This window comes from Nesterenkonia sp. (assembly GCF_029265375.1).
GTDB lineage: Bacteria > Actinomycetota > Actinomycetes > Actinomycetales > Micrococcaceae > Nesterenkonia.
In genome coordinates this window covers 1-55,895 of record NZ_JAJUJJ010000006.1, presented here as the reverse complement: position 1 = coordinate 55,895, position 55,895 = coordinate 1, and the positions used below count along the sequence as shown (strand labels likewise).

Annotated in this window: 58 protein-coding genes and 1 pseudogene (1 of these 59 running past the window's edge); 5 read left to right on the top strand and 54 right to left on the bottom strand. The window is 66.9% G+C overall.

The window, feature by feature from the left end:
• Both Q1K09_RS03935 and Q1K09_RS03930 read right to left on the bottom strand, forming a co-directional pair.
• Nucleotides 1–286, bottom strand: partial view of an iron chelate uptake ABC transporter family permease subunit gene (locus Q1K09_RS03935; protein WP_300343432.1) — the beginning only. The gene continues 746 nt to the left of window position 1, outside the view; the window shows 286 of its 1,032 coding nt (coding positions 1–286); the start codon lies at nt 284–286; the stop codon falls past the left edge of the window.
• A 193-nt stretch (nt 287–479) separates the two neighbouring features.
• Nucleotides 480–1,523 carry an ABC transporter substrate-binding protein gene (locus tag Q1K09_RS03930; RefSeq protein WP_300343430.1) on the bottom strand — a complete coding sequence of 348 codons (1,044 nt, stop codon included), beginning with the start codon at nt 1,521–1,523 and terminating at the stop codon, nt 480–482.
• 177 nt (nt 1,524–1,700) lie between these two features.
• Between Q1K09_RS03930 and Q1K09_RS03925 the strand changes: the two genes are divergently transcribed.
• Nucleotides 1,701–3,047 (top strand): SAM-dependent methyltransferase, encoded by a 1,347-nt coding sequence (locus Q1K09_RS03925; RefSeq protein ID WP_300343428.1) that lies wholly within the window; start codon nt 1,701–1,703, stop codon nt 3,045–3,047.
• Here the strand turns inward: Q1K09_RS03925 and Q1K09_RS03920 are convergent.
• The 3 genes from Q1K09_RS03920 to Q1K09_RS03910 form a co-directional block, all read right to left on the bottom strand.
• On the bottom strand, nt 3,029–3,745 hold the full coding sequence (locus Q1K09_RS03920) for an O-methyltransferase (protein ID WP_300343426.1): 717 nt from the start codon (nt 3,743–3,745) through the stop codon (nt 3,029–3,031). The genes Q1K09_RS03925 and Q1K09_RS03920 overlap by 19 nt on opposite strands.
• A 121-nt stretch (nt 3,746–3,866) precedes the next feature.
• Nucleotides 3,867–4,565, bottom strand: coding sequence for a copper resistance CopC family protein (locus Q1K09_RS03915; RefSeq protein WP_300343425.1), 699 nt, complete (start codon nt 4,563–4,565; stop codon nt 3,867–3,869).
• Nucleotides 4,566–4,599: 34 nt separating this feature from the next.
• Nucleotides 4,600–6,396, bottom strand: coding sequence for a glycoside hydrolase family 3 N-terminal domain-containing protein (locus tag Q1K09_RS03910; protein WP_300343423.1), 1,797 nt, complete (start codon nt 6,394–6,396; stop codon nt 4,600–4,602).
• Between the two features lie 120 nt (nt 6,397–6,516).
• Here Q1K09_RS03910 and Q1K09_RS03905 point away from each other — a divergent pair, with 120 nt between their 5' ends.
• Nucleotides 6,517–7,668 (top strand): glutamate--cysteine ligase, encoded by a 1,152-nt coding sequence (locus tag Q1K09_RS03905; protein WP_300343421.1) that lies wholly within the window; start codon nt 6,517–6,519, stop codon nt 7,666–7,668.
• Between the two features lie 112 nt (nt 7,669–7,780).
• Here the strand turns inward: Q1K09_RS03905 and tsaD are convergent, their stop codons facing one another.
• From tsaD to glmS, 8 genes are all read right to left on the bottom strand, one after another.
• On the bottom strand, nt 7,781–8,902 hold the full coding sequence (gene tsaD, locus Q1K09_RS03900; RefSeq protein WP_300343420.1) for a tRNA (adenosine(37)-N6)-threonylcarbamoyltransferase complex transferase subunit TsaD: 1,122 nt from the start codon (nt 8,900–8,902) through the stop codon (nt 7,781–7,783).
• Nucleotides 8,895–9,470 carry a ribosomal protein S18-alanine N-acetyltransferase gene (gene rimI, locus Q1K09_RS03895; RefSeq protein ID WP_300343418.1) on the bottom strand — a complete coding sequence of 192 codons (576 nt, stop codon included), beginning with the start codon at nt 9,468–9,470 and terminating at the stop codon, nt 8,895–8,897. The genes tsaD and rimI overlap by 8 nt, the downstream gene beginning before the upstream one ends.
• Nucleotides 9,471–9,698: 228 nt before the next feature.
• Nucleotides 9,699–10,373, bottom strand: coding sequence for a tRNA (adenosine(37)-N6)-threonylcarbamoyltransferase complex dimerization subunit type 1 TsaB (tsaB, locus tag Q1K09_RS03890; protein WP_300343417.1), 675 nt, complete (start codon nt 10,371–10,373; stop codon nt 9,699–9,701).
• 110 nt (nt 10,374–10,483) lie between these two features.
• On the bottom strand, nt 10,484–11,107 hold the full coding sequence (tsaE, locus tag Q1K09_RS03885) for a tRNA (adenosine(37)-N6)-threonylcarbamoyltransferase complex ATPase subunit type 1 TsaE (RefSeq protein ID WP_300343415.1): 624 nt from the start codon (nt 11,105–11,107) through the stop codon (nt 10,484–10,486).
• An 80-nt stretch (nt 11,108–11,187) separates the two neighbouring features.
• Nucleotides 11,188–12,354, bottom strand: a complete 1,167-nt coding sequence (gene alr / locus Q1K09_RS03880) for an alanine racemase (protein ID WP_300343413.1) — start codon at nt 12,352–12,354, stop codon at nt 11,188–11,190.
• A gap of 42 nt (nt 12,355–12,396) precedes the next feature.
• The gene (locus tag Q1K09_RS03875; RefSeq protein ID WP_300343412.1) at nt 12,397–13,938 is read right to left on the bottom strand and encodes an NAD(P)H-hydrate dehydratase; all 1,542 of its coding nucleotides are present in this window, start codon (nt 13,936–13,938) and stop codon (nt 12,397–12,399) included.
• Between the two features lie 51 nt (nt 13,939–13,989).
• Nucleotides 13,990–14,340, bottom strand: coding sequence for a holo-ACP synthase (locus Q1K09_RS03870; protein WP_300343410.1), 351 nt, complete (start codon nt 14,338–14,340; stop codon nt 13,990–13,992).
• Between the two features lie 29 nt (nt 14,341–14,369).
• Nucleotides 14,370–16,241 carry a glutamine--fructose-6-phosphate transaminase (isomerizing) gene (glmS, locus tag Q1K09_RS03865; RefSeq protein WP_300343409.1) on the bottom strand — a complete coding sequence of 624 codons (1,872 nt, stop codon included), beginning with the start codon at nt 16,239–16,241 and terminating at the stop codon, nt 14,370–14,372.
• Nucleotides 16,242–16,517: 276 nt separating this feature from the next.
• Between glmS and coaA the strand changes: the two genes are divergently transcribed.
• The 3 genes and pseudogenes from coaA to mscL all read left to right on the top strand — a co-directional run.
• Nucleotides 16,518–17,504, top strand: a complete 987-nt coding sequence (coaA, locus tag Q1K09_RS03860) for a type I pantothenate kinase (protein WP_300343521.1) — start codon at nt 16,518–16,520, stop codon at nt 17,502–17,504.
• A gap of 5 nt (nt 17,505–17,509) precedes the next feature.
• Complete coding sequence (locus Q1K09_RS03855; RefSeq protein ID WP_300343407.1) at nt 17,510–18,502, top strand: D-alanyl-D-alanine carboxypeptidase family protein; 993 nt, start codon at nt 17,510–17,512, stop codon at nt 18,500–18,502.
• 55 nt (nt 18,503–18,557) lie between these two features.
• Nucleotides 18,558–18,932: pseudogene (gene mscL / locus Q1K09_RS03850) on the top strand (large conductance mechanosensitive channel protein MscL); the annotation flags it as partial.
• 199 nt (nt 18,933–19,131) lie between these two features.
• Here mscL and glmM read toward each other — a convergent pair.
• The 41 genes from glmM to Q1K09_RS03645 form a co-directional block, all read right to left on the bottom strand.
• Entirely contained in the window at nt 19,132–20,484 is a 1,353-nt protein-coding gene (glmM, locus tag Q1K09_RS03845; protein ID WP_300343406.1) for a phosphoglucosamine mutase, read from the bottom strand.
• Nucleotides 20,485–20,565: 81 nt separating this feature from the next.
• Entirely contained in the window at nt 20,566–21,066 is a 501-nt protein-coding gene (gene rpsI, locus Q1K09_RS03840) for a 30S ribosomal protein S9 (protein ID WP_300343404.1), read from the bottom strand.
• Between the two features lie 40 nt (nt 21,067–21,106).
• The gene (gene rplM, locus Q1K09_RS03835) at nt 21,107–21,550 is read right to left on the bottom strand and encodes a 50S ribosomal protein L13 (RefSeq protein ID WP_300343402.1); all 444 of its coding nucleotides are present in this window, start codon (nt 21,548–21,550) and stop codon (nt 21,107–21,109) included.
• Nucleotides 21,551–21,887: 337 nt separating this feature from the next.
• The gene (locus Q1K09_RS03830; protein ID WP_300343400.1) at nt 21,888–23,342 is read right to left on the bottom strand and encodes a sugar porter family MFS transporter; all 1,455 of its coding nucleotides are present in this window, start codon (nt 23,340–23,342) and stop codon (nt 21,888–21,890) included.
• 263 nt (nt 23,343–23,605) lie between these two features.
• Entirely contained in the window at nt 23,606–24,439 is an 834-nt protein-coding gene (truA, locus tag Q1K09_RS03825) for a tRNA pseudouridine(38-40) synthase TruA (protein ID WP_300343398.1), read from the bottom strand.
• 105 nt (nt 24,440–24,544) lie between these two features.
• Nucleotides 24,545–25,117 (bottom strand): 50S ribosomal protein L17, encoded by a 573-nt coding sequence (gene rplQ, locus Q1K09_RS03820; protein WP_300343396.1) that lies wholly within the window; start codon nt 25,115–25,117, stop codon nt 24,545–24,547.
• A 65-nt stretch (nt 25,118–25,182) separates the two neighbouring features.
• Nucleotides 25,183–26,202 carry a DNA-directed RNA polymerase subunit alpha gene (locus tag Q1K09_RS03815; protein ID WP_300343394.1) on the bottom strand — a complete coding sequence of 340 codons (1,020 nt, stop codon included), beginning with the start codon at nt 26,200–26,202 and terminating at the stop codon, nt 25,183–25,185.
• 137 nt (nt 26,203–26,339) lie between these two features.
• Nucleotides 26,340–26,741 (bottom strand): 30S ribosomal protein S11, encoded by a 402-nt coding sequence (rpsK, locus tag Q1K09_RS03810; protein WP_300343392.1) that lies wholly within the window; start codon nt 26,739–26,741, stop codon nt 26,340–26,342.
• A gap of 12 nt (nt 26,742–26,753) precedes the next feature.
• Complete coding sequence (gene rpsM, locus Q1K09_RS03805) at nt 26,754–27,122, bottom strand: 30S ribosomal protein S13 (RefSeq protein WP_300343390.1); 369 nt, start codon at nt 27,120–27,122, stop codon at nt 26,754–26,756.
• A gap of 210 nt (nt 27,123–27,332) precedes the next feature.
• On the bottom strand, nt 27,333–27,446 hold the full coding sequence (gene rpmJ, locus Q1K09_RS03800) for a 50S ribosomal protein L36 (protein WP_183358548.1): 114 nt from the start codon (nt 27,444–27,446) through the stop codon (nt 27,333–27,335).
• A 9-nt stretch (nt 27,447–27,455) separates the two neighbouring features.
• Nucleotides 27,456–27,677 (bottom strand): translation initiation factor IF-1, encoded by a 222-nt coding sequence (infA, locus tag Q1K09_RS03795; RefSeq protein WP_183358549.1) that lies wholly within the window; start codon nt 27,675–27,677, stop codon nt 27,456–27,458.
• 261 nt (nt 27,678–27,938) lie between these two features.
• On the bottom strand, nt 27,939–28,781 hold the full coding sequence (gene map, locus Q1K09_RS03790; protein ID WP_300343386.1) for a type I methionyl aminopeptidase: 843 nt from the start codon (nt 28,779–28,781) through the stop codon (nt 27,939–27,941).
• 2 nt (nt 28,782–28,783) lie between these two features.
• Nucleotides 28,784–29,353 carry an adenylate kinase gene (locus Q1K09_RS03785; RefSeq protein ID WP_300343384.1) on the bottom strand — a complete coding sequence of 190 codons (570 nt, stop codon included), beginning with the start codon at nt 29,351–29,353 and terminating at the stop codon, nt 28,784–28,786.
• On the bottom strand, nt 29,350–30,660 hold the full coding sequence (gene secY, locus Q1K09_RS03780) for a preprotein translocase subunit SecY (protein ID WP_300343382.1): 1,311 nt from the start codon (nt 30,658–30,660) through the stop codon (nt 29,350–29,352). The genes Q1K09_RS03785 and secY overlap by 4 nt, the downstream gene beginning before the upstream one ends.
• A 167-nt stretch (nt 30,661–30,827) precedes the next feature.
• The gene (rplO, locus tag Q1K09_RS03775) at nt 30,828–31,322 is read right to left on the bottom strand and encodes a 50S ribosomal protein L15 (protein ID WP_300343380.1); all 495 of its coding nucleotides are present in this window, start codon (nt 31,320–31,322) and stop codon (nt 30,828–30,830) included.
• Entirely contained in the window at nt 31,322–31,552 is a 231-nt protein-coding gene (rpmD, locus tag Q1K09_RS03770; protein ID WP_300343378.1) for a 50S ribosomal protein L30, read from the bottom strand. Before rpmD ends, rplO begins: the two co-directional genes overlap by 1 nt.
• A gap of 3 nt (nt 31,553–31,555) precedes the next feature.
• Nucleotides 31,556–32,293, bottom strand: coding sequence for a 30S ribosomal protein S5 (gene rpsE / locus Q1K09_RS03765; protein ID WP_300343376.1), 738 nt, complete (start codon nt 32,291–32,293; stop codon nt 31,556–31,558).
• Nucleotides 32,290–32,661: a 50S ribosomal protein L18 gene (rplR, locus tag Q1K09_RS03760; RefSeq protein ID WP_300343374.1), complete on the bottom strand. Its 372-nt coding sequence runs from the start codon at nt 32,659–32,661 to the stop codon at nt 32,290–32,292. The genes rpsE and rplR overlap by 4 nt, the downstream gene beginning before the upstream one ends.
• A gap of 3 nt (nt 32,662–32,664) precedes the next feature.
• Entirely contained in the window at nt 32,665–33,201 is a 537-nt protein-coding gene (gene rplF / locus Q1K09_RS03755; RefSeq protein WP_300343372.1) for a 50S ribosomal protein L6, read from the bottom strand.
• A gap of 21 nt (nt 33,202–33,222) precedes the next feature.
• A complete protein-coding gene (rpsH, locus tag Q1K09_RS03750) occupies nt 33,223–33,621 on the bottom strand; it encodes a 30S ribosomal protein S8 (protein WP_300343370.1) in 399 nt (132 codons plus the stop codon).
• An 87-nt stretch (nt 33,622–33,708) separates the two neighbouring features.
• Nucleotides 33,709–34,278, bottom strand: coding sequence for a 50S ribosomal protein L5 (rplE, locus tag Q1K09_RS03745; RefSeq protein ID WP_300343368.1), 570 nt, complete (start codon nt 34,276–34,278; stop codon nt 33,709–33,711).
• Nucleotides 34,275–34,613 carry a 50S ribosomal protein L24 gene (rplX, locus tag Q1K09_RS03740; protein ID WP_300343365.1) on the bottom strand — a complete coding sequence of 113 codons (339 nt, stop codon included), beginning with the start codon at nt 34,611–34,613 and terminating at the stop codon, nt 34,275–34,277. The genes rplE and rplX overlap by 4 nt, the downstream gene beginning before the upstream one ends.
• A gap of 3 nt (nt 34,614–34,616) precedes the next feature.
• Nucleotides 34,617–34,988 (bottom strand): 50S ribosomal protein L14, encoded by a 372-nt coding sequence (rplN, locus tag Q1K09_RS03735; protein ID WP_300343363.1) that lies wholly within the window; start codon nt 34,986–34,988, stop codon nt 34,617–34,619.
• Between the two features lie 398 nt (nt 34,989–35,386).
• Nucleotides 35,387–35,689 carry a 30S ribosomal protein S17 gene (rpsQ, locus tag Q1K09_RS03730; RefSeq protein ID WP_300343361.1) on the bottom strand — a complete coding sequence of 101 codons (303 nt, stop codon included), beginning with the start codon at nt 35,687–35,689 and terminating at the stop codon, nt 35,387–35,389.
• A 2-nt stretch (nt 35,690–35,691) separates the two neighbouring features.
• On the bottom strand, nt 35,692–35,961 hold the full coding sequence (rpmC, locus tag Q1K09_RS03725; protein WP_300343359.1) for a 50S ribosomal protein L29: 270 nt from the start codon (nt 35,959–35,961) through the stop codon (nt 35,692–35,694).
• Between the two features lie 2 nt (nt 35,962–35,963).
• On the bottom strand, nt 35,964–36,380 hold the full coding sequence (gene rplP / locus Q1K09_RS03720; RefSeq protein ID WP_300343357.1) for a 50S ribosomal protein L16: 417 nt from the start codon (nt 36,378–36,380) through the stop codon (nt 35,964–35,966).
• The gene (rpsC, locus tag Q1K09_RS03715) at nt 36,380–37,174 is read right to left on the bottom strand and encodes a 30S ribosomal protein S3 (protein WP_300343355.1); all 795 of its coding nucleotides are present in this window, start codon (nt 37,172–37,174) and stop codon (nt 36,380–36,382) included. The genes rplP and rpsC overlap by 1 nt, the downstream gene beginning before the upstream one ends.
• Nucleotides 37,174–37,539, bottom strand: a complete 366-nt coding sequence (rplV, locus tag Q1K09_RS03710) for a 50S ribosomal protein L22 (protein ID WP_300343353.1) — start codon at nt 37,537–37,539, stop codon at nt 37,174–37,176. Before rplV ends, rpsC begins: the two co-directional genes overlap by 1 nt.
• A gap of 42 nt (nt 37,540–37,581) precedes the next feature.
• Nucleotides 37,582–37,863: a 30S ribosomal protein S19 gene (gene rpsS / locus Q1K09_RS03705; RefSeq protein ID WP_044493876.1), complete on the bottom strand. Its 282-nt coding sequence runs from the start codon at nt 37,861–37,863 to the stop codon at nt 37,582–37,584.
• Between the two features lie 12 nt (nt 37,864–37,875).
• Nucleotides 37,876–38,712 (bottom strand): 50S ribosomal protein L2, encoded by an 837-nt coding sequence (gene rplB, locus Q1K09_RS03700; RefSeq protein ID WP_300343350.1) that lies wholly within the window; start codon nt 38,710–38,712, stop codon nt 37,876–37,878.
• Between the two features lie 34 nt (nt 38,713–38,746).
• Nucleotides 38,747–39,055, bottom strand: coding sequence for a 50S ribosomal protein L23 (rplW, locus tag Q1K09_RS03695; protein WP_300343348.1), 309 nt, complete (start codon nt 39,053–39,055; stop codon nt 38,747–38,749).
• Nucleotides 39,052–39,669 carry a 50S ribosomal protein L4 gene (gene rplD / locus Q1K09_RS03690; RefSeq protein WP_300343346.1) on the bottom strand — a complete coding sequence of 206 codons (618 nt, stop codon included), beginning with the start codon at nt 39,667–39,669 and terminating at the stop codon, nt 39,052–39,054. The genes rplW and rplD overlap by 4 nt, the downstream gene beginning before the upstream one ends.
• A 5-nt stretch (nt 39,670–39,674) precedes the next feature.
• Nucleotides 39,675–40,337, bottom strand: a complete 663-nt coding sequence (rplC, locus tag Q1K09_RS03685) for a 50S ribosomal protein L3 (RefSeq protein WP_300343344.1) — start codon at nt 40,335–40,337, stop codon at nt 39,675–39,677.
• 20 nt (nt 40,338–40,357) lie between these two features.
• Nucleotides 40,358–40,666: a 30S ribosomal protein S10 gene (rpsJ, locus tag Q1K09_RS03680; protein ID WP_022871716.1), complete on the bottom strand. Its 309-nt coding sequence runs from the start codon at nt 40,664–40,666 to the stop codon at nt 40,358–40,360.
• Between the two features lie 593 nt (nt 40,667–41,259).
• Nucleotides 41,260–42,450: an elongation factor Tu gene (gene tuf, locus Q1K09_RS03675; RefSeq protein WP_300343340.1), complete on the bottom strand. Its 1,191-nt coding sequence runs from the start codon at nt 42,448–42,450 to the stop codon at nt 41,260–41,262.
• Between the two features lie 123 nt (nt 42,451–42,573).
• Nucleotides 42,574–44,691, bottom strand: coding sequence for an elongation factor G (fusA, locus tag Q1K09_RS03670; RefSeq protein WP_300343339.1), 2,118 nt, complete (start codon nt 44,689–44,691; stop codon nt 42,574–42,576).
• Between the two features lie 57 nt (nt 44,692–44,748).
• On the bottom strand, nt 44,749–45,219 hold the full coding sequence (gene rpsG / locus Q1K09_RS03665; RefSeq protein WP_300343337.1) for a 30S ribosomal protein S7: 471 nt from the start codon (nt 45,217–45,219) through the stop codon (nt 44,749–44,751).
• A complete protein-coding gene (gene rpsL / locus Q1K09_RS03660; RefSeq protein WP_119902477.1) occupies nt 45,219–45,593 on the bottom strand; it encodes a 30S ribosomal protein S12 in 375 nt (124 codons plus the stop codon). The genes rpsG and rpsL overlap by 1 nt, the downstream gene beginning before the upstream one ends.
• A gap of 314 nt (nt 45,594–45,907) precedes the next feature.
• Entirely contained in the window at nt 45,908–48,172 is a 2,265-nt protein-coding gene (locus tag Q1K09_RS03655; protein WP_300343334.1) for a 3'-5' exonuclease, read from the bottom strand.
• A gap of 2 nt (nt 48,173–48,174) precedes the next feature.
• On the bottom strand, nt 48,175–54,795 hold the full coding sequence (locus Q1K09_RS03650; protein ID WP_300343333.1) for a DEAD/DEAH box helicase: 6,621 nt from the start codon (nt 54,793–54,795) through the stop codon (nt 48,175–48,177).
• Between the two features lie 80 nt (nt 54,796–54,875).
• Nucleotides 54,876–55,385 carry a tyrosine-type recombinase/integrase gene (locus tag Q1K09_RS03645; RefSeq protein ID WP_300343331.1) on the bottom strand — a complete coding sequence of 170 codons (510 nt, stop codon included), beginning with the start codon at nt 55,383–55,385 and terminating at the stop codon, nt 54,876–54,878.
• Nucleotides 55,386–55,895: the final 510 nt, after the last annotated feature.

Sequence of the window (55,895 nt, the reverse complement as noted above, 5' to 3'; positions counted from 1 at the left end):
GGTTCTGGGTGAGCAGCTGCATGATCACCCCGCACATGGCCATAGAGGCTCCGGCGAGCACCAGCGCCACTGTGCGCGGGATGCGGGTGATGCTGAACATCCAGAAGTTGCCTTCGCCGAAGACGTCGAACTCTCCGGTGGTCAGCGAGAGACCCAGCAGCACCAGAGTGATCAGGATCGCCAGGCCGAAAGCCGGAGTCCAGACGCTGCGGCGCCGGGTCCTGGCGGAGTCGACGACGATGTTGCGGCTGGTGTAGGCAATGTCCTGCCGCAACGTGTTGGTCATGAATCTTCCAGGGTGAGTGTTGAGAAATGCTTCAGTGACGAAATGTCAGTAAGGCAATCCTAGCTGGATTCGTGATGCCTCCCAAGCCGAATGCGGCTGCGCATCCTTGCTCCGGCCGGTCAGACAGGCGGGGTCCAGCGCTTCCGGGCCGGACCCCACCTGCCTGTGCCCCGCCGAGACTGGGGCGCCGTGCTTACTGCTGGGCGCCCTCCAGGGCGTCTGCGAAGTCATTGAGGAATTCGGTGTAGGCCTGGATGTCCTCGGTGATGTAGAAGTTCTGCGGCATGTAGACGATCTGGTCCTCCTGGACCGCAGTGACCTCCTGCAGGGCCGGGGAGTCGGCGATCAGCTCCTGGGCCGGGGTGTACTCCGGGTCGTCGGGGGCCATACCGTCACGGTCGAGCACAATGATCCAGTCGGGGTTCGACTCGGCGATGGCCTCCACCGAGATGTCGTCGCCTTCGTGGTCGCTGCTCTGGTCCTCGACCTCCAACGCTGGGACCAGGTCAAACTCCTGGAAGACCGGGGCGACGCCGCGTCCCTGCTGCGGTCCGGCGTAGTTGATGGTGCCCCCGGAGGTGAGCAGCCCCATCACCGTGGATTCGCCGTCGTATGCGGCTTCGACCCGTTCCATAGCCGAGTTCAGCTCCCCCACCAGCTCCTCGGCGGTGTCCTCAGCACCGAAGATCTGGCCCAGCTTCTGGGTGTGCTCGGCCAGCTGGTCGAAGAAGGTCTCCGGGTCGCGGAAGCCCTCGTCGAACTCCAGGATGACACCGTCCTCGGGCATCAGTTCGGCGATGTCTTCGTAGTACTGTGCGTAGCGCTGGCCGTTGATCACCAGGTCCGGCTGAGCCGCCACAATCTGCTCCAGGTCCGGCTCGCGGTGATTGCCGGTGTCAAGGATGTCCTCATTCTCGGCATAGCCGTGGATGTGGGGCTGCATCAGGGAGCGGGCAGCCACTGACAGCTCCACCCCGAAATCTTCCAGCAGGCGGAAGGACCGGTTGTCGAAGGCGCCCACCGAGTCGATCTCATCGAAGTTGATCTCATGGGTGCCGTGATCGTCCTCCACCGTGATGGTGCCGCCGGCATCGCCGGAGGCGGTCTCCTCCCCATCCTGGGCGGGGCCCTCCGCGCCCGCCTGACCGCAGGCGCTCAGCGCCAGCCCCGCGATCGCTGTCACAGAGAGAAGACGAAGCAGCCGGGTGCGCCCGGCGGCAGAGGTGTCGAGTGTCATCGAAGGGCTACCTTCCTAAGCAGTATTGAACTTAGCCTGTCCTAAGCTAAATAGAAGTTACCGCGTTTGCTAATCGGGCGCAACACGGCGGGAGGCCGGACTGCAGGAGGTCCGTCGCCGCGGCGCCGACGGTCGCTCCGACAGGCCCGGGCTGCGCTGGCGGGTTAGCGTAGAAGGGTGTCCGATCAGCCTGTGCTTGCCCCGCTGCTGACCCCAGAGACCTGGGAGCTGCTCAACGCGCTGCCGGAGTACGATCCGCAGAGCGCGGACCAGCTGAACCATCAGCTGCGCCGGAACGGCTGGAGTCCGGAGGTGGTGGCGGCTGCGCTGACCCAGATGCGACTGCGGCGGGACGCCCGGGCGAAGTTCGGCCAGTTCGCTGACCGGATGCTGCTGACCCAGCAGGGGCTGGAGCAGGCCACTCGACTTCCGGTGGCCGCCCGCCACGCGCAGCGGTTCCGGTCAGCCGGCATCGACCATGCCGCTGATCTCGGCTGCGGGCTGGGGGCTGATGCCATGGCGCTGGCCTCGTCAGGTGTGCGTGTCACCGCCGTGGAGGCCGATGAGACCACCGCGGCGGCGGCGACGATGAATCTGCTGCCGTTCCCGGAGGCCCAGGTGGTGCACTCCACTGCCGAGCGGTGGGCCGCTGAGCATCTGGGTGTGCCCGAACCTGCGGATGAGGCCGCGGATGCGGACCCGGCGGCCGGCCCTGCCACGGAGCAGCTGCCCGAGGGACTGGGGGTGTGGATGGACCCGGCGCGCCGCACTGAGCGAGGCCGCCTATGGGATCCGGAGGACTTCTCTCCCCCGTTGAGCATGGTGACCGCCCTGGCCCGCACCGGGGTGCCGCTGGGGGTCAAGCTAGGGCCAGGTATGCCCCATGACCTGATTCCGCTCGACTGTGAGGCCGAATGGGTCAGCGTGGAGGGCGATCTGGTGGAGCTGGTCCTCTGGTTCAACGCCTTGGCCCGGCCCGGAGCGCGCCGAACAGCCACCGTGCTGACCGGCGACGGCGACCAGGACTCCCACGGGCTGCCGTGCCTGCAGGTGACCCCCCGAAGCTCGGCCGATGACTTCTCCTCCGGCATCGAGTATGCACCGGCCGGACGTGAGGGGCTGCGGGGTGTTCTCTGGGAGCCGGACCCGGCCGTGATCCGTGCCGGGCTGGTGGCGGAGCTGGCTGCCGAGGCCGGCGGCTGGATGCTCGATGAGCACATCGCCTACTTCTGCACCGACGCGAGCGCCGATCCGGGTCCGCTGGCGCGCGGATACCGCATCACTGAGGTGATGGACTTCTCCCCCAAGCGGCTGAAGCAGTGGTGCGCCGAGCAGCAGGTGACCAGCGTGGAGATCAAGAAGCGGGGAGTCGACGTCGTCCCCGAGCAGCTGCGCCGCCAGATTCTTCCCAAGCGCCGCTCCGGGGCGCCGGGGCGCCACGCAGTACTGGTGCTCACCCGCCTGGGATCATCCCGGCTGGCCGTAGCAGTGGAGCCGCTGGCCGCTCAGCGGCCGGGAACCTGATTCACCACCGCCAGGGAGAACCCGTCCCACGGTTTGGCCCCGACAGTCTGAATCGCCGTCGCCTCGGTGCGGGGGTCCTCGCCCAGCGCGGAGAGGAAGCGGCGGATTCCTGCGGAGTCCGGATCATCCTGGTCGGTGAGCACGCTGCCGCCGCGGACCACATTGTCTCCGACGATCACAGTGCCAGGGCGCGAAAGCTCCAGACTCAGTTCGAGGTAGCGATCCATGCTGGCCTTGTCGGCGTCGAGGAAGATCAGATCGAAGGGCTCGACCTGCTGCTGCCGCAGCGAGGTCAGTGAGTCCTCCGCCGGCCCGAGGAGGATCTCCACACGGTCTCCGACGCCGGCGGCGTCTAAATTCCTGCGCGCCACCTCGGCGTGCCGAGGTTCGAATTCGCAGGTGGTCACCGTGCCCTGCTCCCCCACTCCGCGGGCCAGCCAGAGGGTGGAGAACCCCGCCAGGGTTCCGACTTCCAGCACGCGTCTGGCCCCGGAGATCCGCGCCAGCAGGTGCAGCAGCTTGCCCTGCGCGGAGGAGACTTCGATGGCGGGCATGTCCGCCTCATCCGCCGCCTGGCGGATCCGAGCGAAGTGCTCGTCCGGCTGCACCACCGTGCGTTCCAGGTAGGCATCCATGGCCAGGATCTGCTCGGCGGTGTGGGGATCTGCGGAGTGCTGGGACGCGTCAGGCGAGCTCATGCCGCCCAAGTGTAGACCGCAGCAGAGGTCTGCGGCAGGGGTGGGAGTCCCCGCGACGCGACGGTGGTCAGCTTGTCCGGGTTCGGATCGTCCCGCCCGCGGGCGCTGTCCGGGGGGGCTGTCAGTTGTCCGAGCGGCCCCGGCGGCGCATCCAGATCAGGACGGCGGCCAGCAGCACCAGCAGGCCGGCACCGACCAGTACAGCGGTCCACATCGGCGCAGAACCGCCATCCGCTGCGGCCTGCTCATCGGCCTGCGGCTGGGCAGCTGCGGTCTCTTCGGCGGCCGTCTGGTCCTCCCCGGCGGTCGCCTCGGCAGTTTCTGCCGCATCCGGATCCTCGGCGGCGGGCGTCTCCTCAGGCTGGGTGCCCTGGCCCTGAGCATCCTCGGCGGGGCTGGGCTCGGCCTGCGGGTCATCGACTTCGAAGCTGAAGCCCGCTTCCTCGCTGTGGCCGTCCGAGTAGACGGCGTTGTAGAGCACCTCGTACTCCCCATTGGGCAGGGATTCGGGGAGTTCGGTCCACATGCTGGATCCCTCTACCTGGGTCTCTGCCTCCCAATGCTCGCCTTCGGCGTCGGTGACCCAGATGATGTTGGGAATCGATTCTCCGGTGGTCAGTCCGTCTCCGGAGAACTCCAGCCGGACTTCTTCCGGGCTGCTGGTGAGGACTTCATCGGCCTCGGGCGAGGAGCCGATCAGGGTGTCATGGGCCCAGGCGGGAGCCGAGGCCACTGCGGAGAGCAGCAGCAGTGCGACTGCGGTCAGCGCGGCCAGAACAGGTGTGCGGGGCAGCACCGCTGCCGAGGCGTGGCGTTCCATACCCTGAATTCTACAACTTGTAGAAAATGGTCGGTCAACACTGGGAGTGACCAGCAGGCAGGTCCCCGACAGGCACGGGCAGCGCCCCGGGAGCCGGCGCGCCGGTGAGCACCTCCACCAGCGCATCAAAGGACGCCGGCGTACGGCCGAACAGGGCAACGGCAGCACCGGAGGTCGAATCGGCGAGCGCCTCGGGCCGGTCCAGGGCCACCACCACGTCCCCGGATCCTGGGGTGCGACCGCCCAGCAGTGTGACAGTGGGGCCCCAGCCGGTCTGCAGGCCCGCACGCTGGGCGGCATCGGCCAGTCGGGCGCGGTCGGTCTGGGTGCCGCCGGCAATCTGTATGGCCTCATCGGCCAGCACGGCCTCGCATTCGCCCTGCACCAGGGTGACGGCTCGTTCGGCAGTCCAGGCCGCGGCCTGGTGCGGATCGAGGTCGCCGGTCTCGCTCTGGCCGGTGTCGTCGGCTGCGGGGCCGGCCTCCTGCAGCGCCGGGCCGTAGATGTCACTGTCCTGCAGAATCTCTGGGCGCTCCACGCCGGGGCCGGCGGCCAGCTGGCCGGAGGCCAGATCCTGCTGCCACAGGCGAAGGGCGAGGACCCGCTGGGCGGCCTCGGTGAGACGTTGCTGATCCAGCTCGCCCTGCTGCAGAGCGGTGAGGATCGCCTGGTGGGCTCCGCGGGCGGAGGCGGGCATCAGGATCAGGTCCGCCCCGGCGGACAGGGCCTGCACCGCCGCCTGGTCGCCGCCGTAGCTGTTGGCGATTGCGGCCATGTTCATCGCGTCGGTGACGATGACGCCCTCATGCCCCATGGAGCGGATCTGCTCATAGGCCGCCTCCGAGAGCGAGGAAGGCACCCCGGCCTCAAGCGCCGGCACTTCCACGTGGCCCATCATCACCATCGGGGCACCGGCCTCCACGGCGTCGGCGAACGGGCGCCAGTCCCGCTGGCGCAGCTGCTCCAAGCTGGCCTGCTGCACCGGCAGCGAATAGTGCGAGTCCTCGGTGACGGACCCGTGCCCCGGGAAGTGCTTGACCGAGCCGGCCACCCCGCCGTCTGCCAGTCCGCGCAGTCCCTGCAGCGCCAGGGCGCTCACCGTCTCCGGGTCAGCGCCGAAGGAGCGGCTGCCGATAGTGGGGTCCTCAGCCCCGGTGGTCACATCGGCGCTGGGGGCAAAGCTGACGGTGAAGCCCAGCTCGGCGAGGTCAGCGGCCATCAGCCGGTGGGCTTGGGCCGCGCTGCGCAGCCCGTCGGCGGCAGGCTGCACCGCCCCATGGGCCATCGGGGTGGACCATTCAGTCAGCGGAGCCCCGACCCGGGTGACCAGCCCGCCCTCCTGGTCCACCGAAATGATCGGCGGGGCGGGGAGTTCCTCTCCGCCGGCGGAGGAGATGCTCTCGATTTGGGCGGCCAGCACCTCAGTGTCCACTGCGGAGGTGCCGCCGGGGATGTTGTGCCCCATCAGGATCACCCCGGCCAGATTCAGCTCCGCGATCAGCGCGGCCGCTGATTCGGCATCCGTGCCGGAGTACTCCCCCACGATCACCTGACCGGCCAGGTCATGCTCGTCCATCTGCGCCACCAGCTCGGCCGCCTGATCTCGATGCTCGGGACCAGGGCCGGCCAGGGCAGCCTCCTGCTGCGCCACAGCCTCCTCAAACTCGGCCTGCCGCTCAGCGCGCCGCTGCTCAGCGGCCTGTTGCTCACTCTGCTGCGAGTCCTCCGCCCCGGTGGCAAGTGCGCCGGAGCCGCCGTCGTCGGCGCAGGAGGTCAGCAGCATGAGTCCAGCGGCAGCGGCGGCCAGCAGAGGTGTACGGAGAAGGCGCATCCCTTCCAGCCTACGGCGTGAACTGCGCCGGCGGGCCGGCGTCCAGCGGACGGCCAGGCACCCTCCAGATCTGTCGGTAGGGTGAGTCCAGTTGCGCCGGCTGACCTCGAAGGAGAACTCATGGGACTGCCCTTTGCCGATTCGGAACGCTCCACCCTGGGCCTGGAGTGGGAGCTGGCCCTGGTGGACCGCCAGACCGGCGACCTGCGCAGCGTGGCCGAACGGATCCTGGAGGCGACCCACGCGGAGATTCCAGAGCTCTCCGGTGATGATGAGCACCCATACGTGAAGCAGGAGCTGCTGCTGAACACCATTGAGCTGGTATCTGATGTGTGCCACTCGGTGGATGAAGGCGTGGACCAGCTGCGCGAGACCGCGCGCAATGTGATGAAGCACTGCGAGCCGCTGGACGTGGACCTCTACTGCCAGGGAAGCCACCCTTTCGCTCCCCCCACCAAGCAGCCGGTCACGGACAAGGAGCGCTACAACGAGCTGATCCGCCGCACCCAGTGGTGGGGGCGGCAGATGGTGATCTACGGCATCCACGTCCATGTGGGGCTGGATGATGTGGCCTTCGCGATGCCGGCGGTCAATGCGCTGTGCAACTACAACGCGCACTTCCAGGCGCTCTCAGCCTCCAGCCCGTACTGGTCCGGGGAGGACACCGGCTATGCCTCCAACCGGGCGCTGATGTTCCAGCAGCTGCCCACCGCCGGGCAGTCCTACCAGTTCAACGAGTGGTCCGGCTATGAGAAGGCCGTGGCGGACCTGGAGCACACCGGGGTGATCAACGATGTCACCGAGGTCCGCTGGGATGTCCGGGCCGTGCCGCGGCTGGGAACCGTCGAGCTGCGCATCTGCGACGGCGTGGCCACCCTGGAGGAGATCGGCGCGATCGCGGCGCTGACCCAGTGCATCGTCCATGACACCGTCCGCACGCTGGAGGACGGCGACTCGGTCACCTCCATGCCGCCCTGGTATGTGAAGGAGAACAAGTGGCGCGCCGCCCGCTACGGGATGGAGGCGATCATCATCCTCAATGAGAACGGCGACGAGGAGCTGGTCACTGACGCGCTGGAGCGGGAGCTGGAGCGTCTGGAGCCGGTGGCCAAGGAGCTGGGCTGCGTCACGGAGCTGCGCTATGTGGAGCAGATGATGAAGGCCGGAGCCGGGTATCAGCGGCAGAAGAAGGTGGCCGATCAGCACGATGGCGACCTGCGCCAGGTGGTGCTGGACTCCGCCGCCCGTACGCGCACCTCGATCAACGGGTAGAGCGCGGCGGGGTTGGCCTGCCGGGGGTCCGGCACCCGGGACGGGATCTTCCGGCTGGATCCGCGCGCCCGCCGGGTGCCCGGCCGGTGGGTTCAGCTCGCAGGCGGCGGGTTCAGAGGCTGATGCGGCTGACCGGCAGGCCGGAGTCTGCCGGGATCTCCCACGACGACGGCTGGACTCCGGCTGCCACCAGCTGCGCCCCGAGTGCGGCGACCATGGCGCCGTTGTCGGTGCACAGGGAGATCGGCGGAACCGTCAGCTCGACGCCGGCCTGTTCGCACCGCTGGGCCAGCAGCTCACGCAGCCGCGAATTGGCCGCCACTCCCCCGCCCAGCAGCAGGCTGGTGATCCCGTGCTCGCGGCAGGCCCGAACCGTTTTGGAGGTCAGCACATCCACCACCGCTTCCTGGAAGCTTGCGGCGATGTCTGCGGTGGGCACCGGGCGGCCGGCCTGCTCGAACTGCTCCACGGCCCGGGCCACTGCGGTCTTCAGCCCGGAGAAGGACCAGTTGTGCCGGTGCTTGCCCGGATTCTCCTCAGTGCCTTCAAACTTCGGCATAGTCAGCCCGCGCGGGAAGCGGAAGGCCTGCGGGTCGCCGTCTGCCGCGGCGGCGTCGATCTTCGGCCCGCCCGGGTATCCCAGTCCGAGCAGCCGGGCGACCTTGTCATAGGCTTCCCCGGCGGCGTCATCGATGGTGGAGCCCAGCAGCTGGACATCTTCGGTGATCGAGCCGATGCGCAGCATCTCGGTGTGGCCGCCGGAGACCAGCAGCGCTCCGGTGGCATGGGCTGCAGCTGCCGTGCCGGCCGCTCCATGCGTCGTTCCGCCCGCCCCTGTGGGCGCCTGCTCGCCGTCCTTATCCAGCAGGCCCACGGCCACATGCGCCACCAGGTGGTTGATCCCGTACAGCGGCGTGCCGGTGGCCAGCGCCAGCCCCTTGGCAGCCGAGAGTCCCACCATCAGAGCGCCCGCCAGTCCGGGTCCGGCGGTGACGGCAATGGCGTCCACCTCATCCAGCTCCACCCCGGCGGTCTCCAGCGCCCGCCGCAGCGTGGGGGTGAACGCCTCCAGATGGGCGCGAGCGGCGATCTCCGGAATCACCCCGCCGAAGCGGACATGCTCCTCCACCGAGGAGGCGACCTCGTGAGCAAGCAGGCGGCGTCCGCGCACCAGACCTATGCCGGTTTCGTCGCAGGAGGTCTCGATGCCGAGCACCAGGGGCTCGTCACTCATGGGCGTCTCCTCGGTCGGTGAGATCGGATCGCAGGTCGGCGGCGGAGGATGGCCGCCGCGGATGCTCAGGACGGAGCCGCCGTCGCATGATCAGCGCATCCCCGCCGTCGGGATAATACCGACGCCGCAGGTGGATCTGCTCAAATCCCTCACGCCGGTAGAGGCGCTGCGCCCCGGGATTGTCCGCCCGGACCTCCAGCAGCAGGTCTTCGGCCCCACGGGCCTGGGACTCCTTGATGATCAGACGCAGCAGATCGGTGCCCAGGCCCCTGCCCTGCGCTGCCGGTGCGACGGCGAGGGTCTGCACATCGGCCAGCGGGAGGACGCACATCATGCCGGCGTAGCCCAGGACGTCGTCCGCCCCCGGATTCCTGGACTCCGCGACCCAGTACCGGCGGGTGGCTCGTTCGGCCGAGGCCTGCGGCTCGGCCTGGGCCAGCTCCTGACGGAAGAACTCCTCCGGCCAGGCGTCCTGCGGAAACAGGGTCCGCTCCAGCTGCATCACCGCCGGCACATCGGCCGGCGTCATGGTCCGCAGGTGCACGCCCTCCCCCAGGGATCCCCCCATGGACTCACCTGCCCTATCACCCAGGGCCCCGCTCCGGTCATCACCCATGGCCGACCTCCGGGGCCACCCTCGGGGTCACTCCCCGGGCCATACCCGGGGACGCGCCCCGGGCCGCTCCCGCATCACGTGTCGAATGGGCCCAAACTGGCGTCCGAAATGCCGGAGTTTGGGCCGTTCCGACACGTAACGTGGTGAGGCCCGGGAAGAGCGGGGATGTGCTGGGGCGCATCAGGAGGCACCTTGGCGCATCTGGCGCGGGACCTTCGCATCGGATTCCCGCAGGTACAGCGGCCGGGGTTCGCACAGCACGCCGGTCAGCTCTCCGGCGAGCGCCCCATGGGCGAGCCGTCCCAGCTCGGCAGCGTGCGGTGTCCAGGCCTCCGGCTCCTGGCCGGCGAGCGCAGCGGGACGGAGCTGATCGGGGTAGGGTCCCGCACCTGCGCCGACGGCCGGCAGCGCCGGGCATTCGGCGGGCGGTCCCACATGCGGGCCGGAGACCAGCTGCGCGTCGCCGTCGTCGTTGCGGTAGCTCGCCCAGTAGACCTCGCGCCGCCTGGCATCGGTGGCAGCCAGAAATTCACCCTCGATCCCAGCATCCACTGCGCGCAGCGCCAGCGCGTCCAGGCTGCACAGCCCGTGCAGCGGCAGGCGCCAGGCTTCGGCCAGGCTGTGCGCCAATGCCAGTCCCACGCGCAGCCCGGTGAAGGGGCCGGGCCCGGCTCCAACGGCTATGGCGTCCAGGTCGCCGCCGGTCACGGAGTTCTCGCTCAGCATCGTATGCAAGGCGGGGGCGAGCACTTCTGCGTGCGAGGTGGTCTCCTCGGTGTGCCAGGCGGCCAGCACGGTCTCCCCGCGGGTCAGCGCCAGTGAGGCACCGGCGGAGGAATCGATGGTCAGCAGCACCCCACCATGGTATCGGTGAGCGGGGGCGGCGCGGCCGAGTCTCCAGAGGCAGCCAGAGAGCCGGACCTGAGAGAACCAGTGCCCTCCCTATGGAGCCGTGCGAGGGGCGCTCAGCTGCCGGGCAGCGGTGGGTGCTGCCAGCGGGGGCCGTAGCCGCGCAGCACCACGGTGCGGGGCGTTCCCAGCAGGTCTTCTTCGGTCTCGGAGAAGTCGGTCCGGATGGCGCCGTCGGCCTGATCAGGAGTCTCCGGAGTGCGGGGCGCCGCATCCGCCGCCGCCGACGCTGAGGGGTCCTGCTGAGTCAGCAGTTCGATGTCCAGCCATGATCCGCCGGGCCCGGCGAGCGCGTCCTCCACCAGGCCGCGTCCCCACTCGACCACGGTGACTGAGTCCGACTGCGTGGCCGGCAGATCCAGGGATTCCAGTCCTTCGGCATCGGTGCGGTAGGCGTCCACGTGCACGAGGTCGGGTCCGTCGTCGTTGGGGTGGATGCGGGAGAGGATGAAGGTCGGAGAGCTGATCGGGCCCTGGACTCCCAGCGCCTGGCCCAGTGCTTGGGTGAAGGTGGTCTTCCCGGCGCCCAGTCCGCCGGTGAGCACCAGCAGGTCCCCGGCCTGCAGCTGTGCGCTGAGCCGGTGCGCGAAGTCTGCGGTGTCCTCCAGGTCGGCCAGCGGAATGCGCAGGGTCCAGTTCTCCCCAGGCAGGGGGTCAGCCGGCGATGCTGCGCCGCTCATGATTCTGCACTCCTCACGCTGTCTCCCCGGTCCGGCCGGTGACTGTGCTGCCCCTTCGCTGCACGCTGCAGCGCTGTCCCTCACTGCAGCGCCTCGGCAGGTTGGACGGCGGATTCGTTGATCACCTCGCGGGGCACGCGCGCGCCGATGCGGGTGATGACCTCATAGTTGATGGTCTGGGCCGCGGCTCCCCATTCGGCGGCGGAGATCCCCGAGTCGCCTCCGAAGACGGTGACCTCGTCACCGACCTGAGCCTCCGTGTCGGTTCCGAGGTCGACGACGAACTGGTCCATGGCCACCCGCCCGACGGAGTGGTAGCGGCGGCCGCGTATGAGCACGGGCGCGCCGACGGCGATCCGCGGGATGCCGTCGGCGTATCCCAGCGGCACCAGCCCCAGCGTGGTGGGGGTGTCCACACGGTGGGTGAGCCCGTAGCTGATGCCCTGGCCGGCCGGGACGTGTTTGACGTTGGCCAGCGTGGTGCGCAGCTCCATGGCCGGCACCAGACCCAGGGATTCGGCGCTGCGGTCGGCGAAGGGGCTCTGCCCGTAGATGCCGACTCCTACGCGCACCATGTCGAAGTGCGCGTCGGGGCGGGAGAGGGCCGCAGGCGTGTTGGCGGCGTGGCGCAGGTCGGGGACGATGCCGTGGTCCTCGGCGGTCTGCAGCGCAGCTCGGAAGGTCTCCAGCTGCTGGTCCGTATCACGCCGGTCGGGCTCATCGGCCACCGCCAGATGGGTGAAGATGCCCACCACGCTGATCAGCCCCTCTTCCTGGGCCCACTGTGCCTGACGGATCAGGGCGGGCCACTGGTCAAGGGTGGAGCCGTTGCGTCCCAGTCCGGTGTCGATCTTCAGGTGGATCCGTGCCGGGCTCTGCAGACGTTGGGCTGCGGCGGTGATCTCGGTCAGTTCCCAGCCGGAGACGCCCAGGTCGATATGAGCGGCGATGGCGGCGGCGAAGTCGGTCTGCCGGGTGTGCAGCCAGGCCAGCACCGGCGCATCGATGCCGGCGTCTCTGAGCTGCAGCGCCTCAGCCACATGGGCGGTGCCCAGCCAGTCGGCGCCGCCGGCCAGGGCGGCACGGGCAGCGGTGAGCATGCCGTGGCCGTAGCCGTCGGCCTTGACCGCGGCCAGCACCTTGGCCGGGCGCACGTATTCGGCAATCGTGCCCACGTTCTGCGCAATCGCTGCCGCGTCAATGATGGCCGTACGCTCAGGGGCAGCAGGGCCGCCGGAAGAACTCATAGTTTCCACTCTACGATCTCCGATGATGCGCCCGAACCCCTGTCAGCTGCCCAGCGCCGCGATGAGTGCGGAGGCGCCGAAGCGGCCGCGGCCGTGCGGGTCGATCCGGACTGCTGCGCGGCGGTGCAGGTCCACGGCGTGGACGGCTACAGCAGACCAGTCCTTCGGCTGGGTCGCGGCCAGGGCCCCGAGGATCCCGGAGAGCACGTCACCGGTGCCGGCGGTGGCCAGCCCGGGGGTTTGGGCCCGGTGCAGGATCACCTCCCCCTGCGGCGAGGCGATGATGGTGGTGGTACCTTTGAGCAGCACCGAGCAGTCCAGGGCTCCGGCCAGGCGGCGGGCGGCCTCCACCGGGTCTTCACCGGCCCCGGGGGTCAGCTGTTTGGTCAGCACTGGGTCCCGCAGGTCCTGGGCAAGGCGGCGTGCCTCCCCGGCATGCGGTGTGATCAGCACGTTCTTGTTCAGTCCGCCGCGTCGGCGCAGCTGAGTGCGCACCAGCTGCAGCCCTGAGGCGTCCAGCACGCAGGGCACGGCCTCCTGCAGTGCGTGCTCCAAAGCCGCCTCGGCCTCTGCCATCCGCTGCGGATCCTGGCCGAGTCCTGGGCCGATCACCACCGCTGCGGGGGCTTTTCCGGCCTCTGGTGCGGTGGCGGGCGCGGTGCCGGGCACCACCTCGGGGCGGCGCTGCAGCACCAGACGGTTCACCTCGGCCGGCGCGTAGAGGCTCACCATGCCGCAGCCGGTGGCGCAGGCAGCGGATGCGGTCAGCAGCGCGGCCCCGGGGAACTGCTCGGAGCCGGCCAGTATCCCCAGGGTGCCGCGGGAGTATTTGTGGTCTGCCGCCTGCGGGCCCCGCACTGCGGGCAGCATCGCCGGCGCTGCGGGATTCTCCGGCTCCGCACCGGGCGCCGGGCCCGTACCTGGCTGTGCGGGTTCGGCGGCGTGCACCGGGGTCTTCGGCAGCTGCGGGCCCAGCCCGATGTCGACTGTGTGCACTGTTCCGCTGAGCCGTCCGCCGGCACCTGCCAGCAGCCCCTGCTTGAGCCCTCCGAAGGTCACGGTATGGTCTGCCGGGATCACATCCGCCGCTGCCGCGCCGGTGTCCGCGTCGACTCCGGAGGGCAGGTCGCAGGCGACGACGACGGCGGCTGATACCGCCTGCTGCAGGCCGGGCACCTCAGGCCGGGTAAACGCTCCTTTGAACCCGGTGCCGAGGATCGCGTCGATGAGCACGCTGGTCCCGGCCGGTATGTCCTCCGCTGTTCTGCCGCCGGCGCGGCGGAAGGCCTCGAGTCCTGCCGGGTGGGCCTTCTCACGCAGCAGCACGGCGTGGGCATCCACCCCGCGGCGGCGCAGGAAGGCCAGCGCCCAGAGACCGTCGCCGCCGTTGTTTCCCGGTCCGATCAGCCCGGTGACGCGGGCGCCGTAGACGCCTCCGGTCTGCTCCAGGATCTGCAGCACTCGGTAGGCCAGGCCGTGGGCGGCTCTGCGCATCAGCTGCTCGCCTTTTCCGGCGTCGAGCAGCGGCTTCTCTGCTGCCCGGATCTGTTCACCGCGGTAGACGGGGCTCAGCTGCAGCGTCATAGCCCCACGATAGCCCGCTGCCGGCGGCGCCTGCAGGGCGTGGAGTAAGGCTCAGTCCTCGGCGATGACCATCGCGGCGGCGATATCGCCGTCGTGACTGAGACTCAGGTGCCAGCGCCGGATGCCGTGGGAGGCGGCGACGGCGGCAACGGTGCCTTCCACGTGGATCTGCGGGGCCCCGGCCGGGTCGCGGATCACCTGGCAGTCGTGCCACCGCATACCGGCCGGTGCGCCCAGCGCCTTGGCCACGGCCTCCTTGGCGGCGAACCGGGCGGCCAGGGAGCGCAGGGGCAGGTCCTGCTCCTGGGGCGTGAAGAGGCGCTGCCGCAGGGCGGGTGCGCGGCGCAGCTGCTGGCCGAACCTGCTGACCTGTACGACGTCGATCCCGGTTCCTCTGATCACGTGGCTGTCCTCAACTCACCGTCACGCTGCTACTCAACGGTGACGGATTTGGCGAGGTTGCGGGGCTGGTCGACGTCGTAGCCCTTCTCGCTGGCCAGCGCGCAGGCGAAGATCTGCAGCGGCACGGTGGTCAGCAGCGGCATCAGCAGCGGCTGGGTCCCTGGCACGTGGAACACCGTCTCGGAGTAGTCCTGGACAGCTTCATCGCCTTCTTCGGCCACAGTGATGGTCCGCGCGCCCCGGGCCCGGACCTCTTGGATATTGGAGACCACCTTGGAATGCAGCGAATACCGCCCATGCGGGGAGGGCACCACCACAAACACCGGCTGGCCCTCCTCGATCAGCGCGATCGGCCCATGCTTCAGCTCTCCGGCGGCGAAGCCCTCCGCATGGATATAGGCCAGCTCCTTGAGCTTCAAAGCTCCCTCCAGCGCCACCGGATACCCCACATGCCGGCCCAAGAACAACACCGAGGGGGTATCGGCCATCTGCCGGGCCAGCGCCTTGATCTGCTCAGCATCATCGAGGATCTGCTGGATCTTACCGGGCACACTGTGCAGATCCGCCAGAATATCGGCGATCTGACCGGAGAACAGCTGCCCGCGCAGCTGCCCCAGATACAGGCCCAGCAGATAGGAAGCAGCAATCATCGCCAGAAACGCCTTGGTCGAGGCCACCGCGATCTCCGGACCGGCGTGCAGATACAGCACCGCATCCGACTCCCGCGGAATCGTCGACCCATTGGTATTGCAGATCGATAAGGTCCTGGCCCCCTGCTCCTTGGCGTAGCGGACCGCCATCAGAGTGTCCATCGTCTCCCCGGACTGGGAGATCGAAACCACCAGCGTGGTCTCATCAATGATCGGATCCCGGTAGCGGAACTCATGAGCCAGCTCCACCTCCACCGGGATGCGGGTCCAATGCTCAATGGCGTACTTAGCCACCAAACCCGCATACGCGGCGGTGCCGCAGGCCAGCACAATGATCTTCGTCGTCGCCTTCAGCTCTTCGGGATCAATCCGCAGCTCATCGAGCACCAGCCGGCCCTCAGCATCGGTGCGGCCCAGCAGCGTGTCCTCCACCGCCTTGGGCTGCTCATGGATCTCCTTCTCCATGAACGTGGGGAACCCGCCCTTCTCTGCCGCAGAAGCATCCCAGTCCACATAGAACCGCCGCCCCTGGGCCGGGGTCCCATCAAAGTTGATGATCTCCACCTCAGAAGAGGTGATCGTGACGATCTGGTCCTGCTCCAGCTCCACCGCCTCACGGGTGAAATCAATGAACCCCGAGACATCGCTGCCCAGGAAGTTCTCTCCCTCACCCAGACCGACCACCAGCGGCGAATTCCGCCGGGCAGCCACCACCCGGTCCGGCGCATCAGCATGGACCGCCAGCAGCGTGAACGCCCCTTCCAGCTCATTGACCGCCAGCCGCATCGCCGCAGTCAGATCACCCGCTGCCTCCCCGGCGAAGAACCGGCCGATCAGCTTCGCCGCGACCTCCGTATCAGTCTCAGAGGCGAACTCGAAGCCCTCGGCCAGCAGCCGCTGACGCAGCTGCGCAAAATTCTCAATGATCCCGTTGTGGATCACAGCCAACCGGCCGGAATCACCCACATGCGGATGCGCATTCACATCAGTGGGCCCACCATGGGTAGCCCACCGAGTATGCCCAATACCCACCTGGGCAGGCCCCACCGGAGCAGCCTCAATCTCAGCCAGCAGATTCCCCAGCTTCCCAGACTTCTTCCGCACCTGGACCACGCCGCCTGAGACCGTGGCCACACCAGCAGAGTCATACCCGCGGTACTCCAACCGCCGCAGCCCCTCCACCAGCACATCCAACGCCTGGTGCTCGCCGCTCTTCTCCGGCAGCCCCACATAACCGACAATTCCGCACATGCGCACAAGAGTACCTGGCCGGGCGCCCGCGACCAGGGTGAAGCCGCTCACCCCTCCAATCACCTGAGTGATTGTGCGGGCCAGCTCAGAAGCCGAGGCGCCCGGGGCCCGCCCACCTGCTTGTCAGCTTGGTGGGTGGCGCATGGGGGGAGCCCTGAGCTCTGGGACCCGTGCAATCACCTGAGTGATTGTGCGGGCCAGCTCAGGGAGTATCGTGTCTGTGTGTCCTCGCAGCCTGACGTCACTCCCGCCTCCCCTGCCCCGGTGCCCCCGGAGATCAGCGGCACGGCACCGTGGGCCGGCTCTCCTGCCCCCGCTGACGGCTCGTCGTCGTACTCCCCGTTCGTGGAGCTGGACCGCGACGCCTGGTCACGCCTGGCCAACACGATTGAGCAGCCGCTGAACCAGGAAGATGTGGACCGTCTCCGCGGCATCGGCGAGCACCTTTCGCTGGACGAGGTCGCAAAGGTGTACCTGCCGCTGTCCCGCCTGCTGAACATCTATGTGGAGAACGCCGCCCGGCTGCGCGCCTCCACCAATGACTTCCTGGGCGAACAGACCCGCCGCACCCCGTTTGTCATCGGTGTGGCCGGCTCGGTGGCGGTGGGCAAATCCACTACGGCCCGCGTGCTGCAGGAGATGCTGCGCCGGTGGCCGTCTACCCCGCGTGTGGAGCTGGTGACCACCGATGGGTTCCTCTATCCGAACGCCGAGCTGCGCCGCCGCGGCATTATGGACCGCAAGGGGTTCCCGGAGGCTTATGACCGGCGGCGGCTTCTGCGATTCGTCTCCGAGGTGAAGTCCGGCCAGCCCGAGGTGGCCGCGCCGGTCTACTCCCACCTGAAGTACGACATCGTGGAGGATGAGTACCAGGTGGTGCGCCGGCCGGATGTGCTCATCCTGGAGGGTCTGAACGTGCTGCAGCCGGCCCGGGTGCGCGCAGACGGCACCACTGGCCTGGCGCTGAGCGACTTCTTCGACTTCTCCATCTATGTGGACGCCAAGCCGCAGCATATTGAGCGCTGGTATGTGGAGCGCTTTATGCGCTGGCGCACCGGAGCGTTCGCAGATCCGGCCAGCTACTTCCATCAGTACAGCCGGCTCAGCGATGAGCAGGCCGAAGCGCGAGCCACCGATATCTGGAACCGCATCAACGGTCCGAACCTTCGGGAGAACATTCAGCCCACCAGATCCCGAGCGCGGCTGGTGATGTCCAAGGGCGAGGACCATTCCGTCTCCCGAGTGCTGCTGCGCAAGGTGTGATCGCTGTGCCCGCCACGCGTCCTGTCCGCTGGCCTGCCGCCCGTGTGCGGTCCGCTGCGGCGGGACTGGGTGCCGCCGCCGCGCTGCTGCTCACCGGATGTGCCGCGCAGAACGGCGACGACGACGCCGCCACCATTCCCGCGCCGGAGCTCTCCTCCCCTGCGACCGCCTCCGAGACTCGCCCCGCGCCCGGCAGCGACGCCGACGCTTCGCCCTCTGCTGCCCAGACCGCGCAGACACCGGGAGACCGGCAGAGCGCGGAGGAATCCCCGACGAGCTCCGCAGCCGAGACCCCGCCGGCAGAGACGGGATCTGCCGAGACTGAGTCTGCACAGGAGCCTGATTCGGGTGTGGCCACCGAACCCAGCTGGGATCCGGAGTCCATCCATGTGCTGGTCAACCGGCAGAATCCCCTCGATCCGATGGACTATGCACCGGATGACCTGGTGATTCCCCACGTGCGCCTGGCCGGGCCGGAGGCGGCCATGTCACTGCGGGAAGAGCCCGCGCGGGCGCTGGAGAGTATGTTCGCCGCTGCCGCTGAGGATGGCATGATTCTGGGTCTGACCAGCGCCTACCGGTCCTTCGACTACCAGATGCAGATCTATTCCGCTCGGCATGCGGAGGTCGGCACTGAGGCGACGGACCTGTACATGTCCCGGCCGGGATACTCGGAGCACCAGACCGGGTTGGCTGCTGACGTCATCTCTGTGGCCAACCCCGAGTGCATTCTGGGCGAGTGCTTCGCCAGCACCCCCGAGGGCCAGTGGGTGGCGCAGAACGCGCACCGCTTCGGCTTCATCATCCGCTATCCGGAGGGGATGGAGCACATCACCGGCTACCCCTATGAGCCCTGGCATCTGCGGTATGTGGGCACGGAGACTGCTGCCGCTGTCCATGAGTCGCAGCTGACGCTGGAGGAGTTCTGGGACCAGCCTGCTGCTCCGGAGTACGACCAGCCGGAGCCGGATCCGCGGCATCTGACCTATCTGCAGTGACCTGACGGGCCTGCGGGACGCGCTTGCCGGATCGCCGTCGGCTTAGACTAAGGGCATGTTCAAGGGATTCAAGGCTTTCCTGACGCAGGGCAACGTGGTGGATCTGGCGACCGCAGTGGTCATCGGCACCGCCTTCGGCGCAGTGGTCAACGCGCTGGTGGAGAACGTGCTGATGCCGCTGATCGCGTCCCTGGTCGGCGAACCGGACTTCGACAATCTCTTCGCCGTCACCGTGCTGGACGGCCCGCCCATCCAGTTCGGAGTGCTGCTGACAGCAGTGGTGAACTTCCTGCTCATCGCGGCGGCCATCTACTTTGTGGTGATCCTGCCGATGAACAAGATGATCGAAGCCCGGAACCGGGCTCTGGGCGGCCCGGAGGTGCCGGTGGATCCCCAGCTGGCGCTGCTCACCGAGATCCGGGACCAGCTGAAGGTCCAGACCGAGAAGGTGAATCCGGAGGCGTTCGCGGCCGCTGTCGAGGCCGAGCGTCAGGCTGAGGAGGCCCGGTTGGCGGCAGAGAAGGAGCGCGAGCTGCGCGATCAGTCGCTGCTGGGCAGGGCGAAGAGCATCGTCTGGGGCAGGGACTGACCCCCGGGCGCTGAACCGCCGGTCCCACCGCCGGGGCTTATCAGAGGGCCAGGTGGGTGCGGACGGCTTCGGCCAGCAGGTCTGATTCGCTCTGGGCTGTCTCAGCGGTGGTGGCTTCGACCATCACCCGCACCACCGGCTCAGTGCCGGAGGGACGCAGCAGCACCCGGCCCGAATCGCCCAGCCGGGACTGGGCAGCAGCGACTGCCTGCTGGATCCGCTCATCGCTGGCCACCCGCGCTTTGTCCACCCCGCGGACGTTGACCAGCACCTGCGGCAGCCGGGTCATTGCCTCAGCGGCTAGGTCCTGCAGGCTCCGGCCGGTGGCAGCCACCCGGGCAGCCAGCTGCAGTCCGGTGAGCACACCATCACCAGTGGTGGCGTAGTCAGCAAAGATCAGATGTCCCGACTGCTCCCCGCCTAAGGAATAGCCGCCGGCTCGCATCGCCTCCAGCACATACCGGTCCCCGACTTTGGTCTCCACCAGCTCGATACCGGCCTGAGCCATCCCCAGCTTCAGCCCCAGATTGCTCATCACCGTGACCACCAGAGTGTCCTCAGCCAGCCGACCAGCCTGCTTCAGCCCCAGCGCCAGCACGCCCATGATCTGATCGCCATCGACCACCGCGCCGGTGTGATCCACCGCCAGGCACCGGTCAGCATCCCCATCATGGGCCACCCCGAAATCAGCGTCGTGGGCGACCACCGCCTCGCACAGCGGATCCAGATGGGTCGAGCCGACCCCGTCATTGATATTCAGCCCATCAGGCTCAGCCCCGATGACCACCACCTCGGCCCCAGCAGCTGCGAAGGCCTCCGGAGAGCAGCCGCTGGCCGCCCCGTGGGCACAATCAATCACAATCTTCAGCCCCTGCAGCGAGACCCCGCCCAGCGACTGCAGCAGATGCACCACATACCGGTCCTCAGCATCAGAGAACCGCTTCACCCGGCCCACATCAGCGCCGGTGGGCAGCGGCGGATCCTGCGACATCTGCAGCTCAATCTCATCCTCCAGCCGGTCATCGAGCTTATGGCCGCCCCGGCCGAGGAACTTGATCCCATTATCGCCAGCCGGATTGTGCGAAGCCGAGATCATCACCCCGAAATCGGCATCCACATCAGCTACCAGGAACGCAGCAGCAGGAGTCGGCAGCACCCCCGCATCGAAGACATCCACCCCCGAGGAGGCCAGCCCCGCCTCCACCGCGGCGGAGAGGAACTCCCCCGAAACCCGAGGATCACGGGCCAGCACCGCCCGGGGCCGCTGCCCCGAACGTGCCCGCCGATGCCCCAGCACCACCGCAGCAGCCTGAGACAAACGCAGCGCCAACTCCGCAGTCAGCAGCCCATTGGCCACACCACGGACACCGTCTGTGCCGAACAATCTGGTCATATTGAGAGTGAGTCTAGTCTGGTGGAGACGAAAATGCCCCGCCGCTTTCCGCGACGGGGCATTTTCGTAGTGAAGCTGTGATCAGCGCTTCGAGTACTGCGGAGCCTTGCGGGCCTTCTTCAGGCCGGCCTTCTTCCGCTCCACGGCGCGATCGTCGCGGGTCAGGAAGCCGGCCTTCTTCAGGGCCGGGCGGTTGTGGTCACGGTCGATGCCGTTCAGGGCCCGGGAGATGCCCAGGCGCAGTGCACCGGCCTGGCCGGAGGGGCCGCCGCCGTCGATGCGGGCGATGACGTCGTAGGCGCCTTCGAGTCCCAGCAGGGTGAAGGGGTCGCTGACCTCCTGCTGGTGCAGCTTATTGGGGAAGTAGTCCTCCAGGCTGCGACCGTTGATGGTCCAGGTGCCGGTGCCGGGCACCAGACGCACGCGGGCGCGGGCGCGCTTGCGGCGGCCGATGGCTGCACCGGGGACCGTCAGCGGGGCGCGCTCGGTCTCGGTGGGCTCGGTGGTGGTGGTCTGTGCAGATTCCGAGGTGTAGCTGGTCAGCCCCTCGGTCTCGGTGAGCTCTTCAGTGTTCTGAGCCACGGTTCTCCTTAAACGTTCCTAAGTGCGGTGGTGGCCAGGACTACTGAGCGACCTGGGAGATTTCAAACGGCTTGGGCTGCTGAGCGGCGTGCGGATGCTCGCTGCCTGCGTAGACCCGCAGCTTCTTCAGCTGCGCGCGGCCCAGCTTGTTGTGGGGCAGCATGCCCTTCACGGCCTGCTCCACCGCACGGGTGGGGTAGCGCTGGATCATGTCCTCGAAGCTGATGGACTTGATGCCGCCGGGGAAGCCGGAGTGCCGCCAGTAGCGCTTCTTGGATGCCTTGTCGCCGGTGACGGCGACCTTCTCGGCGTTGATGATGATGACGAAGTCGCCCATGTCCTGGTGGGGGGCGAAAGTCGGCTTGTGCTTGCCGCGCAGCAGCGCTGCGGCGTGAGTGGCAAGACGGCCGAGAACGACGTCGGTGGCGTCGATGACGTGCCACTGACGGTCGGCGTCGCCTTCTTTAGGGGTGTACGTACGCACGGTTGGTTTGCCTTACGGTCGGTGTTCTACGGTCAGCGCACTGTTCCCGCCGCGTGTGAGAGGCGCAGCGGTCGAGCGGCTGTTCATTTGCGGGTGTGCAATCGGCGCTTCAGGTGAGGGCTGAAGCGATGCCGAGCCCGTAGGTTCCCCGACCCGCTCGTGGAGGCTGTGTGGCCATGCAACTGAGCCGCCTCGACACGCGCCCGGGCAGGGGTGGACACGCACAACAGCTATTAACTATACAGAAGCCCCCTGGCCGAGGCAACGCGCACGGTCCCGGGCATCCTGACCCGGGCACCAGGCGCGACGGCCGAGGGGGCTTCTGCCTGCTGCTCTCTCAGCGGCGGGCGTGGGCGCTGGACTCCATCTCTTCGATCTCCCGGCCCTTGGTCTCCGGAACCCACTTGAGCACGAAGATCAGGCTCAGCAGAGCGCTGGCCCCGTAGAAGCCGTAGGCGAAGACCAGCGAGAGCTCGGCCATCTGCGGGAACAGTGAGGAGACCAGGAAGTTGGATCCCCAGTTGAAGGCGCTGGCCACGCCCAGGGCCACCGCACGCACCCGGTTGGGGAACATCTCGCCGAGCATCAGCCACATGAACGGCCCCCAGGTGGCCCCGAATCCGAGCACGAACACATTGGCGGCCACCAGAGCGATCATTCCCCACGGCTCCGGCAGGGATACCACGGTTTCGACGTCGCCGAACTCATTGGTGGTCTGCGATTCGATGGCCTGTGAGAAGGCCACCGCCATGGTCAGCAGCCCGACTGTCATCACCGCCGAGCCCACTGCCAGCGGGATGCGGCGGCCCACTTTGTCCACCAGCAGGATGCCCACGATGGTGGCCAGGATGTTCACACTGGTGGTGATCACCTGCACCAGCATCGCCTGCTCCTCGGCGATCCCTACCGCCTGCCACAGCGTGGTGGAGTAGTAGAAGATGACGTTGATGCCCACGAACTGCTGGAAGACCGCCAGCCCGATGCCGACCCAGACGATGGGCATCAGCTTCCGACCCTGGAAGAGGTCACGCAGCTTCTGGCGGGCCTCCAGGTTGATGGTGCGGCGGATCTCGGCGATCTTCTCGGTCAGCGCGGACTTCTCGCTGATGCCGACGACGTCGGTGAGCACTGCTGCGGCGTCGTCGGTTCTGCCGCGGGATACCAGGTAGCGCGGGGACTCGGGAATGCTCAGCGCGAGCATCCCGTAGACCAGCGCGGGTGCTGCCTCGGAGAGGAACATCCACCGCCAGGCCTCCAGGCCCAGCCACAGCATGCCCTCGGCGCCGTCGGCCAGGTTGGCGAACAGCGCGTTGGAGACCGCTGCCATGAAGATGCCGATGACGATGGCCAGCTGGAACAGGGAGCCGAGCCGGCCGCGCCAGGCCGCCGGGGAGACCTCGGCGATGTAGGCGGGCGCGATGACCGAGGCCATACCGACCCCGATGCCGCCGACCACGCGCCACAGAACGAGGTCGTAGACGCTGAAGACCAGGCCGGTGCCGATGGCGGAGATGAAGAACAGTCCGGCGGCGATGAGCATGGCCTTCTGGCGGCCCACCCGGTCGGAGACCATGCCGCCGGTGAAGGCGCCGATCACGCAGCCCAGCAGCGCGCTGGAGACGCTGAATCCGCTCATCAGGGCGTCGAGCTCGAATGCTTGGCGAATGGGGCTGACGGCGCCGTTGATCACCGCGGTGTCAAAGCCGAACAGGAAGCCGCCGAAGGCGGCCACCAGAACGATCCATACGACCGCGCCGGCAGCCGGTTCCGACGATCGTGTCTCTGTGCTCATCAGTAGGGGTCCTATCTGCCCGAGGTCTCTTCAGGTGCTTGGGCCGGAAAACGGCCGCTGGGCAGTATGGACCCCGAACCATGACGGGGACGCTGTGCTGACTGGGCGGCTGCGCCGCTGCTCCGCTCAGCGATCGCCGCCGTCCCGGGGATCGGCTCGCTGATGGCCGCACGGGATGGTGCAGCGTGGGTGAGCAAACTCATAATTGCCGCCGTCACAGGAGGTAACAGGGGTATCGGCCGGGGCCGAGGGTGCCCGCCGGGTCAGCGGCGCAGCGCGCGGGTCTGTTCGGCGCGGGCGGCCAGCTGGTGCTCGGCCGGGTAGTCCACGCGTTCCAGCACCAGCCCCTGGGGCGGGGCGAGCCGGACCCGCTGGTCCCAGGACGGCTCGGCGAGCCGGGCCGCCAGCCATCCGGGTTCTCTGCGCCCTTCGCCGACGTCTATGCATCCGCCGATCAGTGCGCGCACCATGTGGTGGCAGAAGGCGTCGGCTGTGATCTCGGCGGTGATCACGCCGTCGTCGCCGCGGCCGATGGTGAAGGAGTGCAGGTCCCTGATGGTGGTGGAGTGCTCGCGCGGCCGGCAGAAGCTTCCGAAGTCGTGCAGTCCCACCACGCTGAGGGCCTCGGCGTGCATGCTCTGCTCGTCCAGCCGGCGGCGCACCCAGGCGGTGTCCCAGCGTCGCAGCGGGTCCCACAGCTGCCGCTGGTCTGCGATCCGGTAGGTGTAGGTGCGGCTGAGTGCGGAGAACCGGGCGTCGAACTCAGCGGGCACCTTGCCCACCCGGTGGACCACTACGGCGCCGTCTTCGCGGCCCAGGACTCCGGAGAGCCTGCGCAGCAGCGCCTCATCGGGTGAGATGTCCCGGCCGCGGGCCAGCCTCTGCCATTCCTGCTCGGTGAGGTCGCAGTGGACTACCTGTCCGCGGGCATGGACTCCGGCGTCAGTGCGGCCGGCCACCACCACCGGCACCTCACGGCGGATGAGGGTGGCCAGGGCCTCGCGCAGCACGCCTTCGACGGTGCGCAGCCCGGGCTGGGCCGCCCACCCTTTATAGGCGTTGCCGTCATAGGCCAGGTCCAGGCGAATTCTGGGCATGGCTGTCAGCCTATCGGGCAGCAGCGGGCTTCTGGGCCCGGATACACGTGTGGGGCCCGGCCGCAGGCGGCCAGGCCCCACACAGTGCAGTCCGGGACGGGAGGATTACTCCTTCTCGTCCTCGGCGGCTGCCTCAGCAGCGGCCTCGTCGGACTCAGTATCCGCCGGGGTCTCAGAAGCGGTCTCATCGGAGACCTCCGGGGTCTGCTCCTCCGCCTCGGTCACGTCCTCAGCGGGCTCCTCCTGGTCAGCGGCGGCAGCGGCGGCGCGCTCGGCGTCCTGGACCACCTTCTGCTTCGGGGAGACCGGCTCCATCACCAGCTCGATGACCGCCATGGGAGCGTTGTCGCCCTTGCGGTTGCCGATCTTGGTGATGCGGGTGTAGCCGCCCTCCCGCTCGGCCATGGCCGGAGCGATGACGGTGAACAGCTCATGCACCACGGCCTGGTTGGTGGCGTTGGCGGCGCTGAGCTTGGCCACCACCTGGCGGCGGGCAGCCAGGTCGCCCTGCTTGGCCTTGGTGATCAGCCGCTCGGCGTAGGGGCGCAGCCGCTTGGCCTTGGTGACGGTGGTGGTGATCGAGCGGTGCTCGAACAGATTGACGGCGAGGTTCGCCAGAATCTGCTTCTCGTGCGCCGGGCTGCCGCCCAGACGCGGTCCCTTGGTGGGGGTAGGCATGGTCTCTTACTCCTATGGTGTTGCGCTCACCGGCGGCGAGCACGAATGTCGTGGTTCGAGCCGGCTCAGTTTGAGAACTGGGCTCCGGCGTCGTCGTCGTACTCGCCCTCATCCGCTGCGAAGCGAGCCGCCGTCGGGTCGAAGCCCTCCGGGGAGTCCTTCAGCTGGAGGTTGTACTCGGCCAGCTTCTCCTTGACCTCGTCGATGGACTTGGCACCGAAGTTCCGGATGTCCATCAGGTCGGCCTCGGAGCGAGCGGTGAGCTCACCGATGGTGTGGATGCCCTCCCGCTTGAGGCAGTTGTAGGAGCGCACCGTGAGCTCCAGGTCCTCGATCGGCAGAGCCATATCGGCCGCCAGGGCGGCGTCGGTCGGCGAGGGGCCGATCTCGATGCCCTCGGCGGAGAAGTTCAGCTCGCGGGCCAGGGTGAACAGCTCCACCAGAGTGGAGCCTGCCGAGGCCAGCGCATCGCGCGGAGGCAGGGACGGCTTGGTCTCCACGTCGATGGTCAGCTTGTCGAAGTCGGTGCGCTGCTCCACACGGGTGGCTTCCACCTTGTAGCTGACCTTGACCACCGGGGAGTAGATGGAGTCGACCGGGATGCGGCCGATCTCCGAGTCCTCCAGCTTGTTCATCGCGGCGGAGACGTAGCCGCGTCCGCGCTCGATGGTCAGCTCCAGGTCCAGCTTGCCGTCCTCGTTGAGGGTCAGCAGCTGCAGGTCCTGGTTGTGGAACTCCACACCGGCCGGCGGGGTGATGTCGGCGGCGGTCACGGGGCCGGGGCCCTCCTTGCGGAGGTAGGCCACCACCGGCTCGTCGTGCTCGGAGGAGATGGCGAGCTTCTTGATGTTGAGCACCAGCTCGGTGACGTCCTCCTTGGCACCAGTGATGGTGCTGAACTCGTGGAGGACGCCGTCGATCCGGATGCTGGTCACGGCAGCACCGGGGATCGAGGAGAGCAGGGTGCGGCGCAGGGAGTTGCCCAGGGTGTAGCCGAAGCCCGGCTCCAGAGGCTCGATGACGAACCGGGAGCGGGTCTCGTCGACGACTTCTTCAGTCAGCGTGGGGCGCTGTGCAATGAGCACTGGTGATTCCTTTCAGAGTGCATCCGCTATATGACGCATTCTCAGTTCAGTGGTGATGCTCAAGTCCCTGCGAGCGGCGGGCTGGCCGCGACTCGCAGGGCCTGGTCAGTCAGGGATGAGGGGCGAAAGAAGCCGCGTCAGACGCGACGGCGCTTGGGCGGGCGGCAGCCATTGTGCGCCGAGGGAGTGACGTCCTGGATGGATCCGACCTCCAGGCCGGCGGCCTGCAGGGACCGGATGGCCGTCTCGCGGCCGGACCCGGGGCCCTTGACGAAGACGTCGACCTTCTTCATCCCGTGCTCCTGGGCGCGCTTGGCGGCCTGCTCAGCGGCCATCTGCGCGGCGAACGGGGTGGACTTGCGGGAGCCCTTGAACCCGACCTCGCCGGAGGAGGCCCAGGACACCACAGCGCCGGTGGGGTCGGTGATGGAGACGATCGTGTTGTTGAAGGTCGACTTGATGTGAGCCTGACCCTGGGTGATGTTCTTGCTTGCGCGGCGGCGGGGCTTGCGCGCCGCTGTACGAGTCTTGGGGGGCATTGTCTCTCCTGACTACTTCTTCTTGCCTGCCACGGTCTTCTTCGGGCCCTTGCGGGTGCGCGCGTTGGTCTTGGTGCGCTGTCCGCGGACAGGCAGACCGCGGCGGTGACGCAGGCCCTCGTAGGAGCCGATCTCGACCTTGCGGCGGATATCGGCGGACACCTCGCGGCGCAGGTCGCCCTCCACCGTGTAGTGGCCCTCGATGTAGTCACGCAGAGCGACCAGCTGATCGTCAGTCAGGTCCTTCACGCGGGTGTTCGGGTCGATCCCGGTGGCGGCCAGGGCCTCCTGGGAGCGGGTGCGTCCGACACCGTAGATATAAGTGAGTGCGATTTCCGCGCGCTTTGCGTCGGGGATATCGACACCAGCCAGACGTGCCATGCGGGCAGTCCTCCTTGTGTTCTTCCGAAGGTCTTCAGCAGTGCGGCCCCTACGGGACCCTGTCAGGGGACCTGGCGCCGGAGGGGGCGCCGTCGTCGGGTCTCCGGCCTTCGGGAACCGGAGGTGTGCTCGCCAGCTCGCGCGAGCTGCACTGCCGTGTCTGTATTGAGCTGTGGGTCAGGGCACGTCTCCACCCTCAGGTGGAAGCGCTCAGCCCTGCCGCTGCTTGTGGCGCGGGTTCTTGCAGATCACCCGGACTACACCCTGACGGCGAATCAGCTTGCAGTCGGAGCAGATCGGCTTCACGCTCGGCTGAACCTTCATGGTTCTCCCTTACTTGTAGCGGTAGACGATTCGTCCACGGTTGAGGTCGTAGGGGCTCATCTCCACCACGACCCGGTCCTCGGGGAGGATGCGGATGTAGTGCTGGCGCATCTTGCCCGAGATCGTGGCGAGCACCACGTGCTCGTTCTCCAGCTTCACTCGAAACATTGCATTCGGCAGGGCCTCAACAACCTGGCCCTCGACCTCGATGACGCCTTCTTTTTTCCCCATACGCTCCACACACCGTTCACGATCCCCGCACACCGCGGCACATCAGGCACAGCATGAGCTGACGACGACGCAGCGCGAGGAGATCTGGATTTCTGCTTCAGAGTCTCTGGGCACACAGGCGCGCAGAGACAACCAACAGACAATCCTACCGGAGTCAAGCCCGCCGCGCCAATCAGTGCGGAGCTCGGAGGCGGTCAGTCCAGTCATAGGGCTCCACTGGGGCTGCAGCCGCGGCCCCCCGCCGCCGGCTCTGCTCGGGCCTCAGGCCGGAATCGGCACCGGCGTCACGCCGAGGGGCTCCAGTTCGGAGGCGCCGCCGTCGGGCGCGGTGAGCACCCAGATTCCTTCGCGGTGGCGGCACACTGAGTGCTCCCACTGGCTGGAGCGCGAACCGTCGGTGGTCACCACAGTCCAGTCGTCGTCGAGCACATCGGTATCGATCCCGCCGCGGGTCAGCATCGGCTCGATGGCCAGGGCCATCCCCGGCTTCACCTTGGCTCCGCGCATACCGGTGGAGTAGTTGAACACGTCCGGGGGCATGTGCATGGCCGAGCCGATGCCATGGCCCACATAGTCCTCTAGGATGCCCAGCGGCTTGCCCGGCTGGCTGCGCACATAGTCTTCGATCGCCTCGCCGATCTCACCGATGTGCTTGGCGGTGGCGAACGCAACGATGCCGCGCCACATGGCGGCCCGGGTGATCTCTGAGAGCCGCTCATCCTCCGGGTCTGCTGTGCCCTCCGCCGCCGAGCCGAGGATCACGGTGCGCGCTGAGTCGGCGTGCCAGCCCTCGATGATGCAGCCGCCGTCGATCTTGAGCACATCGCCGGGCTGCAGCACCCGCTCCCCCGGGATCCCGTGGACGACCTCCTCATTGACGGAGGTGCAGATGTAGCCGGGGAACCCGTGATAGTTCAGAAAGTTCGGCTTGGCTCCGGCCAGGGTGATGTATTCGGCGAAGACGTCGTTGAGCTGCGCGGTGGAGACGCCCGGCTTGGCTGCGGCGATTGTGCGGTCCAGCGCCTCGCAGAGGATGGAGCCGGCAGCGTCCATCGACCGCAGCTGCTGCTCGGTCTTGAGCTCTACGCGTCCCCGGGTGAACATGTTCAGGAGTTCAGCGCATCCATAATGCGGGCGTTGACGTCCTCTACAGAGCCGAGTCCGTTGACCTGCTTGACCAGCCCGCGGGAGGCGTACTCCTCAATCATGGGGCGGGTCTCCTTCTCGAACAGCTCCAGACGGCGGCGGATGATCTTCTCATCGGCGTCGTCCTCGCGGCCCTCGATCTCGGCGCGCTTCTTGATGCGCTGAGTCAGCTCCTCTGTGTCGGCGGTCAGCTCCAGGACCACGTCCAGGCTCACTCCGAGGCGGCTGAGCATCTCGTCCAGGCTGGCAGCCTGGGTGCGGTTGCGGGGGTAGCCGTCGAGCAGGAAGCCGGAGGCGGCGTCCTCCCAGGAGAGGCGGTCCTCCACCAGTCGGTTGGTCAGCGAATCAGGAACCAGATCCCCGGCGTCGACGTAGCGCTTGGCCTCTTTGCCCAGCTCGGTCTCACCCTTAATGTTCTCGCGGAAGATGTCCCCGGTGGAGATCGCGACGATTCCCAGCTTTTCGGAGATCAGCTTGGCCTGGGTCCCTTTGCCGGAACCCTGAGGCCCGACGATCAGCATACGTGTCATCGCAGCAGCCCTTCGTAGTTGTGTTGCTCAAGCTGAGCATTGATCTGCTTCACGGTGGTCAGCCCGACCCCGACCATGATGAGGATACTTGTTCCGCCGAACGGGAAGTTCTGGTCAGCGCCGATAAGAACGAAGGCTATCAGCGGGATCAGGGCGATGAAGCCCAGGTACAGCGCCCCGGGGAAGGTGATGCGGGAGATCACATAGGCCAGGTAGCTCTCGGTGGCCTTGCCGGCACGGATGCTGGGGATGAAGCCGCCGTACTTGCGCATGTTCTCGGCCACTTCGTTGGGGTTGAACGTGATGGACACGTAGAAGTAGGTGAAGCCGACGGTCATCAGGAAGAAGATGGCCATGTAGACGGGGTGGTCGCCCTGGCCGAAGTAGCGACTGATGAAGTTCATCCACGGCGCCGGCTCCTCTCCGGGCGCCGGCTGGTTGAACTGCATGAGCACTGAGGGAAGCATCAGTACCGAGGAGGAGAAGATCACCGGGATGACGCCGGCCATGTTCACCTTGATCGGGATGTAGGTGCTGGTTCCGCCGACGGTGCGGCGGCCGACCTGCTTCTTGGCGTACTGGACCGGCACGCGGCGCTGGGACTGCTCCACGAACACAATGGCGCCGACCAGGATGATGCCGATGATCGTCACCACCGTGAAGACCCGCCAGCCCTGGACGTTCCAGATCTCATACATGGATCCGGGGAAGCCGGCTGCGATGGCCACGAAGATCAGGATGGACATGCCGTTGCCCACGCCGCGTTCGGTGATCTGCTCGCCCAGCCACATGATGAGCGCCACACCGGAGACCATGACCACGATCATCAGCAGGATCACCGGCAGGGAGTCGTCGGGGATGATCTCACCCGGCCCGCAGCCCAGCAGAGCCCCGGAGCGAGCCATAGTGACCAGCACCGTGGCGTTCAGCGTCCCGATGGCCAGAGTGAGGTAGCGGGTGTACTGGGTGAGTTTGGCCTGGCCCTGGGCGCCTTCACGCTGCAGCGCCTCGAACCGCGGAATGACCACGCGCAGCAGCTGGGTGATGATGGCTGCGGTGATGTAGGGCATGATCCCCAGCGCGAAGACCGAGACCTGCAGCATGGCCCCGCCGGAGAACATGTTCACGAAGGAGTAGAGCCCGCCTTCGGCGTTGCCCAGCGCCAGGCAGCGCTGTACGCCGTCGTAGCTCACGCCGGGGGCAGGAATGAATGCGCCCATCCGGTAGATGGTGATGATCCCGAGCGTGAACAAGATCTTACGGCGCAGATCGGGTGACTGAAACACCCTGGCTATTGCGCTGAACAAGCGTCCTCCTCTAGGGGTCTGCCGACCACACAATCAGCCATCCTAGCGTGTGGGCAGGCAGGGCAAGAATTGACGGTGATGCGCCTCAGCCCCCGCCCGCGGCCCGGCCTCCGCTGGGGGAGGTGAGCCGACCGGATACGGGGGCTGAGTGCATCAGGGGTGGAAGCTCACTCCGGCTTCGGAGCGTTCTTCAGGGGGAGTTTCTCCACGGAGCCGCCGGCTGCGGTGATCTTCTCCTCAGCGGAGCCGGAGAAGGCGTGAGCCTTCACCGTCAGCGCCACGGAGATCTCTCCGGAGCCGAGGACCTTCACCGGCTTGCCCTTGCGGGCCACGCCCTTGGCGATCAGGTCCTCTGCGGTGACTTCGCCGCCCTGCGGGTAGAGCTCTCCCAGCTTGGTCAGGTTGACCGGGGAGTACTCCACACGGAAGGGGCTCTTGAATCCGCGCAGCTTCGGAAGGCGCATGTGCAGCGGCAGCTGCCCGCCTTCGAAGCCGGGACGCACCTGGTAGCGAGCCTTGGTGCCCTTGGTTCCGCGGCCTGCAGTCTTACCCTTGGAGGCCTCACCGCGGCCCACGCGCTGGCGGGCCTTCTTGGAGCCGGGGGCAGGCTTCAGGTCGTGAAGCTTCAGGACCTCGGACTCGGCAGGAGTGTTCTCTGCCATCACTTGGCCTCCTCAACTTTCACAAGATGCTTAACAGTGTTGAGCATGCCCACGGTGACGGCGTCGGCGTCACGGACCACAGTGTGACCGATCCGCTTCAGGCCCAGCGACCGGACAGTGTCGCGGTGCTTGGGCTTGGTGCCGATGGTGGACTTGATCTGGGTGATCTCCAGCTTCGCATCCGAAGGCTTGAGATCCTTTGCAGTGCTGTACTGAACAGTGGTGGCCATGTCTCATGCACCTGCCTTCTGAGCACGGGCCTCGCGGTCCTCCTGCATGGTGCGGACCATCGGGGCCGGTGCAACTTCGTCGAGGGCCTTGCCGCGGCGGGCTGCCACGGACTCGGGCTCCTCGAGCTGCTTGAGGGCGTCGATGGTGCCGTGAACAATGTTGATGGCGTTCACCGAGCCCATGGACTTGGTCAGCACGTCGTGGATGCCTGCGCACTCCAGGACCGCACGGACCGGACCGCCGGCGATCACACCGGTACCGGCGGAGGCCGGACGCAGCAGCACCACACCGGCGGCGTCCTCGCCCTTGACCAGGTGCGGGATGGTGGAGCCGACGCGCGGGACGCGGAAGAAGTTCTTCTTCGCCTCCTCGACACCCTTCTGGATGGCGGCCGGCACCTCCTTGGCCTTGCCGTAGCCCACACCGACGGTGCCGTCGCCGTCGCCGACGACGACCAGCGCGGTGAAGCTGAAGCGGCGGCCGCCCTTGACGACCTTGGAGACGCGGTTGATGGTCACCACGCGCTCAAGGAACTTGTCCTTGTCCTCGTCGCGACCGCGGCCGCGGCCCTCCCCGCGGCCACGTCCCCGGCCCCGGCCTTCGCCGGAGCGGGAGCGCTGCTCGCCGCGGTTCTCGTTCTTCTGCTCACCGGCGCCCTGGGCCGCAGCGGCCTCGGCGTTGGTGTTCTCAGTGGACTCAGTCACAGAGAAGTCCTTCTCATTGGTAGCGTTCTCACTCACAGCTTCAGACCACCTTCCCGGGCGCCGTCGGCGACGGCGGCCACACGACCGTGGTACTTGTTGCCACCGCGGTCGAAGACCACGGCTTCAATCCCGGCTGCCTTGGCGCGCTCGGCGATCAGCTCACCGACGCGCTTGGCCTTGGCGGTCTTGTCGCCGTCGAAGCTGCGCAGGTCAGCCTCCATAGTGGTGGCCGACACCATGGTCTTGCCCTCGAGGTCGTTGACGACCTGGGCGACCATGTGACGGGAGGAGCGGTTGACCACCAGGCGCGGACGCTCAGCGGTTCCGCTGATCTTCTTGCGCAGGCGCAGGTGGCGCCGGCTGCGGGCAGCGGACTTGGACTTGCCCTTGATACCGATAGCCATGGTTTACTTACCTGCCTTTCCGGCCTTGCGGCGAATCTGCTCGCCCTCGTAGCGCACGCCCTTGCCCTTGTACGGGTCGGGCTTGCGCAGCTTGCGGATATTGGCAGCGACCTCGCCGACCTGCTGCTTGTCGATGCCGGAGACGGCCAGCTTATTGGCGCCCTCCACGGTGAAGGTGATGCCCTCGGGGGCCTTCACCGGGACCGGGTGGGAGTAGCCGAGTGCGAACTCGAGGTCATTGCCCTTGGCCTGGACGCGGTAGCCGGTGCCGACGATCTCGAGCTTCTTGGTGAAGCCCTCGGTGACGCCGATGATCATGTTGTTGATCAGGCTGCGGGTCAGCCCGTGCAGGGAGCGGTACTCGCGCTCATCATTGGGTCGGGTGACCGTGATGGTCCCGTCCTCAATCTCGACCGAGATGCCCTCAGCGATGGTGCGGCTCAGCTCGCCCTTGGAACCCTTGACGCGGATCTCGCGGCCGTCGAGGGTGACCTCGACGCCGGAAGGGACGGTGATCGGAAGACGACCGATGCGTGACATAGTGCTCAGACTCCTTCCGGGTTACCAGACGTAGGCGAGGACTTCCCCGCCGACGCCCTTCTTGCCAGCCTGCCGGTCGGTGAGAAGACCGGAGGAGGTGGACAGGATGGCGATGCCCAGGCCGCCCAGCACGTGCGGGAGGTTGTTGGACTTCGCGTAGACCCGGAGACCGGGCTTGGAGATGCGCTTCAGGCCGGCGATGGACCGCTCACGGTTCGGGCCGAACTTCAGGTCGATGACCAGGGTCTTGCCGACCTCGGCCTCTTCCTCGCGCCAGTCGGTGATGTAGCCCTCAGCCTTCAGGATGTCGGCGATACGGACCTTCAGCTTGGAGCTGGGCATGGAGACCTGGTCATGGTATGCCGAGTTGGCGTTGCGCAGACGAGTCAGCATGTCTGCGACTGGATCAGTCATGGTCATGTGGGGCGTGTGCCCTTCCTCGTCACGGTTTCCGATCTCCGAAGGACCATTGCGGACCTTTGGTGAGGGGACCTGCGACGTAGATGCTTACTGTTCGGTCTTGAAGGGGAAGCCCAGTGCGCGCAGCAGCGCCCGGCCTTCCTCGTCGGTGGTCGCGGTGGTCACTACAGTGATGTCCATACCGCGCGGACGGTCGATCTTGTCCTGATCGATTTCGTGGAACACCGCCTGCTCAGTGAGCCCGAAGGTGTAGTTGCCGTTGCCGTCGAACTGCTTGTCGCTCAGGCCGCGGAAGTCGCGGATGCGCGGCAGCGCGAGGGTGACCAGACGGTCCAGGAACTCCCACATGCGGTCTCCGCGCAGGGTGGCGTGGGCACCGATGGGCTGGCCTTCGCGCAGCTTGAACTGTGCGATGGACTTCTTGGCCCGGGTGACCTTCGGCTTCTGACCGGTGATGGCGGTCAGGTCCTCCACTGCGCCCTGGATCAGCTTGGAGTCGCGTGCGGCTTCGCCCACGCCCATGTTGACCACGACCTTCACCAGGCCGGGGACCTGCATGACGTTGGAGTAGCCGAAGGTCTCCTGCAGGGAGGCCCGGATCTCTTCGCGGTACTTGGTCTTCAGGCGGGGGGTGATCTTCACGGCGGTCTCGGTCATGACAGCTCCTTCCCGGAGGCCTTGGCGTAGCGGACCTTCTTGGTCACGGTCTCGCCGTCAGACTCCACTTCCTCAAAGCGGTAGCCCACACGGGTCGGCTTGTCGGTCTCCGGGTCCACCACGGCCACGTTGGAGATGTGGATCGGGGCCTCGGACTCTACGATGCCGCCCTCGGTCTGGCCGAACTGGCCGGCGCGCAGGTGCTTCTTGACGCGATTGATTCCCTCCACGACGACGCGGTCGTTCTTGGGGATCACCTGCAGGACCTTGCCGCGCTTGCCCTTGTCCTTACCTGTGAGGACCTGGACGAGGTCGTCCTTCTTGATCTTTGCCATCGGTTACAGCACCTCCGGGGCGAGCGAGACGATCTTCATGAACTTCTTGTCCCGAAGCTCACGCCCCACGGGGCCGAAGATACGGGTGCCGCGGGGCTCCGGGGTGTCACCCTTGAGGATGACGGCAGCGTTCTCATCGAAGCTGATGTAGGAGCCGTCGTTGCGGCGGGTCTTCTTGCGGCTGCGGACCACCACAGCCTTGACCACATCGCCCTTCTTGACGTTTCCGCCGGGAATGGCGTCCTTGACGGTGGCGACGAAGGTGTCGCCGATACCTGCGTAGCGGCGTCCGGATCCGCCGAGGACACGGATGACAAGGATCTCCTTGGCACCGGTGTTATCGGCGATCTTCAGCCGCGATTCCTGCTGAATCACTTGGTTTCTCCTGTCGTCGCACTGGTTCTCACCGCGACCGGTGAGCCTTGTGGAACTTCATGAATAATGGATGCTCCCCCGCCGCTTTCCCATACGATCCGGCCCGGAAGGCACCTGCTGATCGGATGGCCGAGGCGGCTGCTGGGGGACGTGCGCTGTCCGCGGCGGCTGTGAAACCTACGCACACGGGCGCACAGACTCAATATCATACGTGTCTGGGCCTTGGGCAGCAAATCGGGCAGGCGATTCGCTCGCCTCCGTGAATCCGGCGGACCGCTTGGATGCTGCCGCACGTGAAGCCCCGCCGGGGGCGGGTACAGTGCCCCGGATGCGGCTGTGCCCCGGGTCGCCTGAACGAGCCGGGGCACAGCTGCACTGTCAGTGCGCGGTGAGTGGGCCTACTTGGCCTTCTCGATGATGCGCACCAGGCGCCACCGCTTGGTGGCGGAGAGCGGACGGGTCTCGGAGATCAGCACAGTGTCCCCGAGGCCGGCTTCTCCGTTCTCGTCGTGGGCCTTGAACTTCTTGTGCCGCTTCATCACTTTCCCGTACAGGGAGTGCTTCTTGCGGTCCTCCACCTCGACGACGATGGTCTTGTCCATCTTGTCGGAGACCACCACACCGCGCAGGTTCTTGCGGTAGTTGCGGTCAGCAGAGGTGTGGTCCTTGTTGCGCTGGACGGTCTCTTTGGTCTCGCTCATGCTCAGTCCTCTTCGGTCTCTTCTGCATCGGCCTCAGCAGGGGCGCCCACAGGTTCACGGATGCCGAGCTCACGCTCGCGCAGCACGGTGTAGATGCGGGCGATGTCACGCTTGACGGCCTTCAGGCGAGCCGAGTTCTCCAGCTGTCCGGTGGCGGACTGGAAGCGGAGGTTGAACAGCTCTTCCTTCGCGCCGCGGAGCTTCTCGCCCAGCTGCGCGTCGTCCATGGCTGCGAGCTGGTCAACGGTCAGGTCCTTGGATCCGACTGCCATGGTCACTCACCACTCTCTCGGCTGATCACGCGTGCCTTCATCGGCAGCTTGTGGATTGCCAGCCGGAGCGCCTCCTTGGCGACATCCTCGCTGACACCGGACAGCTCAAACATGACGCGTCCGGGCTTGACGTTGGCGACCCACCACTCGGGCGAGCCCTTACCGGAGCCCATACGGACTTCGGCGGGCTTCTTGGTGAGCGGGTGGTCGGGGTAGATGTTGATCCAGACCTTGCCGCCGCGCTTGATGTGGCGGGTCATGGCGATACGGGCCGACTCGATCTGACGGTTGGTCACGTACGCCGGGCCCAGTGCCTGGATGCCGTACTCGCCGAAGGCCAGCTCGGTGCCGCCCTTGGCCATACCGCCGCGCTTGGGCTTGTGCGGCTTGCGGAACTTGACTCGCTTAGGCATCAGCATCAGTTCTGCCCTCCTTCAGCGGCAGGTGCGGCCTCGGCTGCCGGTGCGCCCTCGCGGCCACGGCCGGCACCACGGCGACGGCGCTCTCCACCGCCGCGTCCTCCGCGGCCTCCCCGACCGGAGGGAGCTGCAGCCTGCTGAGCCGCCAGCTCCTTGTCGGTGAGGTCGCCCTTGTAGACCCAGACCTTCACGCCGATGCGGCCGAATGTGGTCTTGGCCTCGTGCTTGCCGAAGTCAATGTTGGCGCGCAGGGTGTGCAGCGGCACACGGCCTTCGCGGTAGAACTCGGAACGGGACATCTCGGCACCGCCCAGACGGCCGGAGCACTGGATACGGATACCCTTGGCGCCGGAACGCATAGCGGAGGAGATGGCCTTCTTCATGGCGCGGCGGAAGGCCACGCGGGCGGCGAGCTGCTCGGCCACACCCTGGGCGACCAGCTGAGCGTCGGTCTCGGGGTTCTTCACCTCGAGGATGTTCAGCTGAATCTGCTTGCCGGTGAGCTTCTCCAGCTCACCGCGGATGCGGTCAGCCTCAGCGCCGCGGCGGCCGATCACGATGCCCGGACGGGCGGTGTGGATGTCCACCCGCACCCGGTCCCGGGTGCGCTCGATCTCAACCTTGGAGATGCCGGCGCGCTCAACGCTCTTCTCCAGCAGCTCACGGATCTGAACATCTTCCTTCACGAAGTCCTTGTAGCGCTGACCCGGCTTGTTGGAGTCGGCGTACCAGTGCGTGATGTGGTCAGTGGTGATGCCCAGACGGAAACCATTGGGGTTGATCTTCTGTCCCACTACTGATCTCCACCTTTCTCTTCTGTGCCGACCACGATGGTCACGTGGCTGGTGCGCTTGTTGATGCGGAATGCGCGACCCTGTGCACGGGGGCGGAACCGCTTCATGGTGGGGCCTTCGTCGACGCGGGCTTCGGTGATGTAGTAGTCGTCCTCGTTGAAGGCGACTCCGGCCTTGTCGGCGTGCTGGCGGGCGTTGGCCATCGCGGATGCGACCACCTTGTACACCGGCTCCGAGGCGCCCTGGGGGGCGAACTGCAGAATTGCCAGTGCCTCATTGGCCTGCTTGCCGCGGACAAGGTCGACGACGCGCCGGGCCTTCATAGGCGTCACACGCAGGTAGCGCGCAATTGCCTTGGCTTCCATTGCTTTCCTTCTCTCGTCTTCGTCAGAAGTGGCAGCGCCGCCTCAGCGGCGCTTGCCCTTCTTGTCGTCCTTCACGTGGCCGCGGAAAGTGCGGGTCGGAGCAAACTCGCCGAGCTTGTGCCCGACCATCGATTCGGTGATGAACACCGGGATGTGCTTGCGTCCGTCGTGCACGGCGATGGTGTGGCCGAGCATGTCCGGGATGATCATCGAACGGCGGGACCAGGTCTTGATGACGTTCTTGGTGCCCTTTTCGTTCTCAGCGGCGACCTTCAGGTACAGGTGCTGATCAACGAAGGGGCCCTTCTTCAGGCTGCGTGGCATGTTTCCAGGCTCCTATCGCTTGTTCTTCGTGCGACGGCGGCGCACGATGAGCTTGTCGCTTTCCTTGTTGGGACGCCGGGTGCGGCCCTCGGGCTTGCCGTTGGGGTTGACCGGGTGACGGCCGCCGGAGGTCTTGCCCTCACCACCGCCGTGCGGGTGGTCCACGGGGTTCATGACCACACCGCGGACGGTCGGGCGAACGCCCTTCCAGCGCATGCGGCCGGCCTTGCCCCAGCTGATGTTGGTCTGCTCGGCGTTGCCCACCTGGCCCACAGTGGCGCGGCAGCGCACGTCCACGTTGCGGACCTCACCGGAGGGCAGGCGCAGCTGGGCGTACTTGCCCTCACGGGCGACCAGCTGGATTCCTGCGCCGGCGGAGCGGCCCAGCTTGGCGCCGCCGCCGGGGCGGAGCTCCACGGCGTGAACCACGGTGCCCAGCGGGATGTTGCGCAGCGGCAGGTTGTTGCCGGGCTTGATGTCGGCGTTGGGGCCGGACTCCACGGCGTCACCCTGCTTCAGCTTGGCCGGAGCCAGGATGTAGCGCTTGGTGCCGTCGGCGAAGTGCAACAGGGCGATGCGGGCGGTCCGGTTGGGGTCGTACTCGATGTGAGCGACCTTGGCCGGCACGCCGTCCTTGTCGGAGCGGCGGAAGTCGATCAGACGGTACTGACGCTTGTGTCCGCCGCCCTTGTGGCGGGTGGTGATCTTGCCCGAGCTGTTGCGGCCGCCGGTCTTGGACAGCGGCTTCAGCAGGGACTTCTCCGGGGTGTCCCGGGTGATCTCTGCGAAGTCGGCCACAGAGGAGCCGCGCTGGCCCGGTGTGGTCGGCTTGAGGTTACGGATAGCCATTCTTCTCTTCCTCGATCAAGTGGTTCCGGCTGCCTTATGCAGCGGATCCTCCGAAGATGTCAATTGCATGTCCCTCTTTGAGGGTGACGACTGCCCGCTTGGTGTCGTTGCGGGAGCCCCAGCCGAAGCGGGTGCGCTTGCGCTTGCCCGGACGGTTGATGGTGTTGACCTTGTCGACCTTGACGCCGAAGATCTTCTCCACGGCGTACTTGATCTCAGTCTTGGTGGAACGGGTGTCGACCAGGAACGTGTACTTGCCCTCGTCGATGTTGTTGTAGGACTTCTCCGAGATCACCGGCGCGATGATGACATCGCGGGGATCCTTCTCGGTCAGGACGCTCACTTGGCCTCCTCCTTCTTCGCACCCTGGGCGTGAGCCAGGAAGGCCTCGTAGCCGGCCTGGGTGAACACGACGTCGTCGGAGACGAGCACGTCGTAGGTGTTCAGCTGGTCGGCGTAGAGAGTGTGGACGTTGGGCAGGTTGCGGGTGGCCAGCGCAGCGGCGTCGTCGCTGCGGTCGATGACCACCAGCCAGTTGCGGTCGACCCCGCCGATGGAGGCCAGGGCTGCCTTGGCGGCCTTGGTGGAGGGCTCGGAGACCAGTGCGTCCACCACGTGGATGCGGCCGTTGCGCGCCCGGTCGGAGAGGGCTCCGCGCAGGGCGGCGGCCTTCATCTTCTTGGGGGTGCGCTTGGTGTAGCTGCGCGGGGCGGGTCCGTGGACCACGCCGCCGCCGACCATGTGGGGGGCGATCATCGAGCCCTGGCGTGCACGGCCGGTGCCCTTCTGGCGGAAGGGCTTGGCAGTGGTGCCCGAGCGCTCGGACCGGGTCTTGGTCTTGTGGGTCCCCTGCCGTGCGGCGGCCTGCTGGGCGACGACGACCTGGTGGATCAGCGCCGGGTTGGTCTCGACGTCGAAGATCTCTGCGGGGAGGTCAGTGGAAACCTTGGTTGCCATGATTCTCATGCTCCCTTCACTGCCGTGCGGACCAGGATGACCCCGCCCTTGGGGCCGGGAACGGCACCCTTGATGAGCAGCAGGTTCTTCTCGGTGTCCACGGCGTGGACGGTGAGGTTGTGCGTGGTGTGGCGGACGTTGCCCATCCGGCCGGCCATCCGCACGCCCTTGAAGACGCGGCCGGGGGTGGCTGCGCCGCCGATGGCTCCGGGCTTGCGGTGGTTCTTGTGCTGACCGTGGGAGGCGCCGACGCCGGCGAATCCGTGACGCTTCATCACACCGGCGTAGCCTTTGCCCTTGGTCTTGCCGATGACGTCGACCTTCTGGCCAGCTTCGAAGGTCTCTGCCTTCAGCTCCTGGCCGGCCTCGTAGTCGGCGGCGTCGGCGGTGCGGATCTCCACCAGGTGGCGGCGGGGAGTCACACCGGCCTTCTCGAAGTGGCCGGCCAGCGGCTTGGTGACCTTGCGCGGGTCGATCGCGCCGTAGCCGATCTGGACAGCGTTGTAGCCGTCGGTCTCGGAGGTGCGGACCTGGGTCACGACGTTGGAGTCGGCCTGGATGACGGTGACCGGGACGAAGTTGTTGTTCTCGTCCCAGACCTGGGTCATGCCGAGCTTCGTGCCCAGCAGCCCCTTCACAGGCAGTTCAGTGCGGGAAATGTTGGTCATAGTTCTCTCAGCACCCCCTCTTAAAGCTTGATCTCGATGTTGACGTCTGCAGGCAGGTCGAGACGCATCAGGGAGTCGACAGCCTTCGGCGTCGGGTCCACGATGTCGATCAGGCGCTTGTGGGTGCGCATCTCGAAGTGCTCGCGAGAGTCCTTGTACTTGTGAGGAGAACGAATCACGGCGTAGACGTTCTTCTCAGTCGGCAGCGGCACGGGGCCGACCACCGTGGCGCCTGCGCGCGTGACCGTGTCGACGATCTTCCGGGCCGAGGTGTCGATGACCTCGTGGTCGTACGACTTCAGCCGGATGCGGATTTTCTGTCCCGCCATGGCGTTGAGCCTCTTTCTGGTCAGATGTGCAATTCCAATCGTCTCGGGCAGGCCATGGGGGTGGACGCAGGAGTGTCCCCAGAAAGAGCTGTCAACACCTTCTGCAGTTATGGCCTGACCGAGCAGCGAGAATCCTCTGCCTCCCCTTCGGCCGCCTGTGCGGCTTTCGGGGCGGAGGAGCGGGTTCCTCCCGCTGCTGGCGTCCGGTCCACGCGGTCGGGCGTGTCGCTTTGATGCTCAGACATCTGGGCACAGCAACACCCGCGCAGTCTCCGGGTGGTAGTCCTTGGATTTTCTGCTCTCCCCCGCGCTGCGCGCGGCGACTGGACACAGGTGTCCGTGAGCAACTTGTCTATGATGCCACGGCGCGCACCCCCGTGGCAAATCGGATCGCAGACCAGTGCCGAGAGGGCGCCCGGGGCGCAGCCGCCCACGCGGGCGGGCCCGCCGGCAGAGGTGGGCCCGCACCGATTCCGCCGGAGATTCAGCGGGCTCCTGTGAGCGGGGCTGCCTCAGATACAGCGAGACCCCGGCATCGTCTGGCGACGCCGGGGTCTCGCTGCGATCAGTTCAGATCAGCGACTTGAAAGAGATCAGTCGAGGATCTTGGTCACACGACCGGAGCCCACGGTGCGGCCACCCTCACGGATGGCGAAGCCGAGGCCCTCCTCCATAGCGATCGGCTGGATGAGCTCGACGGTCATCTCGGTGTTGTCACCGGGCATCACCATCTCAGTGCCCTCGGGCAGCTCGATCACACCGGTCACGTCCGTGGTCCGGAAGTAGAACTGCGGACGGTAGTTGGTGTAGAAGGGGTTGTGGCGGCCGCCCTCATCCTTGGACAGAATGTAGACGTTGGCCTCGAACTTGGTGTGCGGGGTGATGGAGCCGGGAGCAGCCACCACCTGGCCGCGCTCGACGTCGTCACGCTTCAGACCGCGCAGCAGCAGGCCGCAGTTCTCGCCGGCCCATGCCTCGTCGAGCTGCTTGTGGAACATCTCGATACCGGTCACGGTGGTCTTCTGCTTGTCGCGCAGACCGATGATCTCGACCTCGGAGTTGATGGCCAGGGTGCCGCGCTCGGCGCGACCGGTGACCACGGTGCCGCGGCCGGTGATGGTGAAGACGTCCTCGATCGGCATCAGGAACGGCTTGTCCTTGTCGCGCTCCGGCTCGGGGATGTACTCGTCGACGGCGTCCATGAGGTCCTCGACGGTCTTGACCCACTCGGCGTCGCCCTCCAGGGCCTTCAGGCCGGAGGTGCGGATCACGGGTGCGTTGTCGCCGTCGAACTCCTGGTCGGAGAGCAGCTCGCGCACCTCCATCTCGACCAGGTCCAGCAGCTCCTCGTCCTCGACCATGTCAGCCTTGTTCAGGGCCACCAGCAGAGCCGGCACGCCGACCTGGCGGGCCAGCAGCACGTGCTCGCGGGTCTGAGCCATCGGGCCGTCGGTGGCGGCGACCACCAGGATCGCGCCGTCCATCTGGGCGGCACCGGTGATCATGTTCTTCACGTAGTCAGCGTGACCGGGGGCGTCCACGTGGGCGTAGTGACGCTTCTCGGTCTGGTACTCCACGTGGGAGACGTTGATGGTGATGCCGCGCTCGCGCTCCTCGGGAGCGTTGTCGACGTCGGCGAAGTCCTTGGCCTCGTTGAGGTCCGGGTACTTGTCGGCCAGCACCTTGGAGATGGCGGCGGTCAGGGTGGTCTTGCCATGGTCAACGTGACCGATGGTGCCGATGTTGAGGTGAGGCTTGTTCCGCTCGAACTTTGCCTTGGCCACTGGTTCCTCCTATAGAACGTGGTTTTGAGTAAGACTTACTTCAGGCAGGGGGGGTCCCACGCTGAAACTCTCGCAAGTCTACTAATTTCGGGGGTTGCGGGGAAATCCGGCTGACGCGCCGGATCACTCGCCGCGGTTCTTCTCGATGACTTCGTCGGCCACGGCCTTCGGCGCCTCAGCGTAGGAGTCGAAGGACATGGTGAACACGGCGCGTCCCTGGGTGCGGGAACGCAGCTCACCGATGTAGCCGAACATCTCCGACAGCGGCACAGTGGCCTTGACCACCTTGACCCCTGCGGCGTCCTCCATGGACTGGATGTGGCCGCGGCGGGAGTTCAGGTCACCGATGACGTCGCCCATGTACTCCTCAGGAGTACGGACCTCCACGGCCATCATGGGCTCCAGCAGCACCGGCTTGGCACGCTTGACGCCCTCCTTGAAGGCCTGGGAGCCGGCGAGCTTGAACGCCATCTCGGAGGAGTCGACGTCGTGGTACTGACCGTCCTTCAGGGTGGCCTTCACACCGACCATCGGGTAGCCCGCCACGACGCCGAGCTGCATGGCATCCTGGATGCCGGCGTCCACTGACGGGATGTACTCGCGCGGGATGCGGCCGCCGGTGACGGCGTTGACGAACTCGTACATCTCCTCACCGTCGGTCTCCAGCGGCTCGAAGTCCAGGATGACCTTGGCGAACTGGCCGGAACCGCCAGTCTGCTTCTTGTGGGTGTACTCGACGTTCTCGGCCTTCTGGCGGATGGTTTCGCGGTAGGCGACCTGCGGCTTGCCGACGTTGGCCTCCACCTTGAACTCGCGCTTCATGCGGTCCACGAAGACGTCCAGGTGGAGCTCGCCCATACCGCCGATGACGGTCTGGCCGGTCTCCTCGTCCAGGGAGACGGTGAAGGTCGGGTCCTCAGCCACCAGCTTCTGGATGGCGGTGGACAGCTTCTCCTGGTCGCCCTTGGACTTCGGCTCGATCGCCACGTTGATCACCGGCTCCGGGAAGCTCATGGACTCCAGCACGATCGGGTTGCTCGGATCGCACAGGGTGTCACCGGTGGTGACGTCCTTCAGCCCGATGACCGCGTAGATATGGCCGGCCTGGACCTCTTCGACCGGGTTCTCCTTGTTGGCGTGCATCTGGAACAGCTTGCCGATGCGCTCGCGCTTGTTCTTGGTGGAGTTCAGGATCTGCGTGCCCGAGGACAGCTTGCCCGAGTACACCCGGATGAAGGTCAGCTGACCGAAGAACGGGTGGGAGGCGATCTTGAACACCAGCGCGGAGAACGGGTCGTCCTTGGAGGGCTTGCGGGTGAGGACCTTGTCCTCGTCGCCCATCTCGTGGCCCTCCATGGCCTCGACGTCTGCCGGGGAGGGCAGGTAGTCGACGACGGCGTCCAGCATCGGCTGCACACCGCGGTTCTTGAACGCGGAGCCGCACAAGACCGGGTAGGCCTCGCCGGCCACGGTCAGCTTGCGGATGCCGTCCTTGAGCTCCTCGAGGGTCAGCTCTTCGCCCTCGAGGTACTTCTCCATGAGCTCCTCGTCGGCCTCGGCGACGTTCTCGATGAGCTCGTTGCGGTACTCCTCGGCCTTGGCCTGCAGGTCCTCGGGGATGTCCCGGGTCTCGTACTCCGCACCCATGGTCACGTCACCCTTGGCGTCGCCGGGCCACACCAGAGCCTTCATCTGCAGCAGGTCGACGACGCCGACGAAGTCGTTCTCGACGCCGATGGGCAGCTGCATCACCAGCGGCTTGGCGCCCAGACGAGACTTGATGGTGTCGACGGTGAAGTAGAAGTCGGCGCCGAGCTTGTCCATCTTGTTGACGAAGCAGATGCGCGGCACGTTGTACTTATCGGCCTGGCGCCACACCGTCTCCGACTGCGGCTCCACACCCTCCTTGGCGTCAAAGACAGCCACGGCGCCGTCGAGCACGCGCAGCGAGCGCTCCACCTCGACGGTGAAGTCGACGTGGCCGGGGGTGTCGATGATGTTGATCTGGTTGTTCTCCCAGAAGCAGGTCACTGCGGCGGAGGTGATGGTGATGCCGCGTTCCTTCTCCTGCTCCATCCAGTCGGTGGTGGATGCACCGTCGTGGGTTTCACCGATCTTGTGGTTCAGACCGGTGTAGAACAGGATGCGTTCGGTGGTGGTGGTCTTACCAGCATCGATGTGCGCCATGATGCCGATGTTGCGGACCTTCTTCAGGTCAGTGAGCACCTCTTGTTGTGCCACAGTGTTTTCCCCTTAGTTGGTGGTTGCTTCTGGGTAGAGGCCCCGGCAGGGCTTGGCTTACCAGCGGTAGTGGGCGAAGGCCTTGTTGGCCTCAGCCATCTTGTGGGTGTCCTCACGGCGCTTCACAGCGGCGCCCAGGCCGTTGGAGGCGTCGAGGATCTCGTTCATCAGGCGCTCGGTCATCGTCTTCTCGCGGCGGTCCTTGGCGTAGCCGACCAGCCAGCGCAGCGCCAGCGCGGTGGCGCGGCCGGGCTTGACCTCCACGGGCACCTGGTAGGTGGCGCCGCCGACGCGGCGGGAGCGGACCTCCAGAGCGGGGCGAACATTGTCCATGGCGGTCTTCAGGACCTCCACGGGGTTCTCGCTGGTCTTCTTGGCCACGCCGTCGAGTGCGCCGTAGACGATGCGCTCAGCGGTGGACTTCTTGCCGTCCACCAGCACCTTGTTGATCAGCTGGGTGACCAGCGGCGAGCCGTGGACGGGGTCCTGGACGAGGGGGCGCTTCGGAGCGGGTCCCTTACGAGGCATTACTTCTTCTCCTTCTTCGCACCGTAGCGGCTGCGTGCCTGGCCGCGACCCTTGACACCCTGGGTGTCGAGGGCGCCGCGGACGATCTTGTAGCGAACGCCGGGGAGGTCCTTCACACGGCCGCCGCGCACCAGCACGATGGAGTGCTCCTGCAGGTTGTGGCCTTCGCCCGGGATGTAGGCGGTGACCTCCACGCCGCCGCCCAGGCGGACACGGGCCACCTTGCGCAGTGCGGAGTTCGGCTTCTTAGGGGTCGTGGTGTACACACGGGTGCACACACCGCGCCGCATCGGGGATCCCTGCAGAGCAGGGGTCGCGTTCTTCGCGGCTTTGGGGGTGCGTCCCTTGCGCACCAGCTGCTGAATAGTAGGCACTATGCGTTCTCCATACGTAATGTGGTGGGAGTCCTGCTTCAGGTAGAGGCTCCCGCGGCTGATCCTTCTGTACACCCGCGGGCCGCGTGAGCGGATCCTCCCCTAGGCGTGCAAAAAGGTGGCATTTGTTGCGCAATTACCCCGCAACCCGGACCGAGTCCTACTGCCACACAGAAACAATCAAGTCAACAATACCAGGCTTCGGAGAGTCTTGCGAATGGGGGTCCCAGAGGTCCCCGCTTCCCCGGGCGGGCAGCCCTCGACGCCGGGCCGGGCCGCGACCCGCTGAGGGTCGGGGCCGTGCTGGAGCGGTTCTACTGGTCGGGCAGGCTGAGCATCGGCGATGGCGTCCCGCTGTAGACCACGGCGAGCTCGTCCCGAGCCCTGGAGGCGGCCACGTACAGCAGCGAGCGCTCCCGCTGCGTGGCGTCCCGCTTCTCCGCCTCCGGGAGGGAGTCCATAGTATAGGCCGCCGGCAGGTGCTCCTCACTGACTCCCAGCAGCAGCACCCGGCGGAACTCCATACCTTTGGCTGCGTGCATGGTTCGGATCTGAACAGCATCGGGCTTGGGCCGCTTGCGAATGATCGCCTGCGCGGGCACTCCCCGCTCAGCCAGGGCTGAGGCGGCGTCTTCGACCTGGCGCCGGCTACGCACCAGCACCGCTATCTCGCTGGCCTGCGTTCCGGCCTCCAGCCAGGACTGCAGCTTCTCCGCGGCCAGGTCGAACTCGCCCTTAAGCGTGGAGGCGGCCAGGATCTGCGGTTCCGGTCCGTAATGGACGGAGACGTACCCGTCGGTGCTGGTGAGCTCGTCGGGCTCCTCCGGGTTCTCCTCCAGCCCCTGCCACTGCTCCCCGGCCAGCACGGACAGGGCGTAGCGCAGATTCTGCGCGGTGGTGCGGTAGTTGAGCTTCAGCCTCCGGGAGCGCCCCCGGATTTCGATGCCGAACTGCTTCAGTGTCAGCTTCTGACCATAGATCCGCTGGTGGGAGTCCTCGGCGATGAACAGATCGTCCGGCCCCTGGGCGACCAGTGCCCGCAGCAGCTGCCAGTGGCCGGCATGAAAGTCCTGGGCCTCGTCCACCAGCACATGGTCGGCCAGGTGCCGCTCCCCCGCCCGTGCACGGGACTCCAGCACGGCTGCTGCCAGTACGGTCACCTCGGCGTACGTGACTCGGTCAGCGGCTAGGTTCATAGCGCGGAACTGTTCGAAGACCCGCCACAGCTGGATTCGCTCCTTCCGGCCCAACCGGGTTCCGCGTCCGGTGCGGGAGGCTCGGGCGTATTCCTGAACGCTGGTGAGCCGTTGGGCCAGCACTACTGAGGTGTACTCCTGGGCGAGGAATGCGTGGCCGCGCAGCTGCGGCGGGAGGTCCGGCCGCACCGCATCTGCCGCCTCCTCCCAGGCGCTTCGCTCATCCTGCAGCCGCTGGGCAAACTCATTGCGCCCTTGGCCGAAGATCTCAGCCTGGGCGGCCTGCCTGTGCTCCGGTGCGGCGGTGGTGAGCACCTGGTGGGCGACCTGGTCGATGCCGAGCATCGCCAGCCCGGGGTCGCCGAGCTCGCTGTGCCGCAGGGAGCCGTCCAGCTGGCGAAGCTGCCGGGTGAGCGCATTCTCCAGAGTGCGGGTGTAGGTGGTCAGCAGCACTCGCGCATCCGGGCGCTGCCGGTGCAGGTGTGCGGCCCGGTGCAGCAGCACCACTGTCTTGCCGGTTCCCGCCCCACCGGTGAGTCGGAAGGATCCGGAGCCGCGGTGCTCCACCCAGCGCCGCTGCTCGGGGTGGAGGAAGAGCTGCCACTGCTCCATGGTCAGGTCGGTGAAGGCACGCTGGACTTCCTGCGGCGTGCCCCCGAGGAAGGAGAACGACGACGGGGCGTTGCGCACTCCGGCTGCCAGCCGCTCCTCTTCGTCGGCTCCGCGCAGCTTCTCCACTTCCTCCGCGTCGGGCAGCCCCAATTTCTCACGGGCCTCCTCCAGCGGAGTCCCTGCGGCCAGATCCAGCAGCATCAGCTGTTGGACGTCAGGCATGCGCTCGGCCACCTGGTAGAGGACCTCTTCAGTGGGGGCGGCGAGCGCGGCCTCTGCCCAGTGCTCGGCGATTCCGGCCTCGGCGTTCAGAGTGGCGACGGTCCAGCCGTAGTTCTCCAGCGGGTTGTCACGCCGGGCAGCGTCGGCCAGCCCCTTCTGGTAGGCGGCCTGCAGCTCCGCCTCATTGGCCTGGGCCGAGGCCGAACCTGGCGCATGGTCGATCTCGGCGACCCCCAGCGGGGCGTTGAAGTCGAATACCAGCTCGGCGGCGCGGCGGTTGCCCTCGTCATGGGGCCAGACGCCGACGAAGTGGTAGACAGCCTGACCGTCCGGGTTCTGCCCGCGGAAGAGCACTGCTCGGTAGTCATCGTTGACACGGGCGGTCCGGACGCGCCGGTCGGCCGCACCCTCCAGCGGTTTGACCCGCAGTCCGGGCAGAGTGTCGTCCTCGACGAGCTTCTCCATGAAGCGCAGCACCATCGGCCGCACGGATCCGTCCAGGGAGTTGAGGTTCTCCACCCCCATTTTGGTCATCATGATCAGCGGCATGCTCAGCTCCTCAGGGTCTCAGCGATTTCATCGGCGTCGGTGGTGACCAGCACGGTCCAGCCAGCCTGCTCCAAGAGGTGGGTCTCTGCGGAGTCCGAGATCATCACGGCTACCCGCTGGTCGGGGTAGGCGATGTCGACGACGACGCCGCCGTCGTACTCCTCCCCCACCTCCGGGACGGGCAGCCGACGCTGAGCCATGGCGCGCAGCAGCTGCTCCTCCTCCGGTGAGAGAGCCTCCTCCACCAGCTTGGTCCAGCCGACGCTGATCTCCTCGCTGCCGTGGGTGATATCAGCTGCGGCCGCCTGGGGCTGGGCAGAGCGCAGGGCCAAGGCGTCGCCGGCCAGGATGTTCGGCACTGCCTTCCGGGTGGTGATTGCGGTGTGTGTGGTGTCCCGGAAGCCCAGCACTGTGCTCAGCAGCAGCCATTCGCGCCATTCGTCCGGGAAGGTGGGCCGGGCCACGGCCTGGTCCGAGTCATCCAGGCTCAAGCTGACCCGAAGCTGACGGGCCGCCTTGGGGTTTCCAGCCACATACAGCTCGGCGGCACCCAGGCTCCGGTGCCACCAGCGGTCGTTGGGGGCGCCGCCGAGCTGCAGCCGTCTGCGCAGCAGATCCAGAGGCACCTGGACCGAGTCCTGCGCTGCGGAAGCCTGCGCCAGCTCTTCCATCCCTGGGGGCTGGGCGTCGACCAGGGTGGTGAGCAGAAGATGATCGGCAAAACTGCGGAAGCGTTCGGCGTCTGGGGCGAGGATCCACTCCCAGAGCAGGTGCATCGCGGAGGACCGGGCGGCTCGAAGCAGCTTGGCGTCCAAGGCACCTTTGCGGACATAGCCCTCCACCAGCCGCTGGTTGAGCCAGCTCAGCGGTCTGCTGTCCTCACCCGGCTGCTCACCGGAGGCGAAGAGGTCGACGTCGTCGTAGGTGATTCCCCAGGGCAGGTGTTCGCCGTCCACCCGCAGCTCGTGGCGCTTCTGCGCATCGTCAGCCAGGCGGTTGATCTCGGTGGTGGCGTGATACTGCCGGCCGTCGGTATAGATGGCCAGACTGGGGACTCCAGGCGCCTGGAGGATGAAGTCGGGCCGTGTGCTGCCCAGGTGAGGCTGCGGGATCAGTCGCCACATGCGTCGGTCGCCTTGGAGCCGGAAGTTCAGCACCAGGTAGCCGGATTGGATGTCTTCGGTGACTTGGGCATTGACGGCACGCAGCCGCTCGCGCAGGGCGTCGCGGAAGCGCCGCTCCAGCCGGGATTCGGCCACGGAGCTGCGGACGGGTCGCTGATGGGTGACTGTCCATGGCAGGCCGCCCTCAGCCGGAGAGTCCTGCGGAGGGTTCTCGGCTGCGGCGGGATTCAGCAGTGAGGAGAGGATCCGGTCCGCCGCGGAGCGGGAGACCCGGTCCAGGGTGCCGGGCTGGGCATGGGGCAGCAGGCACTGGTGGCAGGCTAGCCGGTGCTCCGATTCGGCGTCGCAGCGGTGGTGCCTGACCCGGTTCCAGGCGGCTGTGAGCAGCTGGTGGACCCGCTCGGGACTGCCGAATTCGGCAAGGTACCCGGTGCCTCCGGGCACGTTGTCGTGCAGCAGCAGGGTGCGGGCTGAGAACCCTCCGGCGGCCATGGCGGCCGTTTCGGGGACATCGAGCACACCCAGGTGGGCGGGAGTGCCGCCGAAAGCTTCGTGGAGTCCCAGCAGCAGCGCCGCCTGGAGCGTGGGGATGGTGTAGTCGTCGTCGACCAGGCTGTCCGGCAGGTGCAGCAGCACACCCTGGGTGGTCAGTTCCCGGGCCAGCGCGATCTGCAGCGAGTGCTCTTCGGCGTGGTTTCGGCGGCTGCACCAGAACCGGTGGTCCTCCGGCCGGTTGGCCTGCACATTCCGGTCCAGGGTGCCGCATTCGGCGCAGACCCTGAACAGCGGGGCCTGTACGTCATGGCCGGCCAAGGTTCTGCCCACGGCGTGGTGGCCGCGCTGACCCAGGTTGAGCCATCGCAGGGTGACCTCAGGCAGCACATCGGCGCCGAAGGCGAGCTCTGCGGCGAACCAGGAGTGGCTGGCGGCCTCCAGATCCAGGTCGGCGGCGGGGAGGATCTCATAGCCGGTCTGGCGGCGGTCTTCCACCCGGTCGCTGATCTGGGCTTCGTCACGCCGGACATCTGCGGTGACTTTGGTCAGCACCACTACGTCGAGCACCTGCCCGGTGTCCTGCACTGCGTCGGTGCCGCAGCGGGGGCACTGCGGGGCCAGGTGCCAGCGGGGGCTGCCGTCCTCGGTCGGCTGCGGGGTCAGCCCGGTGTTGATCCATCCGCAGTCGGGACAGACCTGCCAATGGGCGATTTCACGCTGCTCGGCGCCCAGCTCGACGGCATCGATGCTCAGCTCCATGCCTTGGGCGTAGAAGGTGGATCCGGGGGCGAATTCGCGAAGCGCGGTGGCGGATCCGCGCTGCAGTTCGAAGGCCTCGGCCTCCCACTGCCCAGATTCCTCGTCCAGCCAGGAGACTCGGGCGTCCAGTGTGACCGAGTCGTCGATGAGCGTGTAGTTGGGCAGCAGTCCGTAGCGCTCCAGGCCGGCGATCCACCAGTTCTTGGTGCTCATCTCCTGGATCTTGCGTTCGCTGCGCTTCAGCGCTGCTTCGGCGCTCTTGACCTCCCGTTGTGCCTCCTTAACCTGCTTGGAGCCCGTACCGGCGGTGCGCACTGCCTCAACGAGCCTGTCGCGCAGCGCGGGGATGATGGTGTGCGCCAGGCGGTCACGGTGCCCCTGCTCCTCCAGCAGGTCCTGGTTGAACCGTGCCGAGGCAGTGTGGATGCGCAGCTCAAGGCCGCTGTCGCCCTCACCGGAGGGCAGCGCCCATGCGGCGAGCCGCTGGGCTGCGTCGTCGGTGAGCTCGGCGCCGAACTGGTCGAGGAACTCACTGACGATCGGTTCTCCCGCGCTGCGCAGCATGGCGGTGATATCGCCGAAGTATGTCTGCTCCGAGACGTCCTTCAGGGCGTGCAGGAGGCTTCGTGGCTGGCGCGAGGTTCCGCTGCGGGCCAGCCGGTCGCAGCAGAACGCGATGAATTGGCGGCGCAGGATTTCGTCAGCTCGCAGGTAGGTGGCGGGGGGCCGGACCTCACCGTTGATGATGCTTAGGGGGTCGTTGAGCTTGGGCAGGTGTTCGCCGCGTCCGCGCACGAAGGCCAAGGCCAGGGAGTTGCCGGTGAGCCGGCCAGCTCGGCCGACGCGCTGGACGTAGCTGGCCACCGAGGTGGGCATAGAGGAGAGCATGACGGTGGAGAGGCTGCCGATATCAATGCCCATCTCCAGAGTGGGGGTGGCCACCAGGACGTTGGGCGCGTCTGTGTCCAGGACGTCGCCGCGGAACTTCTCCTCATAGGTCAGCCGGGTCTCATCGGGCAGCAGTGACGTGTGCTCACGTGCAATCACTCGTGCGGTGTTCTCCGCGGAGTAGAGGTGGTCGCGGTAATAGTTCTCGGCTATGAAACCCATCGGCGGGGGCTCCAGCCTCCCGAGGCACTTTTGGTTCAGGCAGGGGGCCTGCCCCATCTCTTCGATGACGCGCAGTGTGCCGTAGGTCTGTGAGCGGCAGACCGAACACTGCAGGGTGTGCCGCTTGGCTGCCAGGTCGGCGTCGTCGGTGAGGGTGAGCGTGATCCGCTCCGGGCTGATGCCGTAGATCACCGCGGCTCCGTCCTGGGTCGTGGTGGGGACCACGACGCCGGCTTCAGCCAGGTGCTCGAAGAGCTGCCGCGCCGCGTGGCCTGCTTCCTCCGACCCGATGCCTAAGCTTCTGCGGGTCCACCAGAAGTACCAGGATTCTCGGGTGGTCACAGCGTCGAGCTCGGAGTCTCGAGGCTTCTCTCGCCGGCCGATGCGCGGAAAAGCGGGCGTGGAGCGGCCAACGGGGAAGGCCGGCATGCCTTGGTCGCGGCGGCGGCCGCCCCAGACGTGCCAGCGGCGCCCATCGTGGGTCTGGTAGGCCTCCAGCCACGGGTGGCGGATGCTGCCCTGCAGCCGCATCCGGATCAGCACTCCCCTGACCCACTGGGAGAGCCGTTGGGCGTCGCGGTCAGCCGCTATGTCCAACTGGTCGCCACGTGCGGCCAGTGCGGCAGCAGCGATCTCCGTGAGCTCCTGGCCATCGGGGGCGCACACCTCGGCCACCGCGGTACCGGTCAGTTCGAGGGTCCGGCCGAATCTGGCCTGCAGGCCGAATTCGAGGGAGGCGTCGAAGAGCAGCCTCCGGCGCACCGCTTCCCGGGCGGCGGTGCGGGCCTGGTGGGAGGCGTCTGGATCCCAGTAGGCGCGGAAGGAGCGGTGGTCGGTGAGCTCGGGCGGTACCAGCATGAAGCGACCAGCCGGGCCTTCGGAGTCAGCAAGTGCGACGACGGCGTCGACCGTTTCAGCCAAGGACGGCTCGGCATGGCCCTCCTCAGCCAGGTGGGCCAGCCCACGCCGCAGCAGGGTGCGCAGGGTGAAGGTGTGGGAGCGGGCTTGGATGAAGCCGGCTCGGTGGGCTGCGTCTTGAACTGAGTCGGTGAAGATCAGCGTCTTCTTCTCCACACGGTTCAGGTGATCCGCGCCGAAGAGCCCTGTGACCGCCACGGTGAGCAGGGTGGCCACTGCGCTGCCGACAAATCGGATCGCATCGGTGGTGCTGCAGACCGGGCACACCTGCTTGGCCGAAAGGTCGTCTGCCGTCAGGCCTGCATGGGTGCGCACGGCAATGATCCGGCCGTCGTAGAAGTCGGCCTCATATTCGTCCTTCGGCTCGTTCCCCGCCTTGAAGGGCTGGTCGAGGAACATCCGTTCCCGGGTGTGCAGGTAGTGAAGCCCTTCCACGCCGTTGAGGTCGTGTCCTTCGGCATTGAGCTCGTCGGCTTCGAAGGCGGCGTCCATCATGGCGCGGAAACGGGGGTTGCGGCGCACAGAGGCTTCCCGCACTGTCGCGCTGTTGAGTTCGATGAATGCACCGTCGGCGGTGAGGACGGTGGCCCAGCCTCGGGCGCCGCAGTGCCGGCAGTAGATAGCGGGGAGACTGACGTGTTCGGGGTCGTCCGGATTGCTGGCGACGGGTCCGTCGTCGGCCCAGCTGTAGTGGGCCGAATGGGCGAGTGCGGAGTCGAGCCGCGTGAGCTCGCGGACCCACAGGTGGGTTTCGACGGTGACTGTTTCGGGGCCGAGATGTTTGCGCAGGTGAGACAGGACTGCCAGGACGTGGCTGAGGAATTCCTCGCCGGCCTCGGGGGTGACCGAGGGCGCTGTGATGAGCTCTTCGGCCAGATGACGCAGACGGACTGCCTGCTGGGCGCGATCCAGCAGGCGCCTGACCCATCGGTGGGCTTTCAGGCCGGCGAGGATCTGCGGGAGTTCCTCTGGAACCGGGGTGTCGTCAAATAGTGCGCCCCACACGGCGCGGATGAGCTGTCTGGGAGGGGCGCCTGCCGCAAGGTCCGTGTTGACGGAGGCTACCCGCGCGGCGATATCCAGGTCCTCGCGCGGCTGGACTGGGCTGGGCGGTTTCTGATTCAGCCATTGGTCGATGCTGACCCGAGTCTCAGGCACGATCGAGGCGGGGCTGAATTCGATGCCGAAGACTGTGCGGGCGAACTCCAGCATGGGGCTGGTCTCCCCCTCGCTGGGTGGTCCGCCGAGGGTGGCGGAGGTGGCCACCGGCGTGATGCGTCCCAGCGGCCGGGCGCGGTGGTCTTCACTGAGACCGTCGGGATGTGTGCTGAGGTCCTCTGGCCAGTGCGATTTAAGGGCTGCGCCGAGGCGGCGCAGCAGCATGGCCACATCAGTGCCTTGGGCGCCGTCGTAGGTGTGGAACTCGTCGAGCACCAGGTACTGCAGGCTGGTGGCAGAGGCGGACCAGAGCAGCTGGTCCTCGGCGCGCAGCAGCAGCTGGTCGAGCATCTTGTAGTTGGTCAGCAGTATGTCCGGTGGGTCGCGGCGGATGGCCCGGCGGTCAGTGATGAGGCCATCGGCGGTGACCTGTGCGCGTTCCTGCTTCTCCTGGCCGGTGTAGAGGGCTGCGCGGACGCCGGAGAGTTCGGGGACCTGAGTGATCAGTTCGGTCAAGCGATTGGCCTGGTCGTTGGCCAACGCGTTCATCGGGTAGAGAATGAGTGCTTTGATTCCGACTGTGCCTGCCTGTTGGGCCCTCAGCACGTGGTCAAGGATGGGATACAGGAATGCTTCGGTCTTACCGGAACCGGTTCCGGTGGTGACCAGGGTCGGCTGCGGCTCGCGGAATGGCGAGGAGCTCTCAGGGTCGGGTTTGGTAGTCAGCCGTTCGAATGCCGCCAGCTGGTGACCGTAAGGCGGATAGTGGGAGGGATAGAAGTCCAGGCTCTTGGGGCGGCCCTGTGCATCCAAGGCACCTTCCGGTGAGACGAAAGGCAGGCGCAGCCGGACATAGGGGCCGCGGAACATGCCCTCCTCGGGGTGCTGGAGGAATTCGGTGAGGGTGGTAGCGGCCCGCGAATCGGACAGCGCGAATGTCGTGGTGAGGTATTCGGTCAGCGACTCGACCAACGAGCGTGAATGCTCGGTCGGCCACAGCTCGGTGCTCTCCTCGGCTGCGCCGTCCAGCCTGACGGCGTCGGGCAGTTGCGTCCCCATGCAGGACACTCTAGCTATTAGCACAGACAGTGAGCAGGGTTCACCCAGATTTCCGACTGCCTCGGCCGGAGTCGATCGGGCTACTCGGGGGCGGGCGCCCCATAGGAGGACCACGTCCGGGAACGCAGGGAGATGGCTTCGCGAACCTTCGAGTCGTCGACGGCTACATAGCGCTGCGTGGTGGCCAGGGAGGCGTGGCCGAGCATGTTCTGCACCAGCCGGAGGTCGCGGGTCTGCTCGTGGATCTCGGTGGCGCAGAGATGGCGCAGCTGATGCATGGTGGTGCCGTCTCCCAGCGCCCGGGCCACCAGAGTCCCCACCCAGTGCGGGGAGAGATGTCCATTGGGCCCGGGGAAGAGGTACCCGTCGGGGGCTGCCCGGAGGATCTCAGCGAGGTCATCCGGCAGTGGGAGCACACGATTCCGCGACCCTTTGCCATGCACGATGAGCGACCATCCGGCGAGATCTCGCACCAGATCGTTCTTCGGATGCACCTGGGCCACTTCGGCGCGCCGCATCCCCAATTCATTGGCCAGACGAATCATCAGCGCCACCTGAGGGTTGTCAGCGCGCTGAACTGCAGTTCGCACAGAGGTAGGCACCGCGGGCCGAGGCTGCGGCTGCTCGGGCTTCACCTCGGGGATGATGTCGGCAATATTGTCCTCCGTACGACCCGCCGCAATGCCCCACACCCAGAAGCGACGGATGGAGGACCTGAATGCTCTAGCAGTCTCCCGCCGCCAGCTATGGGACCCGGTCCAGTCGAGGAGGTCAGCACGGTGGACCTCCCAGGGAGTTGGAGCCAACCGAGCCTTGGCGAGACGACGGAGGTGGTATATCCGCAATTCGATGGTCTGCTCAGACAGTCGCATAGCCTGCAGAGCCACGGCCCAAGATTTGATTTCGGATGCCCAGGCGGGGCCGATATGAGGGGAAGGCGATGAAGTCATGCCCCACATCATGGCCGACGCCTCCCCTCCTTCGATCAACAGGTTCAGTGGCTCTGATCCATCCGGAGAGTCACTTCACCGACGAGAAGGCCGGCAATCTTCGTGCTGCCACCTACCGGCGACTCCGTCGGCACTGGCAGTTCATGAACG

Bases quoted from the DNA above. Each gene is read 5' to 3' on its own strand.
- rplP (WP_300343357.1), bottom strand. From the start codon at position 36,380: ATGCTGATGCCTAAGCGAGTCAAGTTCCGCAAGCCGCACAAGCCCAAG.
- Q1K09_RS03920 (WP_300343426.1), bottom strand. From the start codon at position 3,745: ATGAGCTCGCCTGACGCGTCCCAGCACTCCGCAGATCCCCACACCGCC.
- rpsQ (WP_300343361.1), bottom strand. From the start codon at position 35,689: ATGAGCGAGACCAAAGAGACCGTCCAGCGCAACAAGGACCACACCTCT.
- Q1K09_RS03650 (WP_300343333.1), bottom strand. From the start codon at position 54,795: ATGGGGACGCAACTGCCCGACGCCGTCAGGCTGGACGGCGCAGCCGAG.
- map (WP_300343386.1), bottom strand. From the start codon at position 28,781: ATGTTCACCCGGGGACGCGTAGAGCTCAAGACCGAGCAGCAGCTGCGG.
- rpsJ (WP_022871716.1), bottom strand. From the start codon at position 40,666: ATGGCGGGACAGAAAATCCGCATCCGGCTGAAGTCGTACGACCACGAG.
- infA (WP_183358549.1), bottom strand. From the start codon at position 27,677: ATGGGGAAAAAAGAAGGCGTCATCGAGGTCGAGGGCCAGGTTGTTGAG.
- truA (WP_300343398.1), bottom strand. From the start codon at position 24,439: ATGCCCAGAATTCGCCTGGACCTGGCCTATGACGGCAACGCCTATAAA.
- rplR (WP_300343374.1), bottom strand. From the start codon at position 32,661: ATGGCTATCGGTATCAAGGGCAAGTCCAAGTCCGCTGCCCGCAGCCGG.
- rpsM (WP_300343390.1), bottom strand. From the start codon at position 27,122: ATGGCACGTCTGGCTGGTGTCGATATCCCCGACGCAAAGCGCGCGGAA.
- Q1K09_RS03875 (WP_300343412.1), bottom strand. From the start codon at position 13,938: ATGACGCTGCAGCTGAGCCCCGTCTACCGCGGTGAACAGATCCGGGCA.
- rplQ (WP_300343396.1), bottom strand. From the start codon at position 25,117: ATGCCTACCCCCACCAAGGGACCGCGTCTGGGCGGCAGCCCGGCGCAC.
- rpsS (WP_044493876.1), bottom strand. From the start codon at position 37,863: ATGCCACGCAGCCTGAAGAAGGGCCCCTTCGTTGATCAGCACCTGTAC.
- rimI (WP_300343418.1), bottom strand. From the start codon at position 9,470: ATGGGGGGATCCCTGGGGGAGGGCGTGCACCTGCGGACCATGACGCCG.
- rplF (WP_300343372.1), bottom strand. From the start codon at position 33,201: ATGTCACGCATCGGTCGTCTTCCGATCACCGTCCCTTCCGGCGTCGAG.
- rpsG (WP_300343337.1), bottom strand. From the start codon at position 45,219: ATGCCTCGTAAGGGACCCGCTCCGAAGCGCCCCCTCGTCCAGGACCCC.
- Q1K09_RS03785 (WP_300343384.1), bottom strand. From the start codon at position 29,353: ATGACACGTATGCTGATCGTCGGGCCTCAGGGTTCCGGCAAAGGGACC.
- rplB (WP_300343350.1), bottom strand. From the start codon at position 38,712: ATGGCTATCCGTAACCTCAAGCCGACCACACCGGGCCAGCGCGGCTCC.
- rplE (WP_300343368.1), bottom strand. From the start codon at position 34,278: ATGACCGAGACCGCCGTGAAGATCACCCCCCGCCTGAAGACCAAGTAC.
- alr (WP_300343413.1), bottom strand. From the start codon at position 12,354: ATGAGTTCTTCCGGCGGCCCTGCTGCCCCTGAGCGTACGGCCATCATT.
- Q1K09_RS03830 (WP_300343400.1), bottom strand. From the start codon at position 23,342: ATGAGCACAGAGACACGATCGTCGGAACCGGCTGCCGGCGCGGTCGTA.
- Q1K09_RS03655 (WP_300343334.1), bottom strand. From the start codon at position 48,172: ATGCCGCTGATCATGATGACCAAAATGGGGGTGGAGAACCTCAACTCC.
- rplV (WP_300343353.1), bottom strand. From the start codon at position 37,539: ATGGAAGCCAAGGCAATTGCGCGCTACCTGCGTGTGACGCCTATGAAG.
- Q1K09_RS03930 (WP_300343430.1), bottom strand. From the start codon at position 1,523: ATGACACTCGACACCTCTGCCGCCGGGCGCACCCGGCTGCTTCGTCTT.
- tsaD (WP_300343420.1), bottom strand. From the start codon at position 8,902: ATGAGTGACGAGCCCCTGGTGCTCGGCATCGAGACCTCCTGCGACGAA.
- glmS (WP_300343409.1), bottom strand. From the start codon at position 16,241: ATGTGCGGAATTGTCGGTTATGTGGGGCTGCCGGAGAAGAGCGGCGAG.
- rpsK (WP_300343392.1), bottom strand. From the start codon at position 26,741: ATGCCCCCCAAGACTCGTACAGCGGCGCGCAAGCCCCGCCGCCGCGCA.
- tsaE (WP_300343415.1), bottom strand. From the start codon at position 11,107: ATGAGCGGCGCAGCATCGCCGGCTGACCCCCTGCCTGGGGAGAACTGG.
- rplD (WP_300343346.1), bottom strand. From the start codon at position 39,669: ATGGCAACCAAGGTTTCCACTGACCTCCCCGCAGAGATCTTCGACGTC.
- rpmD (WP_300343378.1), bottom strand. From the start codon at position 31,552: ATGGCCACCACTGTTCAGTACAGCACTGCAAAGGATCTCAAGCCTTCG.
- rpmJ (WP_183358548.1), bottom strand. From the start codon at position 27,446: ATGAAGGTTCAGCCGAGCGTGAAGCCGATCTGCTCCGACTGCAAGCTG.
- rplO (WP_300343380.1), bottom strand. From the start codon at position 31,322: ATGGCAGAGAACACTCCTGCCGAGTCCGAGGTCCTGAAGCTTCACGAC.
- rplX (WP_300343365.1), bottom strand. From the start codon at position 34,613: ATGGCAAAGATCAAGAAGGACGACCTCGTCCAGGTCCTCACAGGTAAG.
- rpmC (WP_300343359.1), bottom strand. From the start codon at position 35,961: ATGGCAGTCGGATCCAAGGACCTGACCGTTGACCAGCTCGCAGCCATG.
- glmM (WP_300343406.1), bottom strand. From the start codon at position 20,484: ATGACCAGATTGTTCGGCACAGACGGTGTCCGTGGTGTGGCCAATGGG.
- Q1K09_RS03915 (WP_300343425.1), bottom strand. From the start codon at position 4,565: ATGGAACGCCACGCCTCGGCAGCGGTGCTGCCCCGCACACCTGTTCTG.
- Q1K09_RS03910 (WP_300343423.1), bottom strand. From the start codon at position 6,396: ATGCGCCTTCTCCGTACACCTCTGCTGGCCGCCGCTGCCGCTGGACTC.
- Q1K09_RS03905 (WP_300343421.1), top strand. From the start codon at position 6,517: ATGGGACTGCCCTTTGCCGATTCGGAACGCTCCACCCTGGGCCTGGAG.
- rplC (WP_300343344.1), bottom strand. From the start codon at position 40,337: ATGACCAACATTTCCCGCACTGAACTGCCTGTGAAGGGGCTGCTGGGC.
- rpsH (WP_300343370.1), bottom strand. From the start codon at position 33,621: ATGACCATGACTGATCCAGTCGCAGACATGCTGACTCGTCTGCGCAAC.